Source organism: Agarivorans sp. Toyoura001, assembly GCF_005405585.1.
In the GTDB taxonomy this organism is placed as follows: Bacteria; Pseudomonadota; Gammaproteobacteria; order Enterobacterales; family Celerinatantimonadaceae; genus Agarivorans.
The window spans coordinates 173,015-230,685 of the sequence record NZ_BJEQ01000002.1; the positions used below are offsets into that span (position 1 = coordinate 173,015).

General features: G+C 44.3%; 55 protein-coding genes (2 of these 55 running past the window's edge). 19 read left to right on the forward strand and 36 right to left on the reverse strand.

What is annotated here, in order from left to right:
- The 9 genes from nqrF to FFR00_RS04105 form a co-directional block, all read right to left on the reverse strand.
- Nucleotides 1-738: the 5' portion of an NADH:ubiquinone reductase (Na(+)-transporting) subunit F gene (gene nqrF / locus FFR00_RS04065; protein WP_137672095.1), read on the reverse strand. 486 nt of this gene lie to the left of the window's left edge; the window shows 738 of its 1,224 coding nt (coding positions 1-738); its start codon is at nucleotides 736-738; its stop codon lies beyond the left edge, outside the window.
- Between the two features lie 31 nt (nucleotides 739-769).
- Entirely contained in the window at nucleotides 770-1,378 is a 609-nt protein-coding gene (gene nqrE / locus FFR00_RS04070; RefSeq protein ID WP_137672096.1) for an NADH:ubiquinone reductase (Na(+)-transporting) subunit E, read from the reverse strand.
- 4 nt (nucleotides 1,379-1,382) lie between these two features.
- Nucleotides 1,383-2,015, reverse strand: coding sequence for an NADH:ubiquinone reductase (Na(+)-transporting) subunit D (locus tag FFR00_RS04075; protein ID WP_137672097.1), 633 nt, complete (start codon nucleotides 2,013-2,015; stop codon nucleotides 1,383-1,385).
- The gene (locus FFR00_RS04080) at nucleotides 2,008-2,793 is read right to left on the reverse strand and encodes a Na(+)-translocating NADH-quinone reductase subunit C (RefSeq protein WP_137672098.1); all 786 of its coding nucleotides are present in this window, start codon (nucleotides 2,791-2,793) and stop codon (nucleotides 2,008-2,010) included. The genes FFR00_RS04075 and FFR00_RS04080 overlap by 8 nt, the downstream gene beginning before the upstream one ends.
- Nucleotides 2,783-3,994, reverse strand: coding sequence for an NADH:ubiquinone reductase (Na(+)-transporting) subunit B (locus FFR00_RS04085; protein WP_137672099.1), 1,212 nt, complete (start codon nucleotides 3,992-3,994; stop codon nucleotides 2,783-2,785). The genes FFR00_RS04080 and FFR00_RS04085 overlap by 11 nt, the downstream gene beginning before the upstream one ends.
- Before the next feature lie 2 nt (nucleotides 3,995-3,996).
- Nucleotides 3,997-5,337 carry a Na(+)-translocating NADH-quinone reductase subunit A gene (locus FFR00_RS04090; RefSeq protein ID WP_137672100.1) on the reverse strand — a complete coding sequence of 447 codons (1,341 nt, stop codon included), beginning with the start codon at nucleotides 5,335-5,337 and terminating at the stop codon, nucleotides 3,997-3,999.
- A 298-nt stretch (nucleotides 5,338-5,635) separates the two neighbouring features.
- Nucleotides 5,636-6,706: a TRAP transporter substrate-binding protein gene (locus tag FFR00_RS04095; protein ID WP_137672101.1), complete on the reverse strand. Its 1,071-nt coding sequence runs from the start codon at nucleotides 6,704-6,706 to the stop codon at nucleotides 5,636-5,638.
- Nucleotides 6,707-6,752: 46 nt separating this feature from the next.
- Nucleotides 6,753-7,058 carry a BolA family transcriptional regulator gene (locus FFR00_RS04100; RefSeq protein ID WP_137672102.1) on the reverse strand — a complete coding sequence of 102 codons (306 nt, stop codon included), beginning with the start codon at nucleotides 7,056-7,058 and terminating at the stop codon, nucleotides 6,753-6,755.
- Between the two features lie 20 nt (nucleotides 7,059-7,078).
- Nucleotides 7,079-7,666: an alpha-ketoglutarate-dependent dioxygenase AlkB gene (locus FFR00_RS04105; RefSeq protein ID WP_201798689.1), complete on the reverse strand. Its 588-nt coding sequence runs from the start codon at nucleotides 7,664-7,666 to the stop codon at nucleotides 7,079-7,081.
- Between the two features lie 98 nt (nucleotides 7,667-7,764).
- On the opposite strand from FFR00_RS04105, the gene FFR00_RS04110 reads away from it, so the two are divergent.
- Genes FFR00_RS04110 through FFR00_RS04125 form a run of 4 tightly spaced genes read left to right on the forward strand, consistent with a single transcriptional unit; the run spans nucleotide 7,765 to nucleotide 11,476 of the window.
- On the forward strand, nucleotides 7,765-8,907 hold the full coding sequence (locus FFR00_RS04110; protein WP_137672103.1) for a methyltransferase: 1,143 nt from the start codon (nucleotides 7,765-7,767) through the stop codon (nucleotides 8,905-8,907).
- Nucleotides 8,908-8,929: 22 nt separating this feature from the next.
- Nucleotides 8,930-9,511 (forward strand): YajG family lipoprotein, encoded by a 582-nt coding sequence (locus FFR00_RS04115; RefSeq protein WP_161985086.1) that lies wholly within the window; start codon nucleotides 8,930-8,932, stop codon nucleotides 9,509-9,511.
- Nucleotides 9,508-10,086: a peptidylprolyl isomerase gene (locus FFR00_RS04120; protein WP_137672105.1), complete on the forward strand. Its 579-nt coding sequence runs from the start codon at nucleotides 9,508-9,510 to the stop codon at nucleotides 10,084-10,086. Before FFR00_RS04115 ends, FFR00_RS04120 begins: the two co-directional genes overlap by 4 nt.
- Before the next feature lie 28 nt (nucleotides 10,087-10,114).
- Nucleotides 10,115-11,476 carry an MFS transporter gene (locus tag FFR00_RS04125; RefSeq protein ID WP_137672106.1) on the forward strand — a complete coding sequence of 454 codons (1,362 nt, stop codon included), beginning with the start codon at nucleotides 10,115-10,117 and terminating at the stop codon, nucleotides 11,474-11,476.
- On the opposite strand, the gene FFR00_RS04130 is transcribed toward FFR00_RS04125, so the two are convergent.
- The 4 genes from FFR00_RS04130 to FFR00_RS04145 all read right to left on the reverse strand — a co-directional run bounded on the left by FFR00_RS04130 (nucleotide 11,473) and on the right by FFR00_RS04145 (nucleotide 14,784).
- Nucleotides 11,473-12,729: an RNA polymerase sigma factor gene (locus FFR00_RS04130; protein WP_137672107.1), complete on the reverse strand. Its 1,257-nt coding sequence runs from the start codon at nucleotides 12,727-12,729 to the stop codon at nucleotides 11,473-11,475. The two genes, FFR00_RS04125 and FFR00_RS04130, sit on opposite strands and share 4 nt — an antisense overlap.
- Nucleotides 12,726-13,070, reverse strand: a complete 345-nt coding sequence (locus tag FFR00_RS04135) for a YciI family protein (protein WP_137672108.1) — start codon at nucleotides 13,068-13,070, stop codon at nucleotides 12,726-12,728. Before FFR00_RS04135 ends, FFR00_RS04130 begins: the two co-directional genes overlap by 4 nt.
- A gap of 258 nt (nucleotides 13,071-13,328) precedes the next feature.
- A complete protein-coding gene (locus FFR00_RS04140; RefSeq protein ID WP_137672109.1) occupies nucleotides 13,329-14,123 on the reverse strand; it encodes a hypothetical protein in 795 nt (264 codons plus the stop codon).
- A gap of 178 nt (nucleotides 14,124-14,301) precedes the next feature.
- Nucleotides 14,302-14,784, reverse strand: coding sequence for a YajQ family cyclic di-GMP-binding protein (locus FFR00_RS04145; protein ID WP_137672110.1), 483 nt, complete (start codon nucleotides 14,782-14,784; stop codon nucleotides 14,302-14,304).
- Nucleotides 14,785-14,931: 147 nt separating this feature from the next.
- Between FFR00_RS04145 and FFR00_RS04150 the strand changes: the two genes are divergently transcribed.
- From FFR00_RS04150 to FFR00_RS04160, 3 genes are read left to right on the forward strand one after another with little or no spacing between them, the layout of a single operon-like run.
- On the forward strand, nucleotides 14,932-15,291 hold the full coding sequence (locus FFR00_RS04150) for a hypothetical protein (RefSeq protein ID WP_137672111.1): 360 nt from the start codon (nucleotides 14,932-14,934) through the stop codon (nucleotides 15,289-15,291).
- Entirely contained in the window at nucleotides 15,273-16,178 is a 906-nt protein-coding gene (locus FFR00_RS04155; RefSeq protein ID WP_137672112.1) for a ketopantoate reductase family protein, read from the forward strand. The genes FFR00_RS04150 and FFR00_RS04155 overlap by 19 nt, the downstream gene beginning before the upstream one ends.
- Complete coding sequence (locus FFR00_RS04160) at nucleotides 16,171-16,731, forward strand: DJ-1 family glyoxalase III (protein WP_137672113.1); 561 nt, start codon at nucleotides 16,171-16,173, stop codon at nucleotides 16,729-16,731. Before FFR00_RS04155 ends, FFR00_RS04160 begins: the two co-directional genes overlap by 8 nt.
- A gap of 70 nt (nucleotides 16,732-16,801) precedes the next feature.
- On the opposite strand, the gene FFR00_RS22005 is transcribed toward FFR00_RS04160, so the two are convergent.
- The 8 genes from FFR00_RS22005 to prfB all read right to left on the reverse strand — a co-directional run bounded on the left by FFR00_RS22005 (nucleotide 16,802) and on the right by prfB (nucleotide 28,247).
- Nucleotides 16,802-18,391: a cellulase family glycosylhydrolase gene (locus FFR00_RS22005; RefSeq protein ID WP_137672114.1), complete on the reverse strand. Its 1,590-nt coding sequence runs from the start codon at nucleotides 18,389-18,391 to the stop codon at nucleotides 16,802-16,804.
- A 286-nt stretch (nucleotides 18,392-18,677) separates the two neighbouring features.
- A complete protein-coding gene (locus FFR00_RS04170; RefSeq protein ID WP_137672115.1) occupies nucleotides 18,678-19,424 on the reverse strand; it encodes a carbonic anhydrase in 747 nt (248 codons plus the stop codon).
- Between the two features lie 183 nt (nucleotides 19,425-19,607).
- Nucleotides 19,608-22,253 (reverse strand): alpha-amylase family glycosyl hydrolase, encoded by a 2,646-nt coding sequence (locus FFR00_RS04175; protein WP_201798690.1) that lies wholly within the window; start codon nucleotides 22,251-22,253, stop codon nucleotides 19,608-19,610.
- Nucleotides 22,254-22,421: 168 nt separating this feature from the next.
- Complete coding sequence (locus tag FFR00_RS04180) at nucleotides 22,422-23,783, reverse strand: AraC family transcriptional regulator (protein ID WP_235836163.1); 1,362 nt, start codon at nucleotides 23,781-23,783, stop codon at nucleotides 22,422-22,424.
- 153 nt (nucleotides 23,784-23,936) lie between these two features.
- Nucleotides 23,937-24,923: a substrate-binding domain-containing protein gene (locus FFR00_RS04185; RefSeq protein ID WP_137672117.1), complete on the reverse strand. Its 987-nt coding sequence runs from the start codon at nucleotides 24,921-24,923 to the stop codon at nucleotides 23,937-23,939.
- A gap of 105 nt (nucleotides 24,924-25,028) precedes the next feature.
- Entirely contained in the window at nucleotides 25,029-25,430 is a 402-nt protein-coding gene (locus FFR00_RS04190) for a DUF1499 domain-containing protein (RefSeq protein ID WP_161985088.1), read from the reverse strand.
- 178 nt (nucleotides 25,431-25,608) lie between these two features.
- The gene (gene lysS, locus FFR00_RS04195; protein ID WP_137672119.1) at nucleotides 25,609-27,132 is read right to left on the reverse strand and encodes a lysine--tRNA ligase; all 1,524 of its coding nucleotides are present in this window, start codon (nucleotides 27,130-27,132) and stop codon (nucleotides 25,609-25,611) included.
- Between the two features lie 16 nt (nucleotides 27,133-27,148).
- Nucleotides 27,149-28,247, reverse strand: a protein-coding gene (gene prfB, locus FFR00_RS04200) for a peptide chain release factor 2 (RefSeq protein WP_137672120.1) whose coding sequence is annotated in 2 segments (ribosomal slippage) — nucleotides 27,149-28,171 and nucleotides 28,173-28,247 — 1,098 coding nt in all. Because the reading frame shifts where the segments join, the coding sequence is not laid out codon by codon here.
- A gap of 278 nt (nucleotides 28,248-28,525) precedes the next feature.
- Here prfB and FFR00_RS04205 point away from each other — a divergent pair.
- Together FFR00_RS04205 and FFR00_RS04210 are read left to right on the forward strand one after the other, a co-directional pair.
- Nucleotides 28,526-29,785: a right-handed parallel beta-helix repeat-containing protein gene (locus FFR00_RS04205; RefSeq protein WP_137672121.1), complete on the forward strand. Its 1,260-nt coding sequence runs from the start codon at nucleotides 28,526-28,528 to the stop codon at nucleotides 29,783-29,785.
- A gap of 150 nt (nucleotides 29,786-29,935) precedes the next feature.
- Nucleotides 29,936-30,370, forward strand: coding sequence for a hypothetical protein (locus FFR00_RS04210; protein ID WP_137672122.1), 435 nt, complete (start codon nucleotides 29,936-29,938; stop codon nucleotides 30,368-30,370).
- A gap of 60 nt (nucleotides 30,371-30,430) precedes the next feature.
- Here the strand turns inward: FFR00_RS04210 and tyrA are convergent, their stop codons facing one another.
- Together tyrA and FFR00_RS04220 are read right to left on the reverse strand one after the other, a co-directional pair.
- A complete protein-coding gene (gene tyrA, locus FFR00_RS04215) occupies nucleotides 30,431-31,555 on the reverse strand; it encodes a bifunctional chorismate mutase/prephenate dehydrogenase (protein ID WP_137672123.1) in 1,125 nt (374 codons plus the stop codon).
- Between the two features lie 13 nt (nucleotides 31,556-31,568).
- Entirely contained in the window at nucleotides 31,569-32,642 is a 1,074-nt protein-coding gene (locus tag FFR00_RS04220; RefSeq protein WP_137672335.1) for a 3-deoxy-7-phosphoheptulonate synthase, read from the reverse strand.
- Nucleotides 32,643-32,892: 250 nt separating this feature from the next.
- Here FFR00_RS04220 and FFR00_RS04225 point away from each other — a divergent pair, with 250 nt between their 5' ends.
- The 3 genes from FFR00_RS04225 to FFR00_RS04235 all read left to right on the forward strand — a co-directional run bounded on the left by FFR00_RS04225 (nucleotide 32,893) and on the right by FFR00_RS04235 (nucleotide 36,996).
- The gene (locus tag FFR00_RS04225) at nucleotides 32,893-34,593 is read left to right on the forward strand and encodes a sensor histidine kinase (protein ID WP_137672124.1); all 1,701 of its coding nucleotides are present in this window, start codon (nucleotides 32,893-32,895) and stop codon (nucleotides 34,591-34,593) included.
- On the forward strand, nucleotides 34,590-35,342 hold the full coding sequence (btsR, locus tag FFR00_RS04230) for a two-component system response regulator BtsR (RefSeq protein WP_137672125.1): 753 nt from the start codon (nucleotides 34,590-34,592) through the stop codon (nucleotides 35,340-35,342). Before FFR00_RS04225 ends, btsR begins: the two co-directional genes overlap by 4 nt.
- A 163-nt stretch (nucleotides 35,343-35,505) precedes the next feature.
- Complete coding sequence (locus FFR00_RS04235; protein ID WP_137672126.1) at nucleotides 35,506-36,996, forward strand: carbon starvation protein A; 1,491 nt, start codon at nucleotides 35,506-35,508, stop codon at nucleotides 36,994-36,996.
- Nucleotides 36,997-37,037: 41 nt separating this feature from the next.
- Here the strand turns inward: FFR00_RS04235 and FFR00_RS04240 are convergent, their stop codons facing one another.
- From FFR00_RS04240 to FFR00_RS04250, 3 genes are all read right to left on the reverse strand, one after another.
- Nucleotides 37,038-37,733: a TIGR01621 family pseudouridine synthase gene (locus FFR00_RS04240; protein WP_137672127.1), complete on the reverse strand. Its 696-nt coding sequence runs from the start codon at nucleotides 37,731-37,733 to the stop codon at nucleotides 37,038-37,040.
- 69 nt (nucleotides 37,734-37,802) lie between these two features.
- On the reverse strand, nucleotides 37,803-41,588 hold the full coding sequence (locus tag FFR00_RS04245; protein ID WP_137672128.1) for a DUF748 domain-containing protein: 3,786 nt from the start codon (nucleotides 41,586-41,588) through the stop codon (nucleotides 37,803-37,805).
- Nucleotides 41,589-41,616: 28 nt separating this feature from the next.
- Complete coding sequence (locus FFR00_RS04250; protein WP_137672129.1) at nucleotides 41,617-42,243, reverse strand: LysE family translocator; 627 nt, start codon at nucleotides 42,241-42,243, stop codon at nucleotides 41,617-41,619.
- A gap of 249 nt (nucleotides 42,244-42,492) precedes the next feature.
- On the opposite strand from FFR00_RS04250, the gene FFR00_RS04255 reads away from it, so the two are divergent.
- A complete protein-coding gene (locus FFR00_RS04255) occupies nucleotides 42,493-43,737 on the forward strand; it encodes a diguanylate cyclase (RefSeq protein ID WP_137672130.1) in 1,245 nt (414 codons plus the stop codon).
- A 2-nt stretch (nucleotides 43,738-43,739) separates the two neighbouring features.
- Here FFR00_RS04255 and FFR00_RS04260 read toward each other — a convergent pair whose 3' ends face one another.
- A complete protein-coding gene (locus tag FFR00_RS04260) occupies nucleotides 43,740-46,661 on the reverse strand; it encodes an HD domain-containing phosphohydrolase (protein ID WP_137672131.1) in 2,922 nt (973 codons plus the stop codon).
- A 285-nt stretch (nucleotides 46,662-46,946) separates the two neighbouring features.
- On the opposite strand from FFR00_RS04260, the gene FFR00_RS04265 reads away from it, so the two are divergent.
- Entirely contained in the window at nucleotides 46,947-48,296 is a 1,350-nt protein-coding gene (locus FFR00_RS04265; RefSeq protein WP_137672132.1) for a DEAD/DEAH box helicase, read from the forward strand.
- A 106-nt stretch (nucleotides 48,297-48,402) separates the two neighbouring features.
- Entirely contained in the window at nucleotides 48,403-50,190 is a 1,788-nt protein-coding gene (locus tag FFR00_RS04270) for an ABC transporter ATP-binding protein (protein ID WP_137672133.1), read from the forward strand.
- 3 nt (nucleotides 50,191-50,193) lie between these two features.
- Here FFR00_RS04270 and FFR00_RS04275 read toward each other — a convergent pair whose 3' ends face one another.
- The 3 genes from FFR00_RS04275 to FFR00_RS04285 form a co-directional block, all read right to left on the reverse strand.
- Nucleotides 50,194-50,658, reverse strand: coding sequence for a TIGR02444 family protein (locus FFR00_RS04275; protein ID WP_137672134.1), 465 nt, complete (start codon nucleotides 50,656-50,658; stop codon nucleotides 50,194-50,196).
- Between the two features lie 216 nt (nucleotides 50,659-50,874).
- Nucleotides 50,875-51,087 carry a cold-shock protein gene (locus tag FFR00_RS04280; protein ID WP_137672135.1) on the reverse strand — a complete coding sequence of 71 codons (213 nt, stop codon included), beginning with the start codon at nucleotides 51,085-51,087 and terminating at the stop codon, nucleotides 50,875-50,877.
- Between the two features lie 272 nt (nucleotides 51,088-51,359).
- Nucleotides 51,360-51,614 carry a DUF3820 family protein gene (locus tag FFR00_RS04285; RefSeq protein WP_137672136.1) on the reverse strand — a complete coding sequence of 85 codons (255 nt, stop codon included), beginning with the start codon at nucleotides 51,612-51,614 and terminating at the stop codon, nucleotides 51,360-51,362.
- Nucleotides 51,615-51,701: 87 nt separating this feature from the next.
- Here FFR00_RS04285 and FFR00_RS04290 point away from each other — a divergent pair, with 87 nt between their 5' ends.
- From FFR00_RS04290 to FFR00_RS04300, 3 genes are all read left to right on the forward strand, one after another.
- Entirely contained in the window at nucleotides 51,702-51,983 is a 282-nt protein-coding gene (locus tag FFR00_RS04290; protein ID WP_137672137.1) for a pyrimidine/purine nucleoside phosphorylase, read from the forward strand.
- A 6-nt stretch (nucleotides 51,984-51,989) separates the two neighbouring features.
- Nucleotides 51,990-52,268 carry a hypothetical protein gene (locus FFR00_RS04295; RefSeq protein WP_201798692.1) on the forward strand — a complete coding sequence of 93 codons (279 nt, stop codon included), beginning with the start codon at nucleotides 51,990-51,992 and terminating at the stop codon, nucleotides 52,266-52,268.
- 184 nt (nucleotides 52,269-52,452) lie between these two features.
- On the forward strand, nucleotides 52,453-53,640 hold the full coding sequence (locus tag FFR00_RS04300) for an OmpP1/FadL family transporter (RefSeq protein ID WP_137672138.1): 1,188 nt from the start codon (nucleotides 52,453-52,455) through the stop codon (nucleotides 53,638-53,640).
- Between the two features lie 32 nt (nucleotides 53,641-53,672).
- On the opposite strand, the gene phrB is transcribed toward FFR00_RS04300, so the two are convergent.
- Together phrB and FFR00_RS04310 are read right to left on the reverse strand one after the other, a co-directional pair.
- The gene (phrB, locus tag FFR00_RS04305; RefSeq protein ID WP_137672139.1) at nucleotides 53,673-55,121 is read right to left on the reverse strand and encodes a deoxyribodipyrimidine photo-lyase; all 1,449 of its coding nucleotides are present in this window, start codon (nucleotides 55,119-55,121) and stop codon (nucleotides 53,673-53,675) included.
- Nucleotides 55,122-55,197: 76 nt separating this feature from the next.
- A complete protein-coding gene (locus FFR00_RS04310) occupies nucleotides 55,198-55,533 on the reverse strand; it encodes a helix-turn-helix domain-containing protein (protein ID WP_137672140.1) in 336 nt (111 codons plus the stop codon).
- Between the two features lie 107 nt (nucleotides 55,534-55,640).
- Here FFR00_RS04310 and FFR00_RS04315 point away from each other — a divergent pair, with 107 nt between their 5' ends.
- Nucleotides 55,641-56,405 (forward strand): SDR family NAD(P)-dependent oxidoreductase, encoded by a 765-nt coding sequence (locus tag FFR00_RS04315; protein WP_137672141.1) that lies wholly within the window; start codon nucleotides 55,641-55,643, stop codon nucleotides 56,403-56,405.
- A gap of 22 nt (nucleotides 56,406-56,427) precedes the next feature.
- On the opposite strand, the gene FFR00_RS04320 is transcribed toward FFR00_RS04315, so the two are convergent.
- The 4 genes from FFR00_RS04320 to FFR00_RS04335 form a co-directional block, all read right to left on the reverse strand.
- A complete protein-coding gene (locus FFR00_RS04320; protein WP_137672337.1) occupies nucleotides 56,428-56,811 on the reverse strand; it encodes a VOC family protein in 384 nt (127 codons plus the stop codon).
- Nucleotides 56,811-57,173: a hypothetical protein gene (locus FFR00_RS04325; RefSeq protein WP_137672142.1), complete on the reverse strand. Its 363-nt coding sequence runs from the start codon at nucleotides 57,171-57,173 to the stop codon at nucleotides 56,811-56,813. Before FFR00_RS04325 ends, FFR00_RS04320 begins: the two co-directional genes overlap by 1 nt.
- Nucleotides 57,174-57,192: 19 nt before the next feature.
- Nucleotides 57,193-57,558 carry a hypothetical protein gene (locus tag FFR00_RS04330; protein ID WP_137672143.1) on the reverse strand — a complete coding sequence of 122 codons (366 nt, stop codon included), beginning with the start codon at nucleotides 57,556-57,558 and terminating at the stop codon, nucleotides 57,193-57,195.
- Nucleotides 57,559-57,637: 79 nt separating this feature from the next.
- Nucleotides 57,638-57,671 carry the final stretch of a DUF333 domain-containing protein gene (locus tag FFR00_RS04335; protein WP_137672144.1) on the reverse strand. Its footprint extends 203 nt past the window's final position, so only the last 34 of its 237 coding nucleotides appear in the window; its start codon lies beyond the right edge, outside the window — the gene reads right to left on this strand; the stop codon is at nucleotides 57,638-57,640.

Here is a 57,671-nt window from a genome sequence, read left to right on the forward strand (position 1 = left end):
CGAAGACATCTTACCGCAAGGTAGGCTCATGTTATTTGGCGGAGGCGTAGCAATACGCACGTTCAACATAATGATGCCAGCTTCTTCAGGGTAGTTAGCCATTGAATAAGCACGAATGGTTTCATCGTCTACTTTTGACTCTAGGTTAAAGAAGCCAAAGTGTTCCCAGTCGCCACGGTATTGTTCTTCCACGTCAAAATCAGAGAATTTAACATGGTGAGCAGGCGCTTCAATTTGAATATAACCACCGGCACGAAACGGTACTGATTCGCCATCAGGAATTTGTAACTTAAGCTCTTTAATAAAGGTTGCTTTGTTATCGTTAGAGATAACTTCACAATCCCATTTTTTCACACCAAAGATTTCTTCTGGTAAAGAGATCTTCATGTCTTGCTTAACATTTACCTGACAAGCTAAACGTAGGCCAGTGGCCGCGTCGCGCTTGCTGATATGATCTAATTCAGTAGGAAGAATATCGCCGCCACCTTCGTGAATGTGCACATGACACTGACCACAAGAGCCACCGCCACCACATGCAGAAGAAACGAAGATACCCGAATTACCTAGTACGCCCAGCAACTTGCTACCCGCTTGGGTAGTAATCGCCTTTGCAGGATCATCATTAATTAAAATTTGAATGTCACCAGAACTTACCAGCTTAGACTTAGCAAACAAAATGATTGTTACTAAAGCCAAGACGAGCAAGGTAAACATGGTTACGCCGAGAATAATTTCCATCGACTAATTTTCCTTGTAGTTATTGGCCGTCTTAAAGCTGAACGCCAGAGAACGACATAAACGCCATCGCCATTAAACCCACAGTGATAAAGGTAATACCTAAACCACGTAAGCCGTCTGGCACGTCTGAATACTTCATTTTTTCACGAATACCGGCTAGTGCCACAATGGCTAACATCCAACCAATACCACTACCTACACCGTAAACCAAAGACTCACCAAGGTTGTACTCACGTTGCACCATAAACGATACACCACCAAAGATGGCACAGTTAACGGTAATCAACGGTAGGAAGATACCCAAGGCTTGGTACAAGGCAGGGAAGTATTTGTCTAATACCATTTCTAGTATTTGAACTAAGGCTGCAATAACACCAATAAAGGTAATGAAACCTAAAAAGCTTAAATCAGCGTTAGGTAAACCCGCCCAGTCTAATGCGCCTGGAGCCAGTAAGTTGAAGTAAATAAGTTGGTTAACAGGCACTGAAATACCTAACACCACAATTACCGCAACACCTAAGCCGAATGCAGTTTTAACTTTCTTAGAAACCGCTAGGAAGGTACACATACCTAGCAAGAAAGCCAAAGCCATATTTTCAATGAAAATAGAGCGAACTAAGAGACTAATATAATGTTCCACTCGATTACTCCTTCGGCTCTACTTGCGCTGGGTATGCGGTACGCAATGCCCAAATCAACAAGCCAATGATGAAGAATGCTGAGGCAGGCAATAACAATAGACCGTTTGGTTGATACCAACCGCCATTGTTAATCAGCGGCATAATCTCGATACCAAATAGAGAGCCAGAACCAAATAGTTCACGAACTGCACCTACCGACATTAAAATTGCACCGTAGCCCAAGCCGTTACCGATACCGTCTAAAAACGATTTGAACGGTGGCTCTTTCATCGCGAAGGCTTCTGCGCGGCCCATTACAATACAGTTGGTAATAATCAAACCAACAAATACCGAGAGCTGCTTAGAAATGTCGTACACCACCGCTTTTAACACTTGGTCTACCACAATCACTAGTGAAGCAATAATCGCCATTTGAACGATGATTCGCACACTACTAGGAATGTGGTTACGAATCATAGAAATAAACAAGTTAGAGAATGCCGTAACAACAATTACTGCAAGGGTCATTACAAATGCAGTTTCTAACTTACTGGTTACCGCTAGCGCAGAACATACACCCAGTACCTGCAAGGCAATAGGGTTATTCGCAAAAACCGGTCCAAATAGAACCTTTTTGGTTTCCTTAGCATCAGCCATTGTTTAGGTCTCCCTGTTGCAACTTGGCAAGGAACTTACCGAAGCCTTTATCACTTAACCAAAACTTGAAGGTGTTATCTACGCCATTACTGGTTAAGGTCGCACCTGATAAACCGTCTACCTCAGAAGGTGAATCTGCAGGAGCAATACCTTTGATAACAGAGATTGCGGTATCGCCATTGTCATCAAACAGTTTCTTACCAACAAACTTAGCCTGCCACAATGGGTTAGCAACTTCTCCACCTAGACCAGGTGTTTCACCTTGGTCGTAGTAAACAATCGCATCAACGGTATTACCATCTGGTTGAATCGCCAAAAATGCGTACATGGTTGACCAAAGGCCGCGGCCATGAACTGGCAAGATAACCCGTGAAATATCGCCTTGGTCATTCTTAACCAAGTAAACACTGGCTAGATTAGAGCGACGTACAATGCCGGCAATATCTTCATCACCTGATAAGCGAATACTGGTTTCAGGATCTTTTGCAGATTTACGCTGTTCAAAGGTTTGCGGGTTAACTTGGTCTTCGGCAACAAACTCACCGGTGGCCAAATCAATCACACGAGGCTCAATCGCCTCAGCATAAACATCCGCCACCTTGCGCCCTGCTAGCTCAATGCCAGACACCGCTAAAATGTTCTTTTGTTTATCTTCAACTGCATTCTGCTGTTGCATGCCACGCAAGCCAACGGCTGCGAGTGATACCACAATTGAACACACTAAACTTACGCCAACAACAACCTGTATGGTTTTGGCTAAGGAATCATTACTGGCCATCGCGAGCAAGCCTCCGTTTGATATTGGCTTGAACTACAAAGTAGTCAAAAATTGGCGCAAACAAATTAGCAAACAAAATGGCCAACATCATGCCTTCAGGGAATGCTGGGTTAACTACACGAATTAACACCACCATCAAACCAATTAAACCGCCGTACCACCACTTACCTTTATTGGTAAATGACGCAGATACTGGGTCAGTAGCCATAAAGAACATACCTAGCGCAAAGCCACCTAATACAAGGTGCCAATGAGGCGGTAATTGGAACATCATGTTGCTATCTGAACCTACTGCGTTCAACAGTAAGCTGGTTGCGACCATGCCTACCATTACACCAGCTACAATGCGCCAAGACGCGATACGGGTAAAGATAAGGAACAAACCGCCTAGCGCTAGCAAGAAGGTTGAGGTTTCACCGCTAGATCCTTGGATGAATCCAAAGAATGCATCGCTCCAAGTAATACCTTGAGCCACTAGACCTTGCATGCCTTCTGCGGCTACTACACTTAGCGCTGTAGCACCAGAGTAACCGTCTACCGCTGTCCATACAGCATCACCTGAGATAGCCGTTGGGTAAGCAAAGAATAAAAATGCACGGCCAGCTAGTGCTGGGTTTAAGAAGTTTTTACCGGTTCCGCCAAATACTTCTTTCGCGACAACCACACCAAAGGTAATACCTAGTGCAACTTGCCATAAAGGCATAGTGGCGGGCAGAGTGAGCGCAAACAAGATAGAAGTAACAAAGAAACCTTCGTTAACTTCATGGCCACGAACCGAGGCGAACAATACTTCCCAAAATCCACCCACAGCAAATGCCGTTAGGTAAATAGGTAGGAAGAAAATCGCGCCGTAAATCATTGACGATATCCAGCCAGCGTCAGCCCCTGTAGGAACCCCTAACATCGCTATCAAAGCACCATGCCAATCGTTTGGTACTGCGTAACCAGCGATAATTGCGTCGTTTGCTTGAATACCCGCATTGTACATACCAAAGAACATGGCAGGCATTAAGGCAACCCAAACAAAAATCATGATGCGCTTTAAATCAATCGCATCACGTACGTGGGTGTTTTTCTTCGTCACTAAACCAGGAGAGTACAAGAAAGTAGCCGTGGCTTCGTAAAGCGCAAACCATTTCTCGTGTTTGCCACCCGGCATGAACTGAGGTTCAATTTTTTCAATATATTGCTTAAGACTCATGCTTAACCTTCCTTCTCAATCTTGGTCAAACAATCACGAAGTACGCTGCCGTACTCGTATTTGCCTGGACAGACAAAGGTACATAGCGCTAAATCTTCTTCATCTAGCTCTAAACAGCCTAGTTGTTGAGCACTGTCGGTATCGTTTGACAATAAGTCACGAAGCAATAATGTAGGAAGAATATCCAAAGGCATTACTCGTTCATACTGACCAATTGGCACCATCGCCCGTGAACTACCACCGGTAGTGGTGGTTAACGAGAACAACTTGCTCTTGTTTAAACCCGATACAAACAATCTCGCTAATGAGAACTTGTTCGTGCCTGGAACAGCCCAACCCATAAATTCTTTTTCGTAGCCTTCTTCAAGCGCCACGACTTGCTGATGGTAACGGCCAATAAATGCGTGCGGACCCGAAGCATGGTTGCCCATTAATACGGTACCGGAAATAACGCGGTGCTCGCCATCTACCAATTCACCATCTATCAATTGATCAACATCAGCACCTAACTCAGTGCGAATTAAGCGTGGCTCTTTTACAACGGGTCCAGCTAAAGACACTACACGTTGGTTGTAAATTTTACCGCTTGCAATTAAGTGGCCCAAGGCGATGACTTCTTGGTAAGCAATCGACCATACCGTGCGCTGAGCACTGGCAGGTTTTAAGCTATGAATGTGTGTTCCAGCTAAGCCGGCAGGGTGAGGCCCAGCAAACACATGCTCTTGTACACGAGCCGCATCTGATTGAGGTAAGCTTTCGCTTCCCTTACATACAAATACTTCACCAGAAGTTAATCGAGACAAAACACGTAAGCCTGTTAAATAAGCACTTTGGTCTTGGTCAATAACCACTTTAGGGTCGGCAGCGAGAGGGTTAGTGTCGATGGCGGTAACAAAGATAGCAGAAGGTTCTGAGTCTACTGCGGGTACTTTGCTATATGGACGCGTTCTAAAACCAGCCCATTGGCCAGATTTTACTAACTTGTCAACAATCGTTGCGCGTTCTGCGCTATCGATTTCGGCATCGCTGAGAGCACCAAAATCGATGCTATCGCCTGCTTGTTTTTCAATAACAACAGACTGCAACACACGTTGGGCGCCACGGTTAACTTCTTGAACAACGCCAGCACACGGTGCAGTAAATACAACGCCGGGGTTCTTTTTGTCTTCGAACAACGTCTGACCTTGGCTTACCACATCACCCACTCGAACTTTCATTGTAGGGCGCATGCCTACATAATCTTCTCCGAGTACAGCAACTCTGGTAACAATAGACGCGTCTACTATTTGCTGTTTGGGACCGCCTTTAATAGGCAGATCCAATCCTTTTTTTATTGTAATCATACTCTCTTACACATGTGTTGGGTTGGAAGACGAGCGATGATTTCCATGTAACTTTAGTACTCCAAATGAGGTAGTTAAGCTAACAAGTCTTAGACATTTAACTAACAAGCCACAGAAATCGCGAGTATTCTAGCACCAATTAATCCTATTTCTCCAAAGAAAAAGGCCAAAAATCTAACCTATTCGACTTAAGTGTTAGCGGTTTGTTAACAAACTTGTAAAACAAGTCAAGCAAGCACCAAGCAAAGCTCAAATTGCTGACAAATCACCCAATTCTGAAAAATCGAGTATTTATAGCTTATTCTAAGGTTGTAGGATCCAATTCCACTTGATTGTACTTAAGCACCCCAAATTGGAATCGTTGATAACTATTGAGAACCTTTTCAAAAAAACGATCCTGCTGAGCTAACTGTTGGATCACCTCAACGCTGTAGTCTTTTAATAAAGCGAGCACGTCATCGGGAAAAGCAACAACTTCCACTCCGTGCTCGTTGGCCAGCACATTTAATGCTTCTATATTGTAGACCACATATTCATTGAGGGTTTCTTGATTAACCACTTTCGTGGCGTTTTCAATTATTCTCTGTAAATCAACAGGCAAGGCGGCAAAAGCGTCTTGATTAACCACAAACTCTAAGGTGGTACTTGGCTCATGCCAACCAGGGTAATAATAATATTTAGCCACTTTATGAAAACCAAATGCCAAGTCGTTATAAGGCCCAACCCATTCAACGGCATCCAGCTCACCAGATTGTAGAGCGGTATACAATTCTCCTGCGGGAAGATTGGTGGGCAAGCCCCCCGCTAATTCAAGTACTTTCCCGCCTAAACCAGGGATGCGCATTTTAAGTTGCTTAAAATCGTTAATCGAAGAGACTTTTTTGTTATACCAGCCGCCCATTTGTGCGTCGGTATTACCACCAGGAAAGGGAATTAAGTTATGCGGGGCATAAAGCTCCTGCCAAAGCGCTAAGCCACCACCTAAATACAACCAAGCATTAAGTTCTTTAGCGCTCATACCAAAAGGCACTGAACTAAAAAATACCGCTGCTGGCAACTCATTCTGCCAATAATAGGCCGCGCTATGGCCCATTTCAGCATCCCCCGCAGACACAACCTTAAATACATCCAGTGCTGGGTATAACTCTCCGGCACCATATACTTTGATGTCTAAGCGGCCATTGCTCATGGCTTTTACTTCTTCAGCGAAGCGGTCGGGAGCAGAACCTAAACCGGGTAAATGCTTAGGCCAAGAGGTGATTAAGGTCCAACTGTACTCGGCTTTTTGCTGCTGAGGATCAGCTCCCTGCTGATCAATACAGCCAACTAACAGCCAAGTTAGCACAACCACTTTTATTACTATCCGCATTAAACATTCCTTATTTGATGCAGCAATGAGGTCAATCTACTAAGTCCTAGCTTCCGCCGCGGCACTTTGGAGAGGCTGGAGCATTTTGCTGTTCAGCCCATTGGCTTGGCGTATAAGTGTGCATAGCCAAGGCATGAATATCGTTTTGTAATTCATTTGCTAACAACTGGTTTACCGCTCGATGGCGTTGCAATAAGCGTTTACCTTCAAACTCGGTGCTAACAATAGTGACTTTAAAATGGCTCTCTGAACCTGCAGGCACGTTATGCATATTGCTTTCGTTTACCACCTCTAAGTAGCTAGGAGAAAAGTGTTGCTGCAATTTGTCGGTAATCAGTGTTTCAACGCGCATTAATAGTCCCTGTATTTGGTTTAACTCAAAGGCATTGTATATCGAAACGTTAAATTGATCCTTGGCTGTTTCACTCTTAGTGCTTTGGGCAAGCTATGTTGCCATTGCTGCTGGCATAAACCATTCATAATGAGTAAATCACCACTTTCTAAAAGGTACTCATGTTTATGGTTCTCAACTTTATTACGGAACAAAAACCGTCTTGGCTCACCCAAGCTTAGTGACGCAATAACCGGGCGTTCGCCTAACTGCTTTTCATTATCACTATGCCAGCCCATATAATCATGGCCGTCTCGATAATAGTTAAGCAAAACACTATTAAACTGTTGCTGGCATTTGTGCTGCACCGCCAACTTTATAGGCATTAAAAAGCTTGGCCAAGGAGTAGGTGCTCGCCACTCTCCAGAGTAACGATAGGCTGTATTGGCGTCGCCAATCCACAGAGACAAACGGGGTTCGAGGCAGGTTTTGCCAAATATTTTAATCTGGTGCTGCTGCCAAGGGAGCTTATGCAGCATGTGTTGGTATGCTAAGGCGCAGGCCTCAGAGTTTAACCATTGCCGATGATGGACAATTTCTTTGATGGCGATATCTTCTGCGAACAGCACTTATTACAACCTACATCCATAAGGGTGTTGCTTTAGTTTAGCCCTCAACTTAGTTACACTGCAGCCACTATTCAAGGCCTGCACGTTACAAATCCAATATGAGTCAAGATTTGCAAATAAACTCGCTCAGTTTGAGCTTATCACGTTACCCCAAAGACGCGGCTAGCGACTTGCGAGCATGGAATGCAGCCGACGAACTTCTGATTGAATTCGCCGCTGAGCTTTCAACTATTCCACAACATATCTTAATCATTAATGATGAATTTGGTGCTCTAGCGTGTGCCTTACTGGCTAATCCCAACTTTGCCAATAGCCATATTAGTTGGTTAAGTGACTCATTCATTGCGCAACAAGCACTCGCACAAAACCTACAGGTAAACGCGCTAGATGCAAGCCAGTGTTTAACCCTGCTCTCTAGCACAGACACCATGCCAAAGGCTGAACTGGTACTAATGCGTTTACCCAAAAGCCTAAATTACTTAGAGCACCAGCTCATTGGCTTACAACAAAGCTTGAGTAACGATTCGCAGTTGGCATGTGGTGCGATGGTAAAAGGTTTGCCTAAATCGGTATTTGGCTTATTTGAGAAGCACATTGGCAGTGTGACGACCTCACTGGCCAAAAAGAAAGCCCGTTTGTTATTTGGCCATTATGCAGGGGGAAAGTCTGCAGCGCTTTACCCTAAAGCTTGGAACATTGCTGAATACAAATGGCAGTTAAATGATCACGCCAATGTATTTTGCTTTGGGAAATTCGATATCGGCACGCGCTTTCTATTAGAACACTTCCCCCAAGGTGAATTTGAATCGGTAATTGATTTGGGCTGCGGCAATGGTTTATTGGGTTTACATGCTTTAAGCCTATACCCCAATGCCCGAGTTAGCTTTTGTGATGAATCAGCAATGGCGCTGGCTTCTGCCAAAAACAATGTGGCGCTAAACCAACCAGAACACCTGACTCGCTGTAGCTTTAATCACGATAATGCACTGCAGCATCAAGCTGATGAAAGCGCTGATTTAGTATTATGTAACCCGCCCTTTCATCAACAAAACACCATTTCTAGCCACATTGCTCAACAAATGTTCAAAGACGCCAAGCGCTGTTTACGGGCTGGCGGCAAGCTAATTGTGGTGGCAAATAGACACTTAGGCTATCACCCACTATTAAAATCTTACTTTGGTGGTTATAAGTTACTGGCGAGCAATAACAAATTTGTTATTCTGAGCAGCACTAAGCGTTAATCAACCCATTAAGGTGAACAACTTGAAAAGCCCGTTTTTGTTGCCCGCCCTGCTGTTAGGCGGTGTATTAGGCCTTAGCGCCTGTAGCAGCCAGCCTCAGCAAGTACAGTTACAACCCACGGTAAATCTCGATTCGGTCGCTCAACATTCGATCATAGCGGCAATAAAATCGCAGGATCTACGCAGCAACCGCTTTTTAATCAGCATTCATCAAGACGGTGAAGAGCAGGCTCAGTTAATTGCCAGCGGCAGCAACTTACGCCAAAGCATTGAGCAACAACTATCAGCCTCTTGGCAGCAGCAAGGTGTGGGTTTTGTACCCGATTCGCCAAACTTAATTACCATTGAGCTACTTGAGCTTGCCAGTAAGGTCGAAGAAAGCAGTGTAAAACACACCGCTACTTCGACTATGCGAATTAAAGTCACGGTAGACACGCCGCATAAAACCTTAGCTAAACAATTTCGCTCAACCCACACCAACGAGGGGGCGTTTTCGGTCAATGTAAATAAACAAGCCGACGCCATGAGCCAACAACTTTCAGAATTATTGACACAAATCGCCAGCGACCCGCAACTTATTGAAGTATTGGAGTATCAACTATGACCTTGGGAATTTTTCGCACTAGCCTTTTTGCTTTAGCCTTTGCCGTACTTAGCCTACCCGCTGCAGCACAAACCTTAAAGTTCATCACCAATCAAGGTGAGTTTGAGATGGAACTTAAGCCAGAAGCCGCCCCCAAAACCGTCACTAACTTTATGCGTTACGTAGAAGACGGCAGCTATAAAGGCACCTTATTTCACCGCACTATTCCTGGCTTTATGGCACAGGCAGGTGGTTTCTCAATCAACTATGAAAAAGTAGACAGCTACCGTCCTGTTGAAAACGAATCTAAAACGGGTCTTAGCAATAAACGCGGCACAGTAGCAATGGCTCGAACCAACGACCCACACAGCGCCAGTCGCCAGTTTTTCATTAACGTTATCGACAATGCCTACCTAGACGGCAGCCCAAACAAGTTTGGTTACACGGTGTTTGCCGAAATCACTTCAGGCATGGACGTGGTAGATAGCATTGTAAACAAGCCGACTAAAACCGGCCCTATTCCTGGCATGCGCAATGTGCCAGTAGAAAAAGTGATTATTGAAGATGTAATCGTGGTTGGCGAAGAACAACCTTAAGTAAGCCTTAACCTCAACCGAGCATTAGATGAATTCATCGCTAAATTGGTCACAAACCTTACGCTCTTACTTAGATAAGAGGTTGCTTTGGGTATTTATGCTCGGTTGCGCCAGCGGATTTCCGTGGGTGCTTATTGGTTCAAACATGTCGGGCTGGCTAACCGATGCCGGCCTTTCTCGCTCAGCGATTGGTTTTTTTGGCTCTGTATTTACCGTTTATGCCATTAACTTTTTATGGGCACCTTTGGTTGATAGGGTCAAACTGCCTATCTTGCATAACTGGCTAGGTCAGCGTCGCAGTTGGATTTTTCTCTGCCAAAGTATTGTATTGCTATGTACCTTTGGCATCGCTCAATTTGATCCCGCGAAAAGCCTAATGTTCACCTCTATGTTAGCGCTGTGTATTGCCACTGCGTCATCTACCCAAGATATCGCCATTGATGCTTACCGCATCGACAGTTTTTCTAGCAGTGACTCACATCGCTTACCGCAAGCCTCGGCCATGGCGGTGATTGGTTGGTGGACTGGTTATTCACTGCCTGGCTACTTAGCCTTTGTAAACGCAGACCAAATTGGTTGGAACGGCGTATACCTTGGCATGTGCTTTATTGTTGCTTTGTTAATGTTATTTACGGTGTTAGTAAAAGAGCCCACTACTAACCGTGATGCCCTGCAACAACAAGCTGAACTGCGCCACGCCAAATACCTAGGCACAAAATCCCCCTTGGTAGCGTGGCTTACCGTTACCGTAGCCGAACCCTTCTTAGACTTTTTCCGCCGAAATGGCGTAAGAGTAGCGATCACTCTGCTGCTATTTGTATTTCTATTTAAGATTGGCGAAGCCTTTTTAGGCCGCATGTCGATTACTTTTTACCGCGAAGTAGGTTTTAGTAACGACCAAATTGGCCATTACTCAAAACTAATTGGCTGGGGTGCAACGGTGGTATTTACCCTAGTCGGCAGTGCCTTTAATGTCCGTTTTGGCATTATTAGAGGGTTGATTTTAGGCGGTATAGCCATGTCGGCCAGTAACTTAATGTTCGCTTGGATAGCATCGGTAGGGCCAGACGAACAGCTGTTTCTAGCCACCATCATCGTAGACAACTTTACCAGTGCCTTTGCTACCGTAGCTTTTGTATCGTTCTTAACGGTGTTAACTGGGCAAGCCTTTTCGGCCACTCAGTATGCCTTGCTAGCAAGCTTAGGAAATTTAGGCCGCACCACCCTCGCCTCATTTAGCGGCAGCTTAGCCGACTTCCTTGATTCGTGGCCGCTGTTCTTTATTTTAACCGCGGTGATGGTGATCCCAAGCTTACTAATGCTAATAAGCTTACGCGGCTATTTCACAAAAATACTGCAGCACAACCAAAACAGTAAAAACAACACTTAGTCACCGTTAGTGTTATAGGCAGACAAGCGTTTCAGCAACAGTTGTTTAGTGTTTTCGGTGGGAGCTTGCGCCAAGGCTAACTCCGCGTTGTTAGTCGCTTGGCCTATTTCGCCGCAGCGATATTGTAAGTCTGCCAATACAGCAAACCAGTGATAGGAACGCTCTAACCACACGGGGAAATTGGCCGCATTAAGTACCCGTAAACCTTCGGCGGCGCCTTGCCACTCAGCTATAGCTATCGCTCGATTAAGAATATGAAAGGGTGAAGGGGCTATTTGCTCAAGCAACTGATAGCCCTGCACTACTTTTTGCCAATCAGTTTGCTGGTAACTCGGCGCTAAACAATGTTCAGCTGCAATCCCCGCCTCCACATGATACCGAGACAAACTCTCACCACTCGCAGAACGTTGCAAGTAAGCTAGCCCTTGGCGGATTATTTGTTGGTCCCACAGCGTGCGATTTTGCTCTTGCAATAACACCAAGCCTTGAGCGTTTTGCCTAGCCTGAATCCGCGAAAAGTTAAGTAGCATTAACGCCAATAACGCGTCAGTTTCAGGGCTGCCACCGATTGTACTTTTCGCTAGGGCTTGGCCTAAGCGAATCGCTTCTTCGCATAAATCATGGCGAATGGCTAAATCCTTATGTGATGACAAATACCCCTCAGTAAACATCAAATAAATCACCCGGTGCACAGCAGATAAACGGCTCGCCATGGTAGAAACGTCAACCCCATCAAGCTCTATTTTCTGAGCCTGTAAGTAGTGCTTGGCGCGGCTATAGCGTTTATAGGTATTTGCCTCACTAATAAACAAGCGGTAGGCAATTTCTTCAATGCTAAAACCACACAAGCTTTTTAAAGTGAAGACCAACTGCGATTCAAGCGCTAAATCTTCATCACAGCTGATAAACAACATCCGCAGCAACGCGTCATTTAACTCTCCACTTAAGGGCATGTCTTCGGGAGGGGTTGATGCATGATCTAGCTGCTCATGTAAGCGAGTTAGTTTTTGTAGCTTAAGTTGATTGCCTCGAATCTCAGACAGTGCATGCCGATAGGCCACCTGATATAACCAAGCCGAAGGCGTAGTTGGAGGCTTGGTTTTTGGCCAGTGTTCCAAGGCTTGCGCCATCGCCCATTGCACCGCATCGTTAGCCATATCTAGATGCTGCATACCTAATCGTCGCACTAATAACGCCACGAGCTGCCCATACTCGTGGCGAAATAGATGCTCTACATGAGCATCTATTTTCACAGTGAGTTTATTTCTCTAATTTCAATACTCACACTGCTGCTTTCCACCATTGGGCTGGCTTGTATTACCGCTATCGCGGCTTCTTTATTAGCCGCACTGATTAGCATATAGCCGCCAATAACTTCTTTAAGCTCAATAAAAGGACCGTCTTTTACACTGTCGTGACGCACTACCGCCCCTTCGCTACCTAGCTTGCTTCCCATATCAACAATATTATCGGCAAATTTAGTTTGCCAAGCTTGGTACTTGGCATACATCACTTCCATATCTGAAGGTGACGGCTTTTCACAACCCTCGGCATTGTCACTGCGCAGCAGACACATATATTGTTTATTGCTCATCGTTACTCTCCTTGATGCTAATTGAGCCAGTGGAACAAACTCCTCTGACAATACTATGACGCATCACTCAGACAAAGTTGGACACTTTAGTAAAAAAATTCAGATATAGGGAGTTGGCAGACTAAGATTTATCACAAAGCACATACGCGCAAAGTTGATGAGGGAGTGACAAGTGTTAGTCAATAACCTCCAAAAGAAGAAGCTCTTAACGACGGCAAACGCTAATTAGACCGCCAAGCCAAAAAACGTTAAGTTTTGCTAAATTTGAATATGGATATGGTCGTCGTGCCTTACAGATTTACAACCATGAAACCGAATTCTCGAGTCATCTAACTGTAAGCGCTCAACTAAATGCGGTTCAATAAATATCTTACTAATGGCGGTGTTCTTTAACAGGGTTTCAATTAGCTGCTTGTTGTACTGATTAGAAAAGCTAAGTTCGGGGTGGTGCTGACCCAAAGTGAGATACCGCGAATAGTTATATTGAAAATACCCATTCTCTCTGCAAAAGGCGCTGGTATTTGTTTCAATCAAACCCGGCCACTCAAACACTCCATAACCACTTACAGAAGGCGTAAAATGGCTCGGTTTGCCATATCCATCCTGATAAACATAGCTAAGGTCAATTTTCCTGCCGTCGTTATGGCTTAGGTGAGGCAGTAAAGGAAAACGATTTAAAAAAGGGAAATTGGCATCTAAAATGTTCAAGCTTAAAGCGGGTTGTTGTTGCTCCAAATTGCCGGCTATTTCAATTAGCGCTTTGTTTAGCTCTGGCACAACATAATTTCTGTTCAAGCCCACCGTTAACCACATATTTAGTGGCTTAACATTGGTTAAATGTACCACCGGTTCTCTGCCAAATAACGGTGCGACATAAGGCACAACAGCTACCGTAAGTAAGGCATACATCGCCAAATTGATAGCAAAGGCATAATAAAGCTTAGTGATTTTGCTAACACGACAAAGCAACATAGAAAGCAGATAAGAAACAGCCCCAACTTGCGTAACAATAGCTAAACCCAAACACACTAAAAGCCGCACAAAAAATTTCACGCTATCACTACCCTATTCACTTACTTTGGCTTCCTTCCAAGAAAATATACCTTAGCATCCAACGGCTTAACATTCATTGCACTAGCCACATAAATAGCCACTTAAGCAATACAATCCCCAATAAATACAAAAAGCCGCACAAGGCGGCTTTTAACAAAGAGCGAAACACACGTTAACTTTAGTCTCGAAAGTTCTCAAATTGAAACGGCTGGTCGAATTCACCACTGCGCACTAGCGCCATGGCTGCTTGTAAGTCGTCGCGCTTCTTGCCGGTAACACGTACTTGTTCACCTTGAATCGACGCTTGTACTTTAAGCTTGGCGTCTTTGATTTGCTTAACCACTTTTTTAGCGGTGGCTTGGTCAATACCATTTTTAAAATTGACCACTTGCGAGTGAGTTTTACCACTGCGAGTCACCAATGCTAAATCTATAGACTTGGCGTCTACCGAGCGTTTCACTAACGTGCCACGTAAAATATGCAGCATTTGGTTAAGTTGAAACTCAGCTTCAGCAGTCATTTTTACTGACTCATCTTTATACTCAAAACTGGCTTCTACACCACGAAAATCAAACCGTGTTTCAAGCTCACGAATCGCGTTGTCACAGGCGTGACGAACTTCGTTAGCATCAATCTCAGAAACAATGTCAAATGAAGGCATGTTTTCTATCCCCTTAAATTTGGCTTATGCGAAAATGCTTGCATTATACCTGTGCTATCCGAAAATGCATGCTTCGGAGTATCTGGACAATAGTAATCTTAGATAAGCCAAGACTGAACCATTTCTAACAAAGAGTAACAAGCAATAGTGAAACAACGCAGAGCATTTTTTCGCGGGCTGTTGTGGGCAAGCCTACTTGGTATTTTTGTATTAGCCCTATGGCCAATGCACATAGTTGGCCCGATAGCGCACTCCGATAAACTGCTGCACCTAGTGTGCTTCTTTGGTTTAGCCTGGCTGGCACAACTGGCCGACTATAGTTACCGAGAACTAGCCCTTGGTTTATTGGTTTTTGGTGGGTTCATCGAACTGTCGCAAGGATTAAGTAGCTCCCGGCAAGCTTCTTGGTTAGATTTATTGGCGGATATACTGGGCGTAGTAAGCTATTTAGCCTTAAGCCGACACTCAAGCATACAAAAGGTGAACCGATGTATCACTGCGCAATAGTTGGCGCTGGCGCTGTCGGCGGCTTACTGGCTGCACTGTTGAGCCAACACAGTAAAGTGTGTTTTGTTGACCCGCGTATCGCCAGAGAAAGCAGCCTAGCGCTTACTTTAACGCCTTTTTCTGCCGACAAAAGCACCCAGCTACGCTCTCGCTTGCCACTCTTCAATACCATACCTAGCTGCCGCTGGTTAATCATATGCGTAAAAGCTCATCAAGTGGCCAGCGCAGTGGCCGCTCTTACTATTCCTGCGGATTGTAAGGTTATCTTAATGGTGAATGGTTTAGGCGCGCATCAAGACCTAATTGATCAACTTAATCCCGAGCAGCTCTACTTAGCCAGTAATACCCATGGCGCATTAGTATTGAGTAAAAGCCAACAAGCCCTGCACATTAAGCATACCGGCTTAGGTAAAATTGATCTGGGTAGCTATTTAGGCAGCGCTGAACCTGATGAGCTATCGCTGCTGAACGAGGCCTTAGCTCCACTACACTGGCATAACAATATCTACCCAGCACTATGGTTAAAACTGGCCATTAACTGCTGCATAAATCCGCTTACTGCTATTCACAATTGTCCAAACGGAGATCTGTTAAATAGCCATTACCAACAAACTCTAGAAGCCCTATGCCAAGAGCTTAGCCTAGTAGCAGAGCGCGAGGGAATTACGCTCAGCGCAGAGTATTTACTTCAAACAGTGCGCTTAGTGGCACAAAACACCGCTGCTAACTATTCTTCAATGCATCAAGATATTCATCATCAACGAACTAGCGAGATTAACTACATAAATGCTTATGTGTTGCAACGCGCCAAACAGTTTCAGCTGCACTGCCCTTACAATGAAAAAATGTTAGAACAGATTAAAAAACTGGAGCAACAATATGACTAAAGTGATGGTAGCCATTGCACCCGGCAGTGAGGAAATTGAAGCCGTAACGATTATCGACGTATTACGCCGAGCCGATGTAACGGTGGATGTGGTAAGTGTTTGCCCTGCAGGTAGCCTAGAGATATGTGCATCTCGAGGAGTGAAGCTGCTTGCCGATCTACACCTTAATCAGATAGACGCCTCAGCTTACGATATGTTGGTATTGCCAGGAGGAGTGCCTGGTAGTGAGGTTTTCCGTGATTCGATTCACTTGATTGAGATACTGAAAAACCGCTCCAATACTCAATGGCTAGCGGCAATATGTGCTGCGCCAGCACTTGTGCTAGTACCTCACAACTTACTTGGGGAAGCTCAAGTAACCTGCCATCCCGGCTTTCAAAAAGATCTGCCTAAACAGCTATTATCCACACAGCGAGTGGTAGTCGATAAAACTCATCAATTGATTACTAGCCAAGGCCCAGGAACAGCCCTCGAATTTAGTTTGGCATTAGTCGCGCAATTAAAAGGGCAAGATTGCGCAAACGCAGTAGCGGCGCCAATGGTACTTGCTTAGATATAAGTTCTTATATCAACCAAATAAAAGCCATGCTCAGCATGGCTTAAACTTAGTATGGGCGATTACCTTATTGGCAAACCACGCCAGTTACTGCCGTAGCATTACCCGCTCCGCTTCCAGTAAAGCCAAACTCAACACTTTCGCCAGCGGCGATGGTGCTATTCCAACCAACGTTAGACGCTGTATAACCTTCTGCAGAAACCATTGTAGTATTCCAAGAACTGGTCACCGTTGAACCATCACTGTAACCCCAGCTCACTTCCCATCCGTTAATCGCTTCGCTGCCATTATTGGTGATTGTGACTGCGCCTTGGAATCCACTATCCCAGCTATTGACGACCAAATGCTTACAGGCCGCGTTAGGATCCACCGGGTCCGTTGGGTCTGTTGGGTCCGTTGGGTCTGTTGGGTCTGTTGGGTCTGTTGGGTCTGTTGGGTCTGTTGGGTCTACAGGACCATCAACCAAGCCGCCAGAACCTGCAGGAATATTCAGACACATTGTGTAACCCACACAGCTTCCGCCATTTTCTTGTGAGTGACCACCGTCTTCATATAAACAAACAGGAATGATGGTGCCATAAAAGTCGCACTGTTGAATCACAGGCAGCTCTTGTCCATCAAACACCGAGGCTAAAGTAGACGTTTGTTTAATCCCATTAATGCCGTTGAATAAACGCTCACCCCAAGGAGTTAACTTACTTGCATCAAAATTAACTGTCATATCCAATTCAAAGGTACCGGGGGCAGTGTTGCCAGACCACGACCAGCCAAGATAACCAATACTATACTCTTCAGCGACCGCCAAAATAGCATCTTCATCTACGTCTTGACCCTGATGATCCATACCAAATTCGCCAACAATCAACGGCATGTTATGACGAGTTAGGAAGGTAGATACATAAGATTCGATTTTCTCGCGATTTTGGTAAACCTGGTACATATGCACACTAAACATGATGTTATTTAGCGTATCAGCCGATGCGACATCTGAGGCATGATCCAGCATAATTTCTTGCCAATCTTGCCCCCAGTTCGCTGCATCTACCATCAAGGTATGAGTGAAGCCGGCATCACGTAGTGTGGTAATCGCTTGCTTATGTTCACTCACATAGGTTTCTGCGGGAACGTTATTGCCAAATGGTTCGTTAGCAATATTGATGATAACGTAGTCTTCTTCACCCTTTAATACATCGGCCAACTCCACCCAGTAAGCGGCGGTGATTTGCATTTCTCCAGCTTCAGCTTTCTCACCCGAGCCGGTGACATCATGCACTTCTAGCACACATACCAAGCGGTTTAACTTACACATTTTTACCACTTTGGCAACATCGGCGGCATCGTTTTTAGCAAACTGCTGGCCATCACTCAGTACCACTCGCACTGTATTTGCGCCGGCTTCAGCAATATCGCGAAACGCACCTTGGCGATAGTTGTACCAAGCGTGTGCATGGTTAACCCCGCGCATGATAACCGGCTTACCATTGCCATCTAATAGCTGAGTGCCCGAGGTAGTAAAACCCGCCGAAGCAGAAAAGCTAAGGCCAGATACTGTAGCGACTAAACTCAATATCCCAGCTTTGATAATTGTTTTTATTGCTGCTTTTTCTGTTCTAAGGCCAGAAGACAACAGCCATTCCCTTGTGTTGTAGCGTTTCATAGTTACTCCATATTGTTGTGTTATAAGTTGAAAAATAAGCCAAAAACCCTATTGATCAATTAAACAATAATAACTAATTTACATTTCGCATGAAAAACTAAAGGTTTCATACCGCTTTCATCAAATAGCTATGCTTAGGTCTTAGTTTGAATAAAAGTTATAAATGCTTTCTTGATTATTTGTATTATTGTTAGACCTAAATTAATTGACCGTGATAACGCGCTTATCCCCGCTTGTTGCTAATATTCGAATCCAAGCAACAAGCCGGTTTAGTCGTCAGCGACATTTACTCAAGAATGGTTCTGGCGTTGATCGCTTGCAACGGACGGTTGTTTGGATGCTGCATAAGCGCGGTAAAATCATCAATTTGTTGTGCAGAGGCACTTACCGGGGACTTAAGTACTATCCAACTCACACCTTCAGAACAAGGAGGGGTTGTTAGCGAGCCATTAAAACGGTAATAATCTTGCTGACTTGGCCACAGCGCTAAGGCGCTCACCACCTGACTTAATTCGGCTTGCTCTCCCAAATTTTTAGGCATTTTGGCCCACACTTTACTCAGCTCTTGGTTAGCCTCACCTTGCTCAAACATTAATGCCACAACCGCTAAGTTACCTTGCTTGTCTGCATGAACAAAATGGGCCTCTAAGGGGTAAGATTGGCCCTTAACGGTATTTTCACTAGGAGAGTGGAAATGAAACTGCTTTAACTCAAACTCATGGCCATCCAAACCTAGAGTGCTGCCAGCTGCGTAGTTGACTTGAATAGTATGACCGTTATTAACTACCGCTTCACCCGCGGGTTTATAGGCTACGGTAAGGCTTTCTAACTCACCTTTAATTGTATGACTTATATCAACGGGTGATTGATTTTTACCACCTGCGCAAGTGGCAAATTCAGGGGCTAGCTCACCCCAATGCGCAGGGCCCTGATGACCGGAGTATGACCAATGAGCGCTTTCTTTAGCTCCTGCTACTGCCGATGCACTAATTAAAGATCCCGCTAAAATAACGTTTAAGATTTGCTTGTTCATTTCTTGCTTCCTTCAAAAATGGAAAACTCACTACTCGAACCGAATGGATAAAAGTAAGAGGAAACAAGGTTTTAACAGCCTAATGACCATTGAATCAATATAGAGATGGAAATAATGACTAAATTAATTATAACGGGTGTAAAAAAAGCCTTACTAATGTAAGGCTTAACATGGTTTATAGTTTTACTCGCTAAGCGTAATTATCGGTAATTCATCCCAAATTTTAGCCTCGTCCTCTTCCCCACCAGAAAAGTTCCAAGGTCCCGTTTCAGGGTTTAATGGGCGATAAACTGCCGACAAACCGTCCAGATCCCAAGTGCTAAGATAGAAACGAATGCCATTTAAGCTGCTTGGTCGGGCTAAAGCCTCACTAGCAAAATCTATATAAATCGTTTGCTGCTCCTTATCTACAGTGACGATAGGTGCTGGAGTCACTGCTTCACCCCAAGTATTTGCGTCAGCTCCGTCGGCATTATAAATCGAACTCTGCCAGCCAAATATCACTGCATTACGATTCCAAGTGCCGCTTGGTATGGTGGTGTTTATTTTAGGTAGTACACTTTGGCGAGTCCCTTGATCTTCTGGTAGGTCAATAAAGATAGAAAAACCTACATGATCAAACCCATTCGGTGGTAACCAAGTGTCGGTAAGCTTATCCATCACAAGTTTGATACGAACATTGCTACCCACCGAATAAACTTCGGCTTGGTTAATCGCTAACTGGCTATTTTCCTTGTCAAAACTAGGATCTCCAGGTAGCGAGTAACTGCCATTTGGCCCGCCACTCCCTTCTGCTACATCATCGCTATCGTCAATACTGAAATCAGGGGTATTCGACCACGCCAAGTCCGAAGTAAAGTGCACATCAGCGAGGCCAGCCTGTTCGTTAGGGGAATAAATAGCAAAACGATGCGATTGCTTACCAATAGCAAAATGACGAGTAGATAACAAACTTGTCCATTGCCCACTTTGGTCTACTTGAATATCAATGGCGTTCGCTAAGTTACCGTTTACCACTAACTGCAATTTAGCATTGGGCTCTGCACTACCGCTCACCACGGTGTCTTGGGTAATGGTTCGATCCGCCCAATCATCATCTAAGCGAATACCTAAGTCGGGAGTATTAACCGCTGCTGTTTGCTGGGTTTTAAAATAGATAACTGCTGCCTTTGCTGGCAACTCAAGGCTAACTTCGCCATTAGCATCGCTGACTAGACCAGCTGGTGCTTGCAACCAATTGGCCTGCAGCTGCTGCTCAAATACCGTCCCTTCGGATTGTTGCAAGTTTAAGCGATTAAGCAACATAGGCGCATTTGCCGTATTCATTACCACTAAAACTTCTTCGTCACCCAACGTACGAATAAAACTAAATACTCCTGCTCCCGATTTATCACTGGCTATTACCTTAATATCGCCACGCGTCATCACCGCATTTTGTGTACGCAGCGCGGCTAGCGCTTGAATGAACAAATACATTTCACTGTTTTGCTCAAAGGAGTCTTTAGACTCACCATCATCGCGATAACCACCGTCAAACATCGCATCACGGCTAGCATTCATCGCTTGCTCGGTGCCTTGGTAAATAACCGGTATCCCCGGAATAGATAACATAGTGATGAGAGCCTGCTTCAAATCAGCTTGGCTAGCTTGCGACAAGAAGCGTGGCATATCGTGATTATCAATAAAATTCGGCATCAAATAAGGGTTAGGAAACAACTCCATCATTTTTTCTAAACGAAAACGTAAGTAATCGGTTGGCTGTCCGCTTGCAAAAACCCGCGTCATGGTAGTTTGCAGAGGGAAGTTTAGTAATGAGCCCAACTGTTTCGTGTCTCCCTCCCCCAAGTAACTCAGCATTTTTTGTTCACCCTCGGTGTTGTATGCCGTCGAACTTTCAAAGACTTCGCCAAAGGTTAAAAACTGTTGCCGCCCGGTTTGCTCTGCTTGCGCCATTACGCCATCATCGGCATGTAGAAAATCATGCCAAAACTCATGTTCAACAAACTTCACCGTATCAATACGAAATGCATCTACCCCCACTTCTCTAATCCATTTACGGTAGCTTTGCTTCAAATAAGCCCTCACTTCCGGATCTTCGGTATTTAGATCATCGAGATCTGAAAGCTGCCAGTTTTTCTCCTGCTCTGAGTTATTATGATCACTAATGCTTGGTGTCCAATGGTAGCTGCCCGTGCCATCTGCTTTACAACTATTTAGGTTGAGCGGATAAGGTAAAACCTGCCCCTCGACAAGAGGGTTATTGGTCAACCGAAAGCCTTCGCAAGGTTGGCTGGCGTCGTATTCCCAGGGCTTATCATAAGTGAAGTAATTACCAACATGGTTCGTCACAATGTCCTGAATTAAAAACATATTGCGGCTGTGAATGTCGCTTGCCAGCGCTTGATAACTAGCGAGGTCGCCGAAGTGTTCATCAACCTGCTGAAAATCACGCGCCCAATAACCATGATAACCGCCATAGTTTTGCTCGTTATCCCACCATTGATTAGCCACCGGGGGGGTTATCCATACCGAGGTTGCACCCAGCTGTTGAATATAGTCGAGCTTGTCGCTGACTCCCACCAAGTCACCACCACTAAATTTTTTATCCGAGCTAGGGTCAAACTCCCCTTGGCCTTGATCACTTAAACTTGGGTCTCCATTATTAAAACGGTCAATCATCAAGAAATAAATAATCTGATCTTGCCACTCTGGTGATGCCACATGGCTGCCATTGACGACTTGAGCCTCATCATCAGAATTACAGCCACTTAATGCCAGTGCCAAAGACAAAGCCAGTATATTTGCTGGCTTCATTATATTGTTACTCATTACGCTCATATCGCCTTCCATTGTGAATGATAGTGAGCCAAACGATAAAACAAAGGCAGATGATAAATGGTGTCACTTGATGCCAAATACTAGGCGTTAGCATGCCAGTAAAAGCACTTTGTGAAGGCTGCAACAATTTTAGTGGAGGTAAAAAATGCTAAACCTTGTTTACATCAGCGGAGGGACAAATTGGTAGTGTTTAGGGTAGTGATGCAGTGCCAGCTCTTGGTTATATTTGTCGTATAAGCGAAAATGACATTGTTTTGCCAAAGCCGGAAAAGGACTGGATAAGGTCCAAACGCTGTATTGCGAGTTAGTGCTTACTTGCTGTAAAGCCAGCGGTTCTGGGTGCTCGCCTAGGTAACACAGTATTCTATCCACATTAGCTAAACGACATGCCAACTCGATAAACAATTGATAAGCAAAACCAGTTTTTATAATACTCAAGGTAGGCACAATATACGCGGGCGCTCCCAGCAACAGGCGCTCACTAACTAAATAATCGCGTTGCTGGTTGTCATCAATATAAGTTTCGCCGTCAACGTCATAACGTAGCCTAAAGCTCAGTGGTTGTGCCACTGGTAGGTTAGCGGTAGACCATAGCTCGGTGCCGTCTGCCAGAAAGTCATCAAAAAAAGCGGGATAGTGGCGCCAAATGCCATCTTGATCTTTACACTCAACTGTTACCACCTTTTCAAAGGCAATATTGTCTACTTCTAACCAAACCTGCCCTTCTTGAGTATGCAACTCTCCAGGCAGCCCAATGGAGCCGCGCGCATAGTGCAAACGCACCGGTTGCTGGTTTACTTGAATACGGTTTTGTTGGCATTGCTGTCGATAAAAGCTAGGAGTAAAACTAAACCAGCGTCGAAACGAACGATGAAAATTGGACGGATCATCATAACCCAGTTTCAAGGCCACTTGAGCAACAGATAAGTGGGTATCGGCCAATAGATTAAGCGCTAAGGTTTGTTTTTCATCTTCTACCAATTGAGAGAAGTTAAGCTGTTTTTCGCTTAACCGACGCTGCAAAGTGCGGGTTGATAAACCCAGTTGTTTGGCAACAACACCAATGCTCAAGGGCTTATCAATAGCACGCTGAATGGTGCGCTTTAGCTGAGATTGTAAATCGGGTGATTCAATGGCTTGATGCTGCAGCAATAAAAAGACTTTTTTAGCAAAACTATGCAATCCAGGCATAGCTGGCTGCGGCTCTAGCTCGTATAAGCTCACCCGCAAACATAATTTACTGGATACCGACACCAATTCTGTTTTCACCTGCGAAGACAGACTAGCGTGTAACTCTGTTAGTAACAGCTCACTCCAAGCTGGCAGGTTTTGCTGGTCTCGAGTCGATAAGGTTAAATCAAGGCTCTCATTGGATTCACTGATCTCGATATAAACATTACGTTCAAACAAAGATAAGCTTTTACTCCACCATACCAAACCTTCTTTCAGGCTCGGCGCATGACTCAGCAAGATATGTTGCAGCTGCAGTAGATCGCTTAAATGCCAATACTCTCCCGCCACGCGCAAGTGAGAATGCCCGAGTTTTTTAGCGAGGATAGAACTTAACGCTGAAAGCTTCAAAATGCTGAATGTCGTAAAAGAAAAGTCTCATTATTTTGCATAAAAACAACAAGGTATCAATGACTTAATTGTAAGCAACCAGCAAAGTGTGATTTATCGACAAAGTGGCTGCTGGCCGTAAACGCAGCGCTCCAATTTGGTATGAATAATCGGCTCTACCGCATTACCTTGATGAATACTGTGCAGGGTATAAATTGACTGATAGCCCATGTCATAAGGAGACTGCCCTACATTTCCATGAGCTAAACCTTGAGCAAGTAGGCGCTTTTGCACCTCTAAGGTATCGCCAAAAATCAGCAGTAAGTTTTTTGAATCTAGCGTTTTTTGGTAAGGGCTAATAATTTCGGTGTACTTAAACTCAAGGGTTTGTGGCCAAGCGCCGACGGTAATCACTGCGTCTAACAATTTAGGTTCGTATTGATGCAAGCGCACCATTCTATCTAGATTATTCAGCGAACGTAGTGCTTCGTCGTCTGAATGGATTGGGCAGCGACTGTGTTCTTCCCAGAGCTCGCTATTGCCTTTGCTGTTGAACCCTAGCCCTGCATAAACACCATTTATGCGTTCAACCAAGTTAGCAGCACCTTTATGCCCAGTTAAGATACAAAATGCTCCGCCCTTTGGCTTTAAGGCCTGGGTTAAGCGGCCTAATTGAAAACCGAACTGGAAGTTGTCGGTACCAATATAGCTATAACGCAACGTGGGGTTTTGCGCTAAAGCCTGCTCAGAAAAGTCGGAATCAAAGGTAACTACTGGCACCTTTTGTTGATTAGCCAGCAACATACTGCGGTGGGTTAATACTCGCGAGTTAATCACCGACACCGAAATGCCATCAACGCCTTGTTCTATTTGCTGGGTAATAATCTGGTCTTGGTATCTCGCATCGGCTTCTTCGGGCCCAAGATAAATACATTCCACGTCTAACTCTGCAGCAGCCTGTAAACAGCCCTTTTCTACATCATCGAAAAAGGGGTTGGTTACCGTTTTAGGTACCACTAAATAACGAGGTTTAGGATTAGCCGATTCGGCCATTAAAGCACTACAGAAAAGAGTTAGAAAACTAGCAATTAGAGCTTTCACTGAATCACCGCATGTGAATAAGGTTCTTCTAAGCTAAGCCAATAAAACCCACTTGGTAAAGCCAAGCTGCGCTAACTGCAACTTGGCTCACGCTTTTATGAATGCTTAATCGGCTTCACTGTATAACTTTGCAAACTCTTGATAACGAAGCTTATTTATCCCCATATCGGAGTAACCTACTCGCGATTGAGAGCGGAAATGTAAGAGTTGATTGGTTTCATCAAAATACAGTTCCACATCATCACGATAACCCACCTTGGGACTAAAAAACACAACATGCACGTAGTCACCATTACGTGACACCACTTTGTTATTTGGCATATGTGCAAAAGCGCGCAAAGCCGCTAACTGGGTACTTTTTAGATCAGCCTTAAAGGCTAAAGGCGCGACTTTTTTGTCTTCTTCTTCTGCGTAGCTAGAAACGCCGTTAGGTGAACTGGCTAGCGGCGCTAAACGACCCGCATTAAGCCCTAAATCACTAGGCTCTTTTAGATTCTTAAAGGTCATGAATCCCCCCACTGCCAGCACAACTATTACTAATCCCCACATAAGCATCTTCACTATCCCTCTCCCTTATTCGTCAAATATTGTCGTACATTCAATCATTGTTACTATAACTAAAAAAAGTAAAAAAAAAGCCACATACTTTTAAAAGTGCGTGGCTTTAATGATTTATCTGTCAGCTTTAGGCTTGTGGGCGCATCGCCGGGAACAAAATCACGTCACGAATAGTATGAGTGTTGGTGAAGAGCATCGCTAGACGGTCAATACCAATACCTTGCCCAGCCGTTGGTGGTAGGCCGTGCTCTAAGGCGGTGATGTAATCGGCGTCGTAGAACATCGCTTCATCATCGCCAGCATCTTTAGCCTCAACCTGCGCCTTAAAGCGCGCGTCTTGGTCTTCCGCATCGTTAAGCTCAGAGAAGCCATTAGCGACTTCACGGCCACCGATGAAGAACTCAAAACGGTCAGTGATGAAGGCGTTGTCGTCGTTACGACGCGCTAGTGGGCTAATATCTGCTGGGTATTCGGTAATAAAGGTTGGCTGAATTAGCTTAGGCTCAGCAGTCTCACCGAAGATTTCTTCAAGTAGCTGGCCACAAGTCCAGAACTTCTCTACTTCAACGCCCACTGATTTAGCAATGCTAACCATGTGCTCGCGGTCTTGCACTTTGTCGTAATCTAAAGCTTGAATATCGGTGTGCTCTGGGTTGTACAGCTTAATCGCTTGCAACATACTCAAGCGTGGGTAGCTACCAGCAAACTCCACTGTCTCTTCGCCATAAGGCATAGATGAAGAGCCTAGAACCTCAACCGCTACAGTGCGCAGCATTTCTTCGGTTAGATCCATTAGATCGTTGTAGTCAGAGTAGGCCATGTAGAATTCCATCATAGTGAATTCTGGGTTATGGCGCGGCGACAGACCTTCGTTACGGAAGTTACGGTTGATTTCGAATACGCGCTCAAAGCCACCTACCACTAAACGCTTCAAATAAAGCTCTGGTGCGATACGCAGGAACATCTCTTGATCTAGAGCGTTGTGATGAGTGACAAATGGACGTGCAGTGGCGCCGCCAGGGATCACTTGCATCATTGGCGTTTCCACTTCCATGAAGTCCTTAGACTCCATAAAGCGGCGAATACCGGCTACCAACTTAGAGCGCACCTTGAAGGCTTGGCGTGAATCGTCGTTCACGATCAAATCAACATAACGCTGGCGGTAACGCTGCTCTTGGTCAGTTAAACCATGGAATTTTTCTGGCAATGGACGCAATGCTTTAGTGAGCAAAGTGTATTCGTCCATGTTCACGTAAAGATCACCTTTACCTGATTTATGCAGCGCACCTTTAACTCCAATGATGTCACCAATGTCTAGGCCGCCAATCTCTTTAAGATCTTTTTGTACTTGTTTAGGCGCGTATGCCTGAATGCGACCAGATACGTCTTGTAGCACCAAGAAAGGACCACGTTTTGCCATAATACGTCCAGCAATAGCAGCTACGTTACTAGCAGCCTCTAAGTCTTCTTTAGACTGTTCGCCAAACTGTTGCTGTAAATCGTCAGCTAAGTGCTCACGTTTAAAGTCATTTGGATGGCCGTTGGCCGAGCAAGTTTCGCGAATTTTGTCTAACTTAGCGCGACGCTCTGCGATCAGTTTATTTTCTTCTTGTGCTGCTTGTTCCAGACTTTGTTCTGTTTGTTCTGACATGTGAAAACCTTGCTCGTTACAGCCCTGACTTAAGGCTAGCTTCTATAAATTTGTCTAAATCACCATCTAACACGGCTTGAGTATTACGGTTCTCAATGCCAGTTCGAAGGTCTTTAATCCGCGAATCATCTAATACATAAGAACGAATTTGGCTGCCCCAGCCAATGTCCGACTTGTTGTCTTCTGCCACTTGCTTCTCGGCATTTTGTTTTTGTAGCTCTAACTCAAACAACTTAGCTTTTAGCTGCTTCATTGCTTCGTCTTTGTTCTTGTGTTGCGAACGACCACTTTGACACTGCACAACCGTATTGGTAGGCAAATGGGTAATACGTACCGCAGATTCGGTTTTGTTTACGTGTTGCCCACCAGCACCGGAAGCGCGGTATACGTCAATTCGTAAGTCACCAGTATCAATATCAACTTCAATACTGTCATCAATTTCTGGGTAGATAAATGCCGACGCAAATGAGGTATGGCGACGTCCGCTAGAATCAAACGGCGATTTACGTACTAGGCGGTGAACACCCGTTTCGGTACGAAGCCAGCCGTAAGCATACTCACCACTGACTTTAATGGTAGCGCCTTTAATACCGGCAACATCACCATCCGACACTTCAACTAATTCAGCTTTAAATTTATGCGCTTCACACCAACGTAAATACATACGCAGCATCATATTGGCCCAATCTTGAGCCTCGGTGCCGCCAGAGCCTGATTGAATATCGATATAACAATCGCTTTCGTCCATATCGCCAGCAAACATGCGGCGAAACTCTAGCTTTTCTAATTGAGTAATCAGGTCTTGAGCTTCAGCCTCGGCTTCGTCAAAGGTTTCTTGGTCTTCTTCCTCTACCGCAAGCTCAACCAAACCGGCCACATCTTCTATGCCTTGGGTCAGGTTATCAATGGTTTTTACCACTAACTCAAGCGCCGAGCGCTCTTTACCTAGCGCTTGGGCACGCGCTGGATCATTCCAAATTTCGGGCTGTTCTAATTCGCGACTAACTTCTTCTAACTGCTCTGCTTTTGCATCGTAGTCAAAGATACCCCCGGAGCACTTCTGTGCGCTCTTTAATATCTGCTAGAGAATTGTTCACCGAATTAATTTCAAACATCGTGTAATGACCTACGTCGAAGTACCAAAAACGCGCAATTTTAACCAATATAGCGGCGAATAAACATAGTTTGCCGCAATGAAAGTGTTAAATAAGCATGTTTTTTTCCTTTCAGGCCGTTAATCCAGGTTTGCCCTGCACTTACGCCCTCCAAAAGCCCATGAATTAGGCTCATCAGCCTAAGCCAAAGCGCTTAAATCTGTGTTGCTAAATACAGCTCAGCTCTTTTAAACGAGCAGTAACACACTGAATTTATGCTTAGCCCTTAGTAAACTGCAATGACAGTTGGGATTAAGGAGGCTAAAAGCGCGATGTTTGCTTGTTGTCAGTTACTCATAGGCAGGCTTATTGGGGGCTTAGTCTTTATAGGCTCCATTTCCAATGTATTTGCCGCAGACTACTTTGTCACTAACGGTGTTAATGCAATCAGCAACACAGTTCCAGCAGATGGCAGCCGCGCTAAACCGTGGAACAACTTACAATACGCCGTTAATCAACTGGCTGCTGGCGACCAGCTATGGGTTACTCCGGGTGAATATCACTTAACCACCCCTGTGAATATCAATAGTTCGGGTCAATACAATCAAGCCATCACCATTAGCAGCCTGCCCGGCGAACGTGCGAACACTTTACTAGTAGGTGCAGGTTTTAGCATCAAGCAGCAGAGCCACATCACCATTGAAGGTTTTACTATTCAGCAAGCGTTTAATGGTATTTACCTTGAAGGCTCAAGCGCTAAGCCTGTTAGCCATATTACGCTTCGCAACAATCATACCTTTCAAACTGTACAGTCTGGCATTGCCGTGTGGGGAGTAGCATGGCAACAAGATCCTCAGCAATACAATAACCTTAGCCAGCTAACCATCGACGGAAATATCATTCAGCAAGCATGCTTAGGCGAAGATGACAATGCCAACAATGGCTATAACGAAGCCATCACTGTGGCTAACGGGGTACACGATTTCGAAATCAAAAATAATCAGATTTTTGATGGTGGCAACCCACGCTTTGGCGGCGAAGGCATTGACTTAAAAGAAGGCGTAAAAAACGGCAGTATCCATAACAATCTTATTCATGGCTTACATCGCCGCGGTATTTATTTAGATGCTGGAGGTTTGCTGGGTTTTAGCCCGCCCTTTGTAAAGAACATTAAGATATACAACAACACAGTACATAACATTCGCGAAGCATTTAGTGAGCAAAGTGGAGAACGCTTATTTGAAGGTGCCGGTGCGATGGCAATTATGACTGAAGGCAACGGCTCGGTCAGTGATATAGAGATATTTGATAACCAATTCTTTGATACCGATGAAGATGGCATTTTGATCTACCAACACCCCAAAGGTAGCGGCTTGGTGAGCAAAATAGAAATCCATAACAACCACATTTATCAACATAAACGGGCCGGTATTTTATTAGATTTCGCCAGTGCAAAAGGCATTGTTATCAATCACAACTGGCTACACCACAACAGCAGTAACCTAGCGCTTAAACAAGGCGAAAGCCAGCAACATAGAAACTTTTTTAGCGCACCATAATGCCAGAAAGCAAGGCTTAACATTGGCTATTTACTGACTAATCATTTAGTCGAAATGACGAGTTGAAACTTGCTGAAATAGCGATCTAACGTAAACTTGAAAAGACAAGCAAATACAATTTCGTCAGTTTAGTTTTAGCGGGAGGCGGCATTGCGAGAAGCACACGGTAGTATTGAGTTCGCACTGAACGGACAGATAATGGAAATTGAGGGCACCGGCCCTTGGAATCTCGAACAAATGGAAGAGAGTGGCAGCGCCGCGGCTCCCATATTAGATAAGTTGTTAGACTCTCCCTGGGCTGTATTAGCCACTTTCCATGGAGAAACCTTTTATACTGAAGATGCAGCTAATCAATTAATTGAATGGCTTAAGATTGAAAAGCAGCGTGGCCGAGTAGCCACCGCACTTATCCTTACTCATGCTAGCGTGCCAGAGTTAGCCAAATGGCACCTGAACCAGATATATATTCAAGCGGGTGAAACAGTACAAATTTTTATCGATAGAACCGATGCATTAGCGTGGCTAAGCAGCAAAATTACTGACTACGAGCTACAAGCACAAGCCCTTACCGAAAAGCACCTTTAAGCCCCATCGCAGGCACAAAAAAGCCAGTCATAAAGACTGGCTAATATTCAAAGGCAATACTTAAGAGCGGCGGCTATCATTAGCTTGCTGTAACAAACTTCTGCTTTCTTCCAAGAACTCTTGTGAGTAATCACCAAACCATTGACTAACGCGCTCAAAACACGCAATAAAGCCTGCTCGGTCTTTGCTTTCAATTAGCTCAACCAATTGCCCAAAGTGCTGATGATAACGTTTAATCATAGCGGTGCTTTGATCCGAGGCCATAATAATATCGGCATACAAATCAGGCGACTGAGCAAACAAGCGCCCTACCATGGCTAGCTCCAAGCGATAAATCGGCGAACTTAAATCAAGCAGCAGTTTTAAATCTGCATCTTCTTGCGCTAAATGCATGCCATAAGCGAACGAAGTAAAATGACGCAAGGACTGAATCAATGTCATCGCTTTATCGTGGCTTTCGGCTTCTACAGCATGTAAACGCGCGCCCCAAATGCCCATTTGCTGCAACAACCATTGGTATTGCTCGCTACCACGCCCATCAGCATACACAATCACTTGTTTTGCTAGGCTTGGTACATCTGGGCCAAACATGGGGTGCAAGCCAACAACTGGGCCTTGATGCACTGCTAGCATTTTACTCAAAGGAGCAGCTTTAATACTGGTGATGTCTGCCAAAATACAATCTTTTGGCAAATTCCCGAGTTGAGCAATCACCGACTCGGTTAGGTTAATGGGCACCGATACCAAAACCAAACCGGCATTAGCAAACAGCTCGGGGGCTTGTTGCCAATCTTCTTTGCCAATGACATCAACCTGGTAGCCCGACAACGTAAACATTTGCACAAACAAACGTCCCAATTGCCCGCGACCACCAATCACAACAATGTTACCTAATTCAGGTTTAATGGTTTTAAAACCACTGTCCTTTTCACTGGTATAAGACTCACGCATCACTCGGCGTAACACATCTTCAATCAGTGCAGGTGGCACACCTTTATTTTCAGCTTCTGCACGACGCTTAGCCAGCATGGCGGCTTCGCGGTCGGGGGCATAAATAGGCAAACCATGTTGCGTTTTTACTTCGCCAACTTTGTGCACCAGCTGAATACGTTGTTGCAGCAAATCAAGAAGTTGCTGATCAACTTCATCGATTTGGTCACGTAAGAGATTTAGAGCTTGAACCATGTTGTTTCCGTTATTATTTTGCCAAGCGTTTGGCTAAGCTGTCGCTAAGATCGTTAAACATCTTGTCTAACAAGGTTGCTGTAGATGTCCAGTCAATACATGCATCGGTTACCGATACACCGTATTTAAGATCTGACTTAGGCGCTTCACTTGGTTGATTACCAGCTTCCAAGTTACTTTCTAACATTAAGCCAATAATTGATTTATTGCCTTCTTCGATCTGGTTAATCACGTTTGCAGCAACTAATGGCTGTAACTCATGATTCTTGCTTGAGTTCGCATGGCTACAGTCAACCACTAGCTTAGGCGCTAAACCGGCTTTTTCCATAGCTTGCTCTGCCAATGCGACGTTCACTGAATCGTAGTTAGGCTGCTTACCACCACGTAAAATTACGTGGCCATCTGGGTTACCTTGGGTTTGCAACAACGACACTTGGCCTTGTTGGTTAATACCCATGAAACGGTGTGACGAAGCTGCAGATTGCATCGCATTAATCGCCGTGCCTAAATTGCCGTCAGTACCATTTTTGAAACCAACAGGCATAGATAAACCACTGGCCATTTCACGGTGAGTTTGCGATTCAGTAGTACGTGCGCCAATGGCTGCCCAAGAGAATAGCTCAGACAAGTATTGTGGGCTAATTGGGTCTAGCGCTTCAGTAGCCACAGGTAAACCTAACTCAGCAGTCCAAGTTAGTAGTTCACGAGCATTGTGCAAGCCTGTTTCTACGTCGAACGAGTTATCCATGTGAGGGTCGTTAATAAAGCCTTTCCAACCCACTGTAGTACGAGGTTTTTCAAAATAAACCCGCATAACAATAAACAAGCGATCTTGATACTGGTCGTGCAGCTTCTTCAAGCGCGTCGCATATTCCTTGGCTTGGTCTAGGTCGTGAATCGAACAAGGACCAGCAATCACCAACAAACGCGGGTCGCGATGATGACAGATATTGGCAATTGTTTTGCGAGATTCTAGAACAAATTGCAGCGCTTCTTTTGACGCAGGCAACTTCTCACGAAGCTGTTCAGGAGTGATTAAAACTTGTTCTGACGAAATATGAATATCGTTAATTGGATCTTTTTGCATTTGCTCTCTTACTCCGGTGGCGGATTTAGCCACACATTTCCTTTCCCGTAGCGGGATTAATTATTATAGAAACCCATCACAATACCAGTGCTTACACCATTTGCAAGCGGTCAAGCGTTACCAGCTTGTTAAGAGCATTACCAGCAGTTTTGGTAAGTCCTATTAGTTGCCACAAACAGTATGCTAATATGCTGCTATCTACTGTGAATACCAGATATCCTTTCGCCAACTTGCGAGGCTCTAATAGCTGATGATATTGAGTGATTTTTCCCTGCTGTTATCTTTAGCCCAACAAATGAGCGTTTTTCTGGTTATCGCTTACCTATTAAGTAAAACACCAGCCTTTTTACCCCTCACTAATTTATCTCCTCGGCTACCTAATACCCTTACCATTTACTGCTTATTTTCCGGTTTTTGTATTTTAGGCTCGTATTTCGGTTTAGCCATTGATGATGCTATTGCCAATACTCGCGCTGTTGGTGCGGTGTTGGGCGGATTATTTGGTGGCCCAATATTGGGATTGCTAGTCGGGTTTACTGGCGGTATGCATCGATACTTTATGGGTGGCTTTACCGATGTAGCCTGCGCGGTATCTACTACCTTGGAAGGCTTGGTCGGCGGCTTGTTTCACTTATGGATCCGCCATCGTAGTCATCATAACGAACATTTGTTTTCCCCCACTATCGCCTTTGTTGCCACACTAATAGCAGAAACCCTGCAAATGCTGCTGATTTTGGCCATTGCAAAACCCTTTGACCAAGCCCTTGCTCTGGTGGAAGTTATCGCCTTGCCGATGGTGCTCGCCAACTCAATAGGCGCGGCATTGTTTATGATGATGATCCGCGATCGCCGCCGCTTATACGATAAATTTAGTAGCCACTCTTCGGCCAAAGCACTTAATTTAGCCCAGCGGATGGTGGGCATTTTTCATCAAGGTTTCAAACAGCAAGACGCAGTGCGCATTGCCAACATCATTCATGAAGAAACCGGCGTTTCTGCTGTAGCCATTACCGATACCCAGCAAGTATTAGCCTACACAGGCTTGGGCAGCGACCACCACAGCGCAGGCCGGCCAATATCGTCAAAGCAAACTTACCAAGCCATTAAAGAAAATCGCGTGGTATTTGCCGACGGTGTAGAAGAGCCCTATCAATGCAGCAGCAGTGACAAATGCCCCTTGGGTTCATCGCTTGTGGTACCGATTCGCGGCAGTGACAAAGAAGTGATTGGCACCGTAAAACTGTATGAATCGAAACGTCGCTTGTTTTTACACATTAACCGAGCGCTAGGCGAAGGTATCGCCAAAGTGATTGCCGAGCAACTGCGTGACAGCCACGTGCATCAACAACAGCAATTGTTAACAGAAGCCGAATTAAAATTGGCTCGCGCCCAAATAAACCCTCATTTCTTATTTAATGCCCTTAATACAATTAGCGCGGTAGTGAAGCGCGACGCCAGTTCGGCACGCGAGTTAATTGCTGACTTAGCGCTGTTTTTGCGGATTAACTTAAAGCGCAACCAACAAACCAGTTTAGTCAGCGTAGAGCTTGAACATGTTAATGCTTACCTACATATCGAGCAGGTGCGTTTTGCCGATCGTTTAGTGGTAAAACAAGCTATTGATGAGTCTTTTCTGCAACTTGAATTACCCACCTTTACTCTGCAACCTTTAGTAGAAAATGCCATTAAGCATGGTACCGCTCACTTACTCGAGACAGGTGAAATAACCATTTATAGTCGAATTAAAAATGGCATAAAACAGTTAGTGGTAGAAGACAACGCAGGCCTTTACCAAAAACCGGAACAAGTCACCAGCGAAGGCTTAGGCATGCACATTGTTGATACGCGTTTGCGTAATGCCTTTGGCGAACCATACGCCTTACAAATTGAATGTCAGTTACACCAATATACTCGCGTGGTGATATCACTACCTCAGGAGCCAAACCCATGAGAGCCATTATTGTTGATGATGAACCACTAGCACGCGAAGAGCTGTTCGAATTGCTACAACATCACCCGCAACTTGAGGTGGTGGGCCAATTTGGTAATGCGATAGAGTGTTTGAAGCACCTTAAGCAGCTAGAAGCTGATGTACTTTTTCTTGATATAGAAATGCCGCAAATTAGTGGGTTAGAGCTAGCTAATATGCTGGATAGTGACAATGCACCCGCGATTATATTTGTTACCGCCTACGACCAATTCGCTTTAGATGCCTTTGAACAGAATGCAGTAGATTATTTGCTCAAGCCCATTGACCCAAAGCGTTTATGTAAATCAATAAAGCGACTGCAAGAACGCTTACCAGAGTCAACAGAGCCATCACTACTCTCAGAAGGTACGTTAGCCCCTCACTCTTACCAAGACATGTTGAAAAATCAACAGCTCAAGCTCATTCCTTGTTATTTTCAGCAGCGGGTAAAGCTGATCCGTTTAGAAGACATTGAGTACGCCTCAAGCGATTTAAGCGGAGTGCATGTGGCGACCTCACAAGGTATTAACCATACCCAACTCACGCTAAAAGTACTGGAAGAAAAGTCGCCCTTATTGCGCTGTCATCGGCAACACTTAGTCAATGTAGATGCTATTTTGGAGATATCATTAGAAGAGAACGGCGGCGCGGTATTGTTTACTAAAAGTGGTGTGCAACTGCCAGTAAGTCGCCGCTACTTTAAAGCCATTAAAGAGCACTTTGGTTTATAGGCAGTTAGTACTTTGCACTAATTCGCCTGAAATTAGCATAACCACTAAACCGCTATTTCGACCACTTACCTGAACATAGCGCCGCTTAGTTAAGCTTTGGCTGCACCTTTCAATGTTCACACTTATTCTGTTCTCGATTACAACTAAGTACTGAGAGGACGACATGCTTTGGTTTCTATTTTGCGTCGCAGCATTGCTCGGCGGCTACTTCATTTACGGCGCCTTTGTTGAAAAGGTTTTTGGCATTAAGGAACATCGACAAACGCCTGCTTACGCTAAGCAGGATGGTGTGGATTATGTGCCAATGTCGAAGAAAAAAGTTTACCTAATTCAACTACTCAACATTGCCGGTGTAGGCCCTATTTTTGGTCCTATTATGGGTGCGCTTTATGGCCCAGCAGCCATGTTATGGATTGTTGTTGGTTGTATTTTCGCGGGGGCAACTCACGATTACTTCTCAGGCATGTTGTCGGTACGTAATGGTGGCGCTTCAGTGCCTTCGCTTTCTGGTCGCTACCTAGGCAAAAGCGCACGTCACTTTATGAATGTATTTGCCATTGTGTTGCTACTGTTAGTGGGTGTGGTTTTTGTTTCGGCTCCCGCCGGCATGTTAACCAACCTTATCAACGACCAAGCTGGTGTAAGCCTAGGTTTGGGTACAATGGTCAGCCTCATCTTTGTTTACTACATCATCGCTACCATTGTTCCTATCGATAAAATTATTGGTCGCTTCTACCCCTTATTTGGCGCACTACTTATCTTTATGTCGGTGGGTTTAATTACTGCAGTAGCCTTTTCCAGCGAACACCAAGTAATGGGTAGCTTTGAAGTAAGCCAAATGTTCACCAACATGAACCCTAACGATTTGCCGCTATGGCCTGCCTTATTTATTACCATTGCTTGTGGCGCTATTTCAGGTTTCCACGCGACTCAGTCTCCATTAATGGCGCGCTGTGTAGAAAATGAAAGTAATGGCCGCTTCGTGTTTTACGGCGCGATGATTGGCGAAGGTGTAATTGCCTTAATCTGGTGTGCTATTGCGCTATCGTTCTTCAACTCAATGGAAGGCTTACAAGCGGCAGTAGCCAACGGCGGTCCAGGTAAAGTGGTTTACGATGCATCATTTGGTTTATTGGGCGTATTTGGTGGGATTTTAGCTTTCTTAGGTGTGGTTATTTTACCGATTACTTCGGGCGATACTGCGTTCCGCTCTAGCCGTTTAATTTTGGCTGAGTACTTTAACCTTTCACAAAAACCGGTTAAAAACCGCCTCTTAATTGCCCTGCCTATCTTCATTATTGGCGGCATTCTAACTCAAGTAGACTTTGGGGTAATTTGGCGCTACTTCGGATTTGCCAACCAAACTACCGCAGTAATGATGCTGTGGACAGCCACCGCTTACTTGTTGCGCAACGACAAATTCCACTGGATAACCACTGTTCCAGCCATGTTTATGACCACCGTTGTTGTGACCTTTATCCTAAACTCAAGCACCTTAGGCTTTGGCTTGCCAATGACTATATCAACGGTTGCCGGCATTGTTACTACCTTAGTGATTACCGGTATGCTTATTGCCAAACTGAAAGGCATTGGTGAAGATGATTTAGATAACGATGATGAACCAACAACATTAAATTCGGTCGAAGAAGCCTAATAGTCATCCTACGTTTTGAGCCGCATTATGCGGCTCTTTTTTTATTTGGCAGTTGGACCACTTAATGTTGGGAAGTTCATAACCCAGGGCTTAGCCAAGCTGACTATTTTTTCGGCTACTTCAAAGCGTTCAAACTCACCATCTAAATTACCGGTAGCAAGAAAACGTAATTGTTCTCCATGCCAATCAAAGGTGAGCCCGTAAGCATGTAAATAGCCGCGTTCAGCACTATCACCGCTGTATCGAACATCTCCTAATATGGGTGAACCAAGGCTTTTTAAGGCCACCCTTAATTGATGAGTACGGCCAGTATGGGGTTTAAGTAAAAACAAACGGCGCTTAGGCAACAAGGCATAACTAAAAAACTGAGTAATAGCAGGTTTACTTTGGCTATGCCCTAACTTCCACGACCCATTCCGCGCTTTAAGCATGTCACCTTTAATCAAACCCTGTTTCTTTTTCGGCTTATTTGTCGCTAAGGCGAGATAGTATTTATTGACTAAACCTTGGCTAAACAATTCTTGAAAACGTGCCGTAGCCACTTTGCTTTTAGCCAGAAGAAGTAAACCAGAAGTAAGCTTATCTAAGCGATGTACCGGCCAAAGCTCGCTAGCGAATTGCTGACGAGCTTGCTCTACCAGCCCCAACTCATCTGATTCAGTGTGAAAATTCACACCACTTGGTTTATTAATTACCAAGAAGTCGTCGTGCTCAGCCACCAAGCTAAGAGTTTGCATACTACATTTCCTTACAAAACTTGCTGGCATTATCCTTAGGAGCTTACTTAAGGCAACTAAAACAAGTATTTAGTCTGCGATAATACTAAGCGTCACCAGCATTTTTCCACTTTGTTTATCTAAGGCCTGCCGCTGTACAAAGGTACGATCTATAGGCAAACCATTTAGCTCGGTAAGCACATCTTTCACGGCAATAGCACGCTGTTCAGCAAAGGCTTCTAGCTCGGCCTCACTCAGTTCAATCAAATCAACTAAACGCTGATACCACAAGCTGTGCAGTTCCATATTTAGGTTATCGGGATTAAGTCTTTGTTGCTCTTTTAAGCTTTCGGTGATCTGCTGACGATCTTTCGTTCTAGATGCCTCATCGAGCTGTTGCTGAGCTAAATTAACCATCGCCGTACGCAGACTACGGTTGTCTAACACGGCACTGAGGTTAATAGTGTTTAAGGGCATATCTACATTCGCACTGGCAACTAATTGTTCTGCCAAGGCTTGACGTTTTAGTGCAGGAATATCTTGAGCGGCATTTATAGAGCCCACGACACCAATTTTAAGCTGCGGGCGCTTTTTCAAGCCCTCAGCTAATTGGCTAAGTTGGCTAAGTTGTTGCTCTTCAATCTCGCTACTGCCAGCGGTAAAACTCACCTGGTTTAAAGTATCATCACTACCAATCAACGAGCCTATAAGCGCAAACGGCGAGGTGATAATTTTTTTCAAGGCTCCACCAAGTGCTTTAAATACCAAACCCGCCACATTAAAGTCGGGATCGTTTACGTCACCACTCACTTCTAAACCTAAATCAATCACCCCTTGATCGTCTTCCAGTAAGGCAATGGCCAACTCAACGGGTAGCGAGGTAGCTTTATCACTATCGGTACGTTTACCTAGTTGCAACTGCTCAATGTAGACTTGGTTACTGCCTTGCAATTGATTTTGCTTAAGCTTGTAAGCCAGCGCCAAAGACATTTGCCCCCGCTCAATCACGTATCCCGCATAGGTACCAGAATAGGCATTTAGCCGAGTAAGCTCTAAGTGTTTAAAGTCTAACGCAGCATCAAAAGCAGGTTGTTCAGCCAACGGCGCAACGTTACCAGCAAAACTTACTGGTGCGTAACCATCAACTTCACCACTTAAACTCACATCCGCGGGATGATCGGGATCTTGGCTCAGGCGGCCAATTTTACCGGCGACTTTTTCTATTTTAGCGGCAAAGTTGGGGCTTAAAGAGAAATCGGCAAAGTCGACTAAGCCTTGGCTAAATTGAGTTTGCTCAATACTAATTTGCCAAGCCTCTGACTCTTCTTCTGAAGACACCACTTGCTCCGAAGGTTCCGCAGACTGAGTTGATTGCTCACTGCTTTTAACGATGCCGGCGAGATTAGTCGAAAAATCTTCAGAGATTTGAATTAAGAAATAGGGTTGAATAAAGTTAAGCTCACCAAGCACAATTGTTTGCTCGGCGGTATTAAGCGCAAACCGGCTTACATTAAACTCTGCCCACTTAAGTAAATCAGCTTGGGCACGCGCGTCTTTTAAGTGCAGTTTATTCACACTCAAAGGCCCTTGCATGTTGATATCAAAGCCTTCTTGCCAATTAAGCCCTAGCTGCATCTCGGTGCTAAACAGCGCCGACTGCATATTAAGTTCGGTATACTGAGCGATATGAGGCTGATAAAAAGCTAAATCAAGCTGGTCTATTTGCACGGCCAACTCTGCGCTTTTCTCGGCAATCGCAAACTCACCACCAAGAACCAATTCACCGCCCTGGGCGGCTGCTAAAGTCGCTGCCAAGCTAATTGGCTTGCTCAGGCTCGATGCTATGTTTTCAACGATAATAGACGGCGCAGAAAGTTGATGTTTAAGCGTTTCACCGGAGAAAGGTTCACTAAAACTAAAAGATGAATCGCTGGCATTGATGACATCAATACTCACCAACCAGTCAGCATTGTTGGTCTCCAACTCAGCGTCTGCTTGAGCTGCATTCTCGGTATCAAGTGTTAGAGAATCTGGTTTGCTAGTTTGACTAGGCTCAGTTTGTGTCAGTTCATTTTGTTGATATTTAGGCTGCGTAAGGTCGCCAGCTGCTGGCTCTATGCCCAATTGCTCTAGTACATCAAGATTGCCGTCTTGATCAATGCTGGCCTTTAAAGCCAAGCCTTGGCTGGTGATCTCTCCAATGGCAACGTTTTGCTGACTTAAGTCAACATCAATGGCTTGAGCAGAGAGAGCTTCTAAGGCTAACCACGCTTCTTGTTCGGGCCCTTCAGGCGCTGTTAAGCTTAACTTAGATATGCTGACCTTACCTTGCTCAGTATTTAGCAAAAAGTCGTCTGCAAAACCGATACTTAAATGGCTGCTTAGCGCTAGCTCACCACTGTCCACTTGCAGCTGAACAAACGGAGCGTACCACTTCTCTAATTGGGTCAAAGGCAAATCACTTAAACTAAACTCGCCCGCTAAACGCTGCTCTAAACCCAGTAAACTGAATCGAGCGTCTAAGGAACTAGCTTGATACAACTTTGCCTGCAAAGACAACTCGGTAGTTTGCTGCATATCGCTAGAGAATGGCCCTACTTCCAATTGCTGTAAACTTAGCGAATGGGTTTTCTGCTGCCCTAACCAGGATTCGCCCAAAATAAATGTAAAAGCGTTTCCGGTGATGCTATTTAAAGAAATCAGCCAAGGTGAGCTTTGCGGTTCTTCAGTAGTTTGCTCTGCTAATTCCGGCTCGTTTTGCTCTTGAGTGGGCTCATCTGTTTGAGTTTCTGCCAGTAATTTTTCAAAATGAAACCAGTCAGTCCAATCCAATTGTGAATGCTTATCAAAGCTCGCTCTCAGCATGCCTTCAGATAGCGATATGTCACCTAAATCAAGCTGCTGTTGCTGCAAGTTAAAAGCAATATTGTTTAAAGAAAAAGCGTTAAATTGAGATCGCGTTTGATCAAAGGCTTGCACTTCAAAGTCAGTAATCTCCAGCGAGCCTTGCTCAGTGGTAAATTGAAACAACTCTTGATAATCAATCAAGTAATTGGAACTGAGTGATACCGCACCTTGGGTAATTCGTAAATCGGTATAGGGACGTAAAAAGCTAAAAACATGAGGTAACTGAAACTGCTCCAAACTAACGTTTCCAGAGACTCTAGAGGCAGGTAAATCTAGATTGCCACTCCACGCTAAACGTCCCTTTTCCCCCACTTGTGCATCAATGCTGTAACCATTGGCGCCGTCTCCTGTTTTTTGGGTATAAAAGTCGCTGAGGGATAAATCAAATTCTGATATAGCAAAGTCCACCGCTTCCTCAGGAAGCTTATCACTCAGTTTTAACTGGGCATTTCGTAAAGTGAACTGTTTAACCCGTAAGCGAGGTACAGGGCTAGTTGGATTATCTGCTGACGACTCCGCTAGAGTAGCGTCGGCAGCAGGCGGAAATAAACTATCGATATTCAAAGCGCCGTTTTTCAAACGGCTTAAATGGAAAAACAAACCATCTAATTCTAACTTTTCAAAGTTCCAACTCCAGTAAAATAAGGAGCTTAAGGTAAAGTCGATGTATAAACGTTCAAAGCTAAATAAAGGCTCGGTTTGTTCCGATGCCGTTTCGTGAATAGCAAACTGACGTAAAGTTAACGACATTTTTAAGGGGTGGTAAGAAACCTGTTGCACTGTAACCGGATGGCCACTACTGGCGGTAAGTTGTGTTTCTAATTGTTGCTTAATGATCCAAGGGAGCAGGCTTAAAGATAACACCAAATAAACAAAAAATACCGCCGCTAAATAAACCGCTGCTTTTTGCCAGCGATTTGATCCCTGCCAACGCTTTTTAACTTGCCCGATCCATGCGGCCGCGATCATAGCGCTCCCATTACATTGTTAATACTTACTAGTTTCGACTACTAAATAGCAAACGAATTCCCAAACCCACTAAAACAACGCCCATTGTGCGGTCAAACCAATGGCCTACCTGCAAAAACTTACGGCGAACTCGCGCGGTACTAAACACCCATGAGATCATTATAAACCATAGCGCGGTGGCAAAAACCATATATAAACCATAGCCTAACTGCACTAGCATTGGGGTACTTGGGTTGATCACTACGGTAAATAAAGACAAGAAAAATAAAGTCGCTTTTGGGTTTAAGCCATTAGTCATAAAGCCACTCAAAAAAGCGCTGCCATCACTTGTACTCAAACCTTGCTCGGCTTCAATATCTTGGTCATTACGGCGCTTTGCGCGTAAACCTTGAATACCAATCCAAATCAAATAGGCTGCTCCCAGCCATTTAATGACATTAAACAGCCAAATAGATTGCGAGATGATTAAGCCAATACCTAACACCGAGTAAACCACATGCACCATAATGCCGCAGCCTACGCCAATAGAAGTGAATATGGCGGCTCTACGCCCTAGTGATATGCTGTTTTTAAGCACTACCGCTAAGTCTGGTCCAGGAGATGCCACTGCTAAAAGATGAACAAGCACTACGGTTAAAAATTCGGTCCAATACACTGCGTTTTCCCTATCTACAGTTAGCGACTACTAATAAGCCATATAATAAACAATACTAAACAGCATAGGTGTGAAAAATCCATCTACAATTGCAAGCAACTCTAGTAAAACGATAAAACTATGTTAAATAATTAGATAAAATAAAAACCTTAGCAGCTTCAAGCTGTTAATTTGTTATATTAACTTTATAGAGTTCAGCTTTATATGACCAAGTAGTTAGAGTCAACCGAGTTTCTAGGGAAGTCAGTTATGCAAAAAGTTCTCATTGTAGAAGACAGTCCAACCGTTCTAAAAATTCTTAGGCATTTGTCTTCCCGTTTAAAACATTTAGAGCCAATTTTTGCATCTAACCTAGAACAGGCTAAGCAGCTCTACGCTGAACAACCCACGCGCTTTTTTGCAGCACTGGCCGATTTTAACTTACCTGATGCCCCCAATGGCGAGTTAATTGATTTTCTGCTTGAAAAAAAGCTGCCAACGGTAGTGCTGTCAGGTTCTTTTAATGAGCAAACTCAGTCTTTGCTCATTATCAAAGGCGTGGTTGATTATGTATTAAAAGAAGGCCGTTATTCTTACGAATTAGCCTTTGATACGCTAAATCAACTATACATCAATCAAAACACCAAAGTGCTGGTTGCTGAAGACTCTGACCTTGCTAGAAAACACATCTGTAGCTTACTACAACGCCATTTATTTAAAGTGATTGAGGCAATCGATGGCGTTGAGGCCTTTGAACTCTTGCAACAAGATCCAGACATTAAATTACTGATCAGCGATTACCAAATGCCCAATATGGATGGTTATCAGTTGGTTCAAAAAGTTCGCCATGAAATGGGCCAACGACGAATTAGTATTTTAGGTTTGTCATCGGCAGATAATGCCACTGTGTCGAGCAAGTTCATTAAAAACGGCGCTAATGACTACTTACATAAACCTTTTTCGATTGAAGAGTTTCAGTGCCGGGTTAACCACAGTTTGCACACTTTAGCCTTAGTTGAAAAACTCGAAAAAGCGGCCTACCAAGACTACCTAACAGCCATTCCTAATCGACGTTATTTTGTCGAACATGGCAGAAAGCAACATCAGAGTGCCCAAGATAAAAATAGCCAGTTTGCGGTAGCGGTATTAGATATTGACCACTTCAAAAAGTTTAATGATAAATACGGCCACGAAGCGGGTGACGCGGTGCTTATTCACTTTTCTAGCCTATTAAAGGCAGGCTTATCTAACTTTCTGTTTGCCCGCACTGGCGGCGAAGAATTTAGTGTAGCCTGTGCAGGCTTAAGCAACGAGCAAGCTTACCAGTTACTCGACGCCTTTCGCGCTCAGGTCGCTGCAACCGAATTTAACTATAACGATACGCCCTTATCAATTAGCGTGAGCATAGGCGTAACTAACCAGCTACAAGAGCATTTAGAATCCCAACTTAATCATGCAGATGAGCTTCTGTATAATGCAAAAAGTGCTGGCCGTAACATTGTAGTCGGCGATTAACCTTAAGTGGTTTCGGGCAGGTAGTCGTTAATATTAATATCGTCTATCTGCTCGGCTTTCAAAAATTGCTTGGCGTACTCTAAGTAGACCCCTGATTCCAAAAACAAGCGGAAAATGTCTGCATCGATGTGCTGGTCTTTACACATAAAGCCCATGATTTTTAGCGACTGACTTAGGTTTTTACCTTTCTTGTAAGGCCGATCAACGGCGGTTAAGGCTTCAAAAATATCCGCTACTGCCATCATTCTCGCAGTGGCAGGCATCTGTTCTTTAGTTAAGCGTTTCGGGTAACCACTGCCGTCCATCTTCTCATGATGGCCTCCGGCTATTTCAGGCACCAACCTAAGATGGTCTGGGAAGGGCAATTTCTCCAGCATGATAATGGTTTGTACAATATGGTCATTAATTTTGTAGCGCTCTTCTTCACTCAAAGTGCCGCGAGCAATGCTTAAATTGTATAGCTCTCCACGATTATATTTGTATTTCGGCACATTCAGTTTGAATCCCCATGGATTATCTTCGGTAATAATCTCATCGTCGCGGCGGTGGATAATGTGCTCAGCTTTATCGTCGATCAACTTCTCAGTGGCTGGCAAACTTTGTGTTACTGCTGCGCGTCGGTCTAACTCCATATGTGATAAACCTAAGCGATCGTCTATCGTTCTTTGCCAGGTGCGCTGGGCAATTACCTTTAATCGTTCTACATCTTCGCCGCCCATAAACTCGCCACCAATATTAGATTTAGCAACAAAGGCAAACTCTTCGTCTAATGCCACTAACTGAGCATCAAGTTTACTCTGCAATTTAACTTGCTCATCGTCGCCAACGCCTTTAGCTACTTCTTGCCAATAATCTAATTGAGCATCGCGCTTAAGCACTTCAAAACGCATTCTAATCTCGTGAATACGGTCATAAATAGTTTCTAGTTTAGTGGCTTTGTCTACCACATATTCTGGGGTGGTTACCTTGCCACAGTCGTGCAACCAACTGGCAATATACAATTCCTCCCACTGTGCTTCGCTCATAACAAAATCGGCGAATATGCCTTGCTGTTGCTCTACTGCAGCACTCGCCAGCATTTTGGTTAGCTCTGGCACGCGTTGGCAATGGCCGCCGGTATACGGCGATTTAGCATCAATCGCGCCAGCGGTTAGTTTAATAAAGGCTTCCAAAAGGTGTTTTTGTGACTCAATTAAGTGCCTGTTTTCAATGGCTATGGTAACTACACTGCTTAAGGCATCGATAAACGACAATACTCGCGGCGAGATATTTGCCTGATGGCGACTAAAGCTAGCGATCATGCCCACCAATTTGTTATCTCGATTAATAAGCGGTGACACCACCAAATTAAGCTCGCTCCCTTGAAGCTCAAATTGCTTATATTTAGTGGTTGAGGACGTCGTTGAATCTAATAGTTGCTGAACCAGGGGTTGCGACAAGGTATCGGTATAAGCAAATTCTTGTGGTAGTTCAAAATCTTCAAGAGCCATGGTTTGCAGTACAAACTTATCGTCTTGTTTTAACCAAATAGCCCCATGATTCATATCCAAAATGGTCTGCATTTCTTGCACACATTTATCAAGCAACCGTCCAAAGTTATCTTCTTCACCAAGCATGGTAGAGACATCGGCAAATTGCTTAATGGTTTTCTTGAGCTGCTCAGTAATGCGACTGAGCTGGTGAACCTCTAGCACCACCGAATTCACTTGTTTAGTGGCATCAAAATCAAAGGCCATAATGGCTTCGTTTTGGATCATCAGTTCGCGCAGCGGCTTAGCTACCAACCTGGATACGTACCAAGCAATAGGAATAGAAATCAACACAATAAAAATACTAAAAATTACCGATTGATCGCGCGCCGCTCGCGCATCCATCAATACTTCATCTTCGGGAGATGCCAAACCAAGGTAATAATTATCTACTTTTAAGTTCTCGCGACTAGCATTCACATCTAAGGTAAGTTTAATAATCTGCCCTATCCAGTCTTCCTGCTTACCTTTAATGATAAAGCTTCCAGAGCCCACCGTATCTAAATGCCCAGCCAGTTGAGAAAGTACCCCTAAATCTTGTTTATCCAAGCGCGGTAAAATCACTTCTTCTTCATTCATTTGAAGATTTTCACCTATCCATGAAGGCTGCTGATGGGCCAATACCGAGTATTGGTTGTTAAACATCACCAATTGAGAAGAAGGGCTAATAAGGTTTTTATTTAAACTTTGAGAGACGCTAGCGAGCGTAATATCAGCGCCTACCACCATATTGCTATTTTTATTAGCATGGGCAAAGGTTACCCCCACCTCTTTGGTGGTGTAAAAGATATATGGGTCGGTGGCCACCAAACCTGGGCTTTGCATGGCAAGTTGATACCAAGGCCGTTCACGGGGATCGAGCTGATAAACACGTTCAATTTGATCTTTTAAAGGTTTAAGTTCTTCGTCGTAAAAGTTATTGCTTGATTGGCCATTGGTGATTTTGGTCACTAATACCACAGAATTTTGTGGCGCTTGCACTAACTCTCGCTTTGCAGAAGTGTCTAAAGGGCGTACTAAATAGAAATCGCCGTTGGCATACCCCATATACACAGCCGATAATCCGCGTTGTTGGCTTAGCGTGGCGTAGATCATAGGCAACCAACTTTGCTGGCTGTTGTCCACTTGCTGCATCTTTAAATCCATAGCCGCCAAGCTATGCACAAAGTTTTGCGCTGGGAACATCACGCCTTCAAGTTCAGACACTGTTGCTCGGCCAACTTGCCCTAAAGCACGCGCCTGATTTTCAGCCACAATATCGCTGGTATGGAAATAATTAAGGGTGCCAATCACTAATCCGCTAGTGATAAGCATCAAGATCATAACGCTGACTAAATGAATATGAAATGAAAAGCGCCGCTTCGAATCAGCACTCTTCTGCGCGAGAGAAACCATTTTCAATCCTTTGCTAGGCTTAATATCTAACTACTCAACTATGACAACCGCTAGCGAGAGTAGCAAGTAAAAATGGTTGTTTTTTATACCCTTATCAAATGAATCAAGGATTTAGGGCCAGCCACTACTCTCCTGAAATTGATAATGCGTATATCCAGCCACATGATGTTTGTTTCGCTAAAAATAAAAACGCAGATTAAAACGCAATAAAGCGGCGATCCTTAATGTGAGCAGCGCCGTTTACGGTTATAATCTGAGTCACATTTATCATTTGAGAGTAACAACTTGCAGTTTTCTGAATTTGGCTTAGATCCCCGCCTAAATAAAACCATTGAACACCTTGGCTTTACTGAAGCCACCGAAATCCAAACTCGGGCGATTCCCGCGGCAATGGCTGGCAAAGATCTACTCGCCTCTTCAAAAACCGGCTCAGGGAAAACCCTCGCCTATTTGTTACCTGCCATGCAGCGCATGTTAAAGACTCGAGCCTTATCTAAACGTGACGCTCGAATGCTTATTCTCACCCCTACTCGTGAGCTTGCTAAACAAGTATTTGCCCAACTACGTTTGTTAATTGCCAATACTCAAACACGCGCCTGTTTAATTACTGGTGGCGAAAACTTTAATGATCAAAGTAAGTTGTTACGCAAAGATCCTCAAGTGGTCGTGGCAACGCCAGGCCGCTTAGCGGATCACCTAAGTAAGCGCCATTTATTCTTAGAAGGTTTAGAACTGCTTATTTTAGATGAGGCAGACCGCATGTTAGATCTTGGTTTTGCCGAGCAACTGAAAATTGTTGATAAAGCTGCCAACCATAGAAAACGTCAAACTTTAATGTTCTCGGCAACTCTTGATGATGCCGCGATCAACCAGTTTGCCTTAAACTTACTGAAAGCCCCGGAGCGGATTGCAGTAGGCTTTAGCTTTACCCAACACCAAGATATTCAGCAGCAGTTTTTATTAAGTGATCACCTAGACCACAAACAACTGCAGCTAGCAGAGATCTTAAAACAAGATTCAGTAAAACAAGCCATTGTGTTCACTGCTACCCGCGCAGATACTCAGCGATTAGCCGAAGCATTTGGTGAGCAAGGTTTAAGTTGCTCAGCCTTAAACGCCGACTTAAGCCAAGGTGCGCGAAACAAGATCATGGACGATTTCAGTCGTGGTCATCAAAAAGTATTATTTACTACCGATCTTGCCTCACGTGGTTTGGACATTGTTCAGGTATCCCACGTGATTAACTTTGATATGCCAAAACATGTTGAAGAATACGTACACCGTATTGGTCGCACTGGCCGCGCGGGTAATCAAGGCCTAGCTTATTCTTTAGTGGGACCAAAAGACTGGCATAGCTTCAAAAGTTTAGAAGCTTTGTTAGAGCAAAAAGTAGCGTTTATTACCTTAGACGGTTTAGCGGCTAAGTTTAAAGGCTTACGTGCACCAAATAACAAAGCTAGCTTTAGTAAGAAACCGCAAAAAGCGAGTCCTAAGAAAACCGCCAAAGTCGGGAAAGCCAAAGTTAAATCGAACAAAACGTTTGCTGTAGGCACCGATATGGGTGACGCACCGATTGTGCGTCAAAAGAAAGCTATTAACCCAAGCGACATAGATAGTAACGATAACGAAGCCTAACAATAAGGCCGCAGCTAAACGATAAGCTGCGGCTAGCGCTAGCTTTTTCATTGCAGTCTTCGTAGACTTGGAACAATTGTAAATGAAAAAGATTCTTATTTAACTTATGAACTCAGCCTCTCCCGCATTCACGTGGGCTACTATTCGTCATCAAATATTTCAGTATAAAAAGCCCCTTGTCTACGCTCACTTAATTGCCCTATTGGCGACCTTGGTCAGTGTACCCATTCCGTTAATGATGCCGCTGCTGGTTGATGAGGTATTATTGAATCAACCTGGTAAAGCCATTTCAGTACTACAAAACATATTGCCTGAGGTTTGGCATAAACCCAGCGCTTATATATTGAGCATTCTGGCAGTGGTAGTCACCCTGCGTTTATCCTCATTAGTGGTGGGCGTACTGCAAGCTCGACAGTTTACTTTTATTGGTAAGCAAATCAGCTTTCTTATCCGCCAGCGTCTTGTGGAGCATCTTCCCAAAGTAGAACTAAGAGAATACGAGACTCAAGGTTCAGGTGGTATTAGTGCCCGCTGTATTACCGATGTAGAAACCCTAGATAAATTTATTAGCGAAAGCTTATCGAAGTTTTTAGTGGCACTTCTCACCATTATTGGTACTGCCTGTATTTTGTTGTGGATTGATTGGCAATTAGGCTTAATCATTTTACTGCTAAACCCCGCCGTTATTTATTTCTCTCGCTCATTTGGCAGCCATGTTAAAGACTTAAAGAAAAAAGAAAATGCTGCCTTTGAAGCCTTTCAATTAGCCTTAATTGAAACGCTAGACAGCATTCAGCAGCTTCGAGCTACCCAACGAGAATCTCATTACTTTTCTCGTGTGGTGGGCGCAGCAGGAGAGCTTAAAGATTATGCTATTGCTTCTCACTGGAAAACCGATGCAGTAAACCGTTTAAGCTTTACCATCTTCTTAGTGGGTTTCGAAATCTTTCGCGCTATAGCGATGTTAATGGTGGTGTTTTCTGATCTTACCGTTGGCCAAATCTTCGCGGTGTTTGGCTACCTGTGGTTTATGATGGGCCCAGTACAAGAAATTTTAAGTATTCAATATAGCTACTTTAGTGCCAACGCTGCGATGGCACGACTCAATCAGTTATTTGAACTAAAACAAGAACCTCACTACCCTTGCGAAGTCGACCCTTTTGCCAGCAAACAACATTTTGATATTCAGTTCAAAGACGTCAATTTTAGCTACACCGAAGAATCGCCAGTACTGAAAAACGTAAGCCTAACCCTTCCGGCAGGTAAAAAAGTCGCCATTGTGTCGGTAAGCGGCGGAGGGAAATCCACCTTAGTCAACTTGCTGTTAGGGCTATACCAAAAAGACAGCGGGCAAATCTTGTTAGATAACGCCCCCATAGAGAAAGTGGGTTATTCCACTATTCGCAGCAATATTGCCACGGTGCTACAACAACCTATTTTGTTTAATACCACGGTGCGCGAAAACCTGAATATGGGACGCGAGCACAACGATGAAGAGCTATGGCAAGCACTTCGCTTGGCAGAGCTACAAGTCACCGTAGAAAAGCTTCCTCAGCAACTAGACACCATAGTGGGTCGCAGCGGAGTGCGTTTATCTGGAGGCCAAAAGCAGCGTTTAGCCATTGCCAGAATGGTTTTAGCTAAACCGCAGGTGGTGGTATTAGACGAGGCGACTTCAGCCTTAGATACCGATACCGAAGCCAAGTTACATAGAAACCTTCAAGGCTTTTTAGATAACCGCAGCACCTTAATTATCGCCCACCGCCTAAGTGCGATTAAACAAGCCGACCTTATCTATGTATTAGATGATGGCGAAATTAGCCAAGCGGGAGAGCACCAAGAGCTGATACAACAAACAGGCTTATACCAAACCCTATATCAGCACCAAAACTAAACCCTATTGCAAGGCTGCTTTCAGGGTACTTAAATATTGAGCCGCCTCCTCGGGCTGCTCAATATAAGTATTAAGCGCTAATTCTGCGGTTTGTCCGCCAGGGTGGCGCTGCTGACTTAATACCAGTAATTGTTGCTGCCTGCGCTCAAGTTTAAGCTCATGTTTCAATAACAATTGGTACTGACGTTCACTAAGGTGGGGCTTCATGGCCTGGCGGTGTTTCCGAAAATCACTGAGTTTTTGTTCGCTGCTGCGAATTTGGATGAGTAATAGTTCTAAATTAACGGTCCAGTGCTGCTGTTGGCAAAAGCTCAACCACAACAACAAATTCACATTACGCTGATGTTGGTTTTGCAACCATAAACAATGTTGTTTAACTTCCGGCCTTGAATATACTTTTTCAGAATAATGCCAAAAGTTATCAGCAATACTTTGCAGCTCAGGAACCAAACAAGATTTTGAAATCACGGCCTACCCTACTCCATACAAACTTATAAAGCCCAAGTAGTGCGCTTTATAAAGACCCGAACGGCTTAAAATCTTTCTTTTTACTTGTGCAGCAGCTTAACAAAGCCGCTAAGTGCCTGACAACACGCAAACTATTCAACATTAGTCGTAGGTGTAAACAAAAAAAAACGCTATCTAAGTAGATAGCGTTTTAACTGAAACTGACAACTGCGTGGCTTATAGGGCAGTTACGTTTTCAGCTTGAGGGCCTTTTTGGCCTTGAACAACTTCAAAAGTTACCGATTGACCTTCAGTTAAGGTACGGCGACCGTCTCCATTGATAGCGCGAAAGTGAACAAAAACGTCCGGACCTTTCTCTTGTGCAATAAAACCAAAACCTTTTTCATCATTGAACCATTTAACGGTTCCTGATAATACCTGACCTGACATTATCGTCCTCTCATATTTCAAGTGCAAATTAACGTATTAGCTAGGCAAGCCAGCGACAAAAAGTTAACCCAACCTAAAACTAGAATGGCCAAAACCTTTGGTATATCAACAAGCATTGCAACAGCGATTTACATTCTCTACTAAATACTCAATAAGATCAGCCTCAAATCATCAATAAAGTGTTAAATTTTGATTAAAGTGCTAAACAAAAGCATTTAGAAATAACACGCTAGCAAAGAGATGGGCGAAAAACAACCAGTTGTAGATGAATTTTAATCCGATTTTGAGTTCATAAGTGGCCAAATGATCTTTTCCAAGCCAGCTATTTGAATTTCAAGGGCTAATGCCATTAACTCACCCAATTCTCCCTTTGGAAAACCATCGTTGTTTACAAACCACAGCAAGTACTCTTCAGGCAGGCGAATAATTTCTCGTCCTGCATACTTACCAAATGGCATTTTGTGGCGAGCAATTTTTAGTAACATAGTTTTATCAAAAGGCTCGTTAGCGTTTAGCTGTTCATTCATTGTGCAAATAACTCATTGGTCGATCCAAATGCCCCCACATTATGCTAGCCTGCTGTTTTGCACAATCGATTCAAACAAGGAAATGTAATGTTGAAGAGCAACGAATACTTTGGCGGACAAGTGAAATCTATCGGTTTTACCGGCAAAGAAAAACCAACGTCGGTAGGTGTAATGGCAATTGGTGAATATGAATTCGGCACTGCGGAGCCAGAGTTAATGGTAATTGTTGCTGGTGAGTTGATTGTTAAATTACCAGGCGAGAGTGATTGGACAAGCTACAAAGACGGTCAACAGTTCAATGTTGGCGGCAATGCTAAGTTTCAGGTGAAAGTACCGACTGAAACAGCCTATTTGTGTGTGTACGGCTAAGCTTTCATGATAAAAAAAGATCCAGAAACGCTGCTTAAAAAGCGCCCTCAGTTAATCCATTCAGAAGACATGAAAGTGTCTTCTCACGTACAGCGTGAGCAAGACGACTGGGTCTTACATACCATCATGATAAGCGGCTACGATGTACCGTTTATTTACAAACGAAAACAACGCTATCAAGATTTAACCGGAGCTAGAGTCAATTTAAGTTATTACCCCAGCCAGCAGCTTCGAGCAGGCTTTGAATTCGAGATAATGAAGGTAGTCCGCTTACGCCGCAGCTAACGGCTAATAATAGACTCTTCTCCCTCCCCCTTCAACTGCCAAAAACCACCGTTTCAATCAACTTATCTGCTTTTATTGATTCATAGTGATCTATTTTTCAGCATTATATTCTGTTTGCTTTACACTCCGCGCGGCCTGAACCTGAACAGGCACAACTACAATCAAACATCTTATAGGCCACTTCATGTTAACTATGATTCGCGCAATTTTATGCGGCGTTTTACTCGCTAGTTTTTCTAGTTACCTATTTGCCGGAGGCTATCACCTTCCGCAAGCTTCTTACGCCAACTTAGGTACTGCCGGAGCAGGTGATGGTGTGTATCGCGAATCTTCTGCCGCTATTTGGGCGAATCCAGCCATTATGTCGTTTATGGACCGAGATATATTCACGGTAAACGGCTTAGCTTTAAATCTCTCAAATACCTATTACGATCATGAAGACAGTGACGACAACTCTCGTGATTCAGGTGGTTGGTTAGGTGCAGCAGGCTTGTTTTATAACAAGACGCTAAACGAAAACTGGGCCGCTGGCGTTGCCTTTACCACAATTGGTGGGGCAGCCTTAGATTACGGTTCTGGCTGGAAAGGCTCTACGCAAGTGGTTGATACCAGCCTAGTGACGCTGCAACTTAATCCTTCGCTAAGCTACAAGCTGAACGACAAATTATCTATCGCTGCGGGTATTCAAGCAAACTACGCCTCTATTGATATGAGCAGCCAACTACTAGGCCAGCCCTTAAGCATGACCCCAACCGATGACTGGGCGTTTGGATACAACCTTGGTCTAGTTTATCAATTCAACCAAGACACCATTGCTGGTATCAGTTATCGTTCAAAGCTTGAACATCAATTTAACGATAATGTGTCTTACCTCAATCAAAATGCTGATTACTCAATGGCCATTGACGCAGTAGCGTTTGCCCGCGCAGATGTTAGCCACCAGCTAAATCAAGATTGGCGCTTATTCAGCACCCTATCTTGGTACCAATGGAGCGACTTTAAAAGTACCGAACTGATCATTGCCTCTTCAGACCAAAGCATTACCAGAAACTGGCAAGATACTTGGGCCATGGCTGTGGGTACTGATTACCAAATTAACCAAGATTGGCGGATAAAGTTTGGCTTCTCTTACGAAACCTCTCCACTAGACGACGCTCAGTATCAAGCCCCCGATTTACCGGTAGACAGACAAATTCGCTACTCGGTTGGGTTAAGTACTATGATTAACGAAGTGCCAGTGGACTTTTTCTACGAGTACTCTGATTTAGGCTCGCCAGAAGTTAACCAAAACCAACAAGTGTTACCTAGCAAAAACTTAGTCGGTCACTTTGACATGGATATGCACTTCTTAGGTTTTGCAGTGAGCTTTTAATATCAAGCACCGCTAGCCACATGTACTGCGGATTATTGCGCTTGGCTTTTGGCTTGTTCAAACAAGCTCAAAGCCAACTTTCGCTGAATGGCATGATCAACAATCGGCATAGGGTAATTTATTGATGTGGCGTTTTTCTCCGCCCAAGTATGCGGTTGATGGGCATGTTTTCCTGGCACCTTTGCCAGCTCTGGCAACCAATAGCGCACAAAGTCGCCGCTTGGGTCAAAACGTTGTGCCTGAGTGGTTGGATTAAAAATGCGAAAATAAGGCTGTGCGTCTGTACCGGTAGATGCAGCCCATTGCCAACCTCCATTATTAGAAGCGAAGTCACCATCAATCAAATGTTGCATGAACCAGCGCTCACCTTCTCGCCAACTCACTAACAAATCTTTCGTTAAAAAGCTTGCCACAATCATTCGTAAGCGGTTATGCATCCAGCCTGTTTGCTTTAGCTGCAACATTGCAGCATCTACTATTGGGTAGCCGGTTCTGCCTTCTTGCCAGGCTTTTAGTAGCTGTTCATCGAGTTGCCAGTTAACGGCCTCAGTCCATGCTATATAGGCTTGCCCTTTGCACAATCTAGGGTTAGCGGCAATTAAGTGTCGATAAAACTCTCGCCACACAATTTCACTTAACCAAGTGAATGCGCCGCCTTCTTGGGCCTCTAAACAACGCGGATGATCCAGATACAATCGCGCTAAACACTGCCTAGGAGAAAGCATGCCTAAGGCCAAATAAGCCGAAAGTTTGCTAGTGCCAGCTTGTGCGGGAAAGTCACGGGCAGTCTTATAGTCGGCAGCTTTACTGGCGCTAAAATCTCGTAACTGTTGAATAATCTGCTTATCGTCACAAGCCCAGTGACTGCTATCAACCAGCGGGTAATCACACTTTAGCAAGGGCTTGCTTTTAAGTAGTTCAACAAAACTTGCTGGTAGAAGGTGTTTATCCACCGCAGGCGGAGTGGCTAATGGGCTAAATTCAGCTTCAGTTAAACCACTTAGCCAGGCCTTACGAAACGGGGTGAAAACCTTAAAGCTCTCACCCGTTCGAGTACGTACAGTGCCGGGCTTCATCACGCATTCGCCGTGGTATTGATGAAAACTAGTTTGCTGAGCTTGTAATATCTGTTCAACCGCCTCATCGCGGCGCTGCTCATTAAGCTCGTATTGATAATGGCAATGTACATCAGCAGCTTGATACTGCTCACACAGCTCCACTAAGGATTGAGGAACCTGCTTAAAGCTATCTAACTGATGTATTAATAAGGGAATATTAAGTGAAGCGAGATCGTCTTGAAGTTGAGCTAAGCGGCGTAGGATTAAATCGGCTTGAATGGGAGCTAGATGATGTTGCTGCCATTGTTTGGTACAAAGCAAATAGATAGCTATGACGGGCTTGCCACTGGCGACAGCAGTGCTTAGGGCGTGATTATCTTTAGTCCGTAAGTCATTTCTAAACCACAGTATTTGGACGCTCATTAGATACCTTTTCGCTCAATTCTATTCGTTAAAAACGTAAGTAAACTCTTAAGGGATCAAATGATTAGACTACTAATCATAAGGCGATCTCTTGTTGTAGATCTTCTAGTTGTTCAAGAATGCGTAAAAACTTGCTGCCAAACTCGGTAACTTGGTACTCAACTCTAGGCGGGACTTCTGAATATTCAATTCGCTTCAAAATACCAAACTCCAGATTTTTACGTAAACATTCGTTTAGCACTTTAGTACTTAAGCCTTCTACATTTCGCACCATTTCCCCTGGGCGATTAATTCCACTGGCTAACAATTGATACACTGTTAACGACCATTTGCAGCCGTAAATAGTCTCAACCATGCGGGCACTTCGTTCTGGTGCTGATTTTCGTGAAAATAATAATTCTTTATTTTTCATTAAGATGTACTCAAAAGTACCTAGGGTACTGGTTTGTGCCTACTTTTCTCGATAGCCCAATGTTCCATAAGATGAAGCGGAACTCAAACACTTCTAAAGGAATAATCATGAACCCGAGCACTCAGTCTTTTGCGTTAATTATTGGTGGATCAAGCGGCATAGGTTTCGCTACTGCCAAACAGCTTTTGGCAGAAAAAAAGTCGGTAATTATTGTGGCGCGTTCAGCAGATAAACTCAGCCAAGCCAAACAGGAGTTATCGGCTTTAGGTGAGGTACACGCCTGGCAAGCTGATTTGTACCAAACAGGCGATGTTTCAGCATTGATAGAAAAAATCGAAGGCTTTGATGCTATCGACCAACTAGTAAACGCCGCGGGTTACTTTAAACCCACTGGATTTTTAGAGCACAGTGGTGACGATTACCACCAATACATGCAATTGAATCAGGCATTATTTTTTATTAGCCAGGCAGTAGCAAAAAATATGGTAAAAAATGGCGGAGGAAGCATAGTAAATATTGGCTCAATGTGGGCACACCAAGCTGTAAAAGCGACGCCGTCCTCAGCCTACTCGATGGCTAAAGCTGGCTTGCATGCGCTAACTCAGCATCTTGCCATGGAGTTAGCCGAATTTAATATTCGCGTAAACGCAGTGGCACCAGCAGTAGTAAAAACGCCGATTTACCATGCTTTTATCGCCCCAGAAGCCTTAGATGAAAGTTTGGCTAGCTTTGACGCTTTTCATCCCATTGGACGCATTGGCAGCGTAGATGATGTGGCCAACAGCGTCAGCTTTTTGCTCAGTGACAAAGCCAGTTGGGTAACCGGCGCAATTTGGGATGTAGACGGCGGAGTGATGGCAGGAAGAAACTAAGCAGCCTTAATCTAAAAAGTGATTACTGCTGATAAAGCTCTAATGGTAAGCCATCAGGATCACTGAAAAAGGTAAATTGCTTGTTGGTGTAGGGGTCAACCCTAACGGGTTCAACCTCTACCCCTTGTTGCTCCAAATAGCCAATAACTTGCTCAATGTTATCTACCGCAAAAGCTAAATGACGCAACCCTTGCGCCTCAGGAAAGCTCGGTCGCGGCGGCGCGCCCACAAAGGAAAACAATTCTATTTGTTCACCGCTTGGTAGCGCTAAATCTAATTTATAAGAGTCACGCTGCTCGCGATAATGCTCAGCAATAATGTGCAAACCGAGTATCTGACTATAAAAGTGTTTCGAGCGTGAATAGTCTGAGCAAATAATTGCAACATGATGAAAGGCTTTAAACATCATGACTCCTGCTTTGAAGTGCTTGGCTCGAGTGATAGCGCCCAGAAAAAACCACTACAGCCCGAAACAGCCATCAGCGACATCAGGCCAATCATTACCCAGTAGCTAGGCGAAAGATGAAAGGAGCTACCCACATTGGCTGCAATCAGCAATAAGGCAATGCCCAGTAATGCTAACACGCCACCCAGTCGCGCCAACAGAGTCGCAATATAATCAATACTTTGCCAATAGTTAGAAGCAATAACAAACAAACCTAGGAAGACAAATACCAACGGCCACCAGCTTAAGCCAAATACCAACAAGCTAACGCCACTGGTAGCAACCGTGATTAAGCCAAACAGCCATTTAAAAACTAGCGTCATGTCTATCCTTATTATGTTTTTAGTATTGGGGACTTTGGCAGTTACTTGGAACCGTAAGCTGCCAGTCTATCACCCTATTAATCTCAAATACGGCAGGATACTCACTGGCAAAACCATCAACCTGAGCTGCTAGGCGTTCGCCTTGCACGGTCACATAAATAGCTTGATAAGGTTTAGCAATATTGGCGCGGTAATACTCCAGTAACTCTGCAGTGACTAAAGGCTCTGCTTGCCACCACAACGCTTCACCGCCACAGGGAATGAACTCTCTCGCTTCGTGACCAAACACAAAGCTACCTTTAATAGGCGATGTTTGAGGGGCACAACTCACCAGTGAACTAATACTAATCAATGTACACAATAGAGAATAATAGCGATACGGCATTTCTTAGTTCCTCACCATAGACAGGTAATAATAAACCAAGTAAAAGCCGAATTAAGGAAGAGAGTAATAAATCTGAGGCTTAGTCTAAACTGGCGTGGTAAAACTCCCACTGC

Coding starts and splice junctions, on each gene's coding strand:
- FFR00_RS04075 (WP_137672097.1), bottom strand. CDS start 2,015: ATGGCTGATGCTAAGGAAACCAAAAAGGTTCTATTTGGACCGGTTTTT.
- FFR00_RS04080 (WP_137672098.1), bottom strand. CDS start 2,793: ATGGCCAGTAATGATTCCTTAGCCAAAACCATACAGGTTGTTGTTGGC.
- FFR00_RS04085 (WP_137672099.1), bottom strand. CDS start 3,994: ATGAGTCTTAAGCAATATATTGAAAAAATTGAACCTCAGTTCATGCCG.
- FFR00_RS04090 (WP_137672100.1), bottom strand. CDS start 5,337: ATGATTACAATAAAAAAAGGATTGGATCTGCCTATTAAAGGCGGTCCC.
- FFR00_RS04095 (WP_137672101.1), bottom strand. CDS start 6,706: ATGCGGATAGTAATAAAAGTGGTTGTGCTAACTTGGCTGTTAGTTGGC.
- FFR00_RS04100 (WP_137672102.1), bottom strand. CDS start 7,058: ATGCGCGTTGAAACACTGATTACCGACAAATTGCAGCAACACTTTTCT.
- FFR00_RS04110 (WP_137672103.1), top strand. CDS start 7,765: ATGAGTCAAGATTTGCAAATAAACTCGCTCAGTTTGAGCTTATCACGT.
- FFR00_RS04120 (WP_137672105.1), top strand. CDS start 9,508: ATGACCTTGGGAATTTTTCGCACTAGCCTTTTTGCTTTAGCCTTTGCC.
- FFR00_RS04125 (WP_137672106.1), top strand. CDS start 10,115: ATGAATTCATCGCTAAATTGGTCACAAACCTTACGCTCTTACTTAGAT.
- FFR00_RS04135 (WP_137672108.1), bottom strand. CDS start 13,070: ATGAGCAATAAACAATATATGTGTCTGCTGCGCAGTGACAATGCCGAG.
- FFR00_RS04145 (WP_137672110.1), bottom strand. CDS start 14,784: ATGCCTTCATTTGACATTGTTTCTGAGATTGATGCTAACGAAGTTCGT.
- FFR00_RS04155 (WP_137672112.1), top strand. CDS start 15,273: ATGTATCACTGCGCAATAGTTGGCGCTGGCGCTGTCGGCGGCTTACTG.
- FFR00_RS04160 (WP_137672113.1), top strand. CDS start 16,171: ATGACTAAAGTGATGGTAGCCATTGCACCCGGCAGTGAGGAAATTGAA.
- FFR00_RS22005 (WP_137672114.1), bottom strand. CDS start 18,391: ATGAAACGCTACAACACAAGGGAATGGCTGTTGTCTTCTGGCCTTAGA.
- FFR00_RS04170 (WP_137672115.1), bottom strand. CDS start 19,424: ATGAACAAGCAAATCTTAAACGTTATTTTAGCGGGATCTTTAATTAGT.
- FFR00_RS04175 (WP_201798690.1), bottom strand. CDS start 22,253: ATGAGTAACAATATAATGAAGCCAGCAAATATACTGGCTTTGTCTTTG.
- FFR00_RS04190 (WP_161985088.1), bottom strand. CDS start 25,430: ATGACCTTTAAGAATCTAAAAGAGCCTAGTGATTTAGGGCTTAATGCG.
- lysS (WP_137672119.1), bottom strand. CDS start 27,132: ATGTCAGAACAAACAGAACAAAGTCTGGAACAAGCAGCACAAGAAGAA.
- FFR00_RS04205 (WP_137672121.1), top strand. CDS start 28,526: ATGACAGTTGGGATTAAGGAGGCTAAAAGCGCGATGTTTGCTTGTTGT.
- tyrA (WP_137672123.1), bottom strand. CDS start 31,555: ATGGTTCAAGCTCTAAATCTCTTACGTGACCAAATCGATGAAGTTGAT.
- FFR00_RS04220 (WP_137672335.1), bottom strand. CDS start 32,642: ATGCAAAAAGATCCAATTAACGATATTCATATTTCGTCAGAACAAGTT.
- FFR00_RS04225 (WP_137672124.1), top strand. CDS start 32,893: ATGATATTGAGTGATTTTTCCCTGCTGTTATCTTTAGCCCAACAAATG.
- btsR (WP_137672125.1), top strand. CDS start 34,590: ATGAGAGCCATTATTGTTGATGATGAACCACTAGCACGCGAAGAGCTG.
- FFR00_RS04235 (WP_137672126.1), top strand. CDS start 35,506: ATGCTTTGGTTTCTATTTTGCGTCGCAGCATTGCTCGGCGGCTACTTC.
- FFR00_RS04240 (WP_137672127.1), bottom strand. CDS start 37,733: ATGCAAACTCTTAGCTTGGTGGCTGAGCACGACGACTTCTTGGTAATT.
- FFR00_RS04245 (WP_137672128.1), bottom strand. CDS start 41,588: ATGATCGCGGCCGCATGGATCGGGCAAGTTAAAAAGCGTTGGCAGGGA.
- FFR00_RS04255 (WP_137672130.1), top strand. CDS start 42,493: ATGCAAAAAGTTCTCATTGTAGAAGACAGTCCAACCGTTCTAAAAATT.
- FFR00_RS04260 (WP_137672131.1), bottom strand. CDS start 46,661: ATGGTTTCTCTCGCGCAGAAGAGTGCTGATTCGAAGCGGCGCTTTTCA.
- FFR00_RS04270 (WP_137672133.1), top strand. CDS start 48,403: ATGAACTCAGCCTCTCCCGCATTCACGTGGGCTACTATTCGTCATCAA.
- FFR00_RS04280 (WP_137672135.1), bottom strand. CDS start 51,087: ATGTCAGGTCAGGTATTATCAGGAACCGTTAAATGGTTCAATGATGAA.
- FFR00_RS04285 (WP_137672136.1), bottom strand. CDS start 51,614: ATGAATGAACAGCTAAACGCTAACGAGCCTTTTGATAAAACTATGTTA.
- FFR00_RS04290 (WP_137672137.1), top strand. CDS start 51,702: ATGTTGAAGAGCAACGAATACTTTGGCGGACAAGTGAAATCTATCGGT.
- FFR00_RS04295 (WP_201798692.1), top strand. CDS start 51,990: ATGATAAAAAAAGATCCAGAAACGCTGCTTAAAAAGCGCCCTCAGTTA.
- FFR00_RS04300 (WP_137672138.1), top strand. CDS start 52,453: ATGTTAACTATGATTCGCGCAATTTTATGCGGCGTTTTACTCGCTAGT.
- phrB (WP_137672139.1), bottom strand. CDS start 55,121: ATGAGCGTCCAAATACTGTGGTTTAGAAATGACTTACGGACTAAAGAT.
- FFR00_RS04310 (WP_137672140.1), bottom strand. CDS start 55,533: ATGAAAAATAAAGAATTATTATTTTCACGAAAATCAGCACCAGAACGA.
- FFR00_RS04315 (WP_137672141.1), top strand. CDS start 55,641: ATGAACCCGAGCACTCAGTCTTTTGCGTTAATTATTGGTGGATCAAGC.
- FFR00_RS04320 (WP_137672337.1), bottom strand. CDS start 56,811: ATGTTTAAAGCCTTTCATCATGTTGCAATTATTTGCTCAGACTATTCA.
- FFR00_RS04325 (WP_137672142.1), bottom strand. CDS start 57,173: ATGACGCTAGTTTTTAAATGGCTGTTTGGCTTAATCACGGTTGCTACC.
- FFR00_RS04330 (WP_137672143.1), bottom strand. CDS start 57,558: ATGCCGTATCGCTATTATTCTCTATTGTGTACATTGATTAGTATTAGT.